A 56,258-nucleotide genomic window follows, 5' to 3' on the forward strand; every position below is an offset into this window, starting at 1 on the left:
GCTTTGGTCGCAGCTCAGCGCGCCGCCCGGTTTTCGCCGTGCGTGCCCGAAGCTTGCGAAGGCTCTCGGCCTGGCTGGCCGGGCCCGCCCTACTTGAACCGGTAAGTGATGCGGCCTTTGGTGAGATCATAGGGTGTCATTTCAACCAGGACTTTGTCACCGGTTAGGACTCGTATCCGATTCTTCCGCATCCGGCCCGCGGTATGCGCAATGATCTCGTGACCGTTCTCGAGCTTTACCCGGAACGTCGCATTCGGCAGCAATTCCACGACCTCGCCCGGAAACTCGAGCAGCTCTTCTTTCGCCATTGGTCCTCTCAGTCAGGCAGGCGTTTGCGCCGGAGAGTGATGGTGCCGGCGCGGCAAAGTCAAGTCGCGACAACGAGAAAGGGCGGCCCGATCATCCGGGCGGCGCGCCGGGAATGACGAAGCGCCTCTTGATGCGCAGGAACAACCCGTCACGGCACGCCCGGTAGGCATCGAGCAGCTGGCTGCGGCTGCCCTGCGCAACCGTTGGATCGATGGTCGGCCAGTACTCGACATCGACCGCCATCGTGCGGGTCAGCTCCAGGGCCTTGTGGTGAGCTTCGGGCGAAAGTGTGACGACGAGATCGAAGGAGGTGTCGTGGAGTTCGTCGATGGCGCGCGGCACATGACGGCTGAGGTCGATGCCGATTTCCTCCATCACCTCACCGACGAAGCCATCCGCTTCGCCAGCCCGCACCCCGGCCGACATCACGTAGATCCGCCGCCCGGCGAGATGACCGAGGATGGCCGCCGCCATCGGCGAGCGAACGGTATTCATGGTGCACGCGAACAGCACCGCGCCCGGCAGCGAACCGGCCGAACCGCCCACCTCGGCGCCGGGCGCAGCCATCTCACCCCTTCCAGTGCAATGCGCAGATGAGCGTGAAGATGCGCCGCGCAGTATTCTCGTCGAGCAAGATCTTGCTCTCGAGGCGGGTGCGCAGGAGTTGGCTGCCATCGTTGTGCAGCCCGCGCCGCCCCATGTCGATCGCCTCGATCCGGCTCGGTGGCGCGGTCCGGATCGCCTCGAAGTAGCTTTCGCAGATCAGGAAGTAGTCCTTCACGATGCGCCGAAATGGGTTCAGCGAGAGCGCATGCACGATGACGGGAGCGCGCTCCTCGTCGCTCACGTCGAAGACGAGCCGGTCGTCCGACAGGCCGAGCAGGAGCCGATAGGGGCCGCGCTCGATCCCCTGCAGTCGGAAGGCGTTTGCGTCCAACAGATCGAGGATCGCGATCTCGCGCTCGTGCTCGATATCGCGGTTCTGGCGCGCGATCGATGCCGCATCGAGGACGACCTCGATCAGGCGATCGCGCTCATCGAACATTGGCCCGTCGGGCGGCGCGGGAAAGCTGGTCATGTTCGAGCCTTATGGCATTGCCCGGCGGCTGGCCAGTGGACCATTGTGAGGAAGTGTGGAGGCCGCAGCGATCACACCCGCACCGTTCGTCCTCATTGCGAGCCCCCGTCACGTTCCAGCCGATAGAGCACGGAGCGCGCATGGCCCTCGAGCCCTTCGGCCCGTGCCAGGGTGACGGCGGCCGGGCCGAGGACCGCGAGGCTTTTCGCATCGAGCTCGAGCAGCGCCGTTCGCTTCATGAAATCGAGGACACCGAGCCCGGAGGAAAAGCGTGCGCTGCGCGCTGTCGGCAGCACGTGGTTCGTTCCGCCGACGTAGTCTCCGATCACCTCCGGGGTCTCGTGACCGAGGAAGATCGCGCCGGCATTGCGAATGCACGCCGCGAGCGCCTGCGGCCGAGCGAGCGCCAATTCGAGGTGTTCCGGGGCGATCCGATCGGCGAGTGCCGGCGCCTGCTCGAGGCTCTCGAGCACGATGATGGCTCCGTTGTTCCGCCAGCTAGCGCTTGCGATCTCGGCCCGTGGCAGTGTTGCGAGCTGGGCCTCGACCTCCTTGGCGACGCGTTCGGCGAGCGCGCGATCATCCGTCATCAGGATCGATTGGGCGTCTGCGTCGTGCTCGGCCTGCGCAAGGAGATCGGCCGCCAGGATGCGAGCATCTGCCCCGCCGTCGGCGATCACCAGCACCTCGGAGGGGCCGGCGATCATGTCGATGCCGACCTTGCCGAAAACCTGACGCTTTGCCTCGGCGACGTAGGCGTTGCCCGGCCCGACGATTTTGGCGACGGGCGCGATCGTCCGGGTTCCATAGGCGAGCGCGGCGACCGCCTGGGCCCCACCGACACGATAGATCTCATCGACGCCCGCAATTCGCGCGGCCAGCAGAACCAGCGGATTGACCACCCCGTCCGGCGTCGGCACGACCATCGCGAGACGCTCGACGCCGGCGACCTTGGCCGGCACCGCATTCATCAGCACCGAACTCGGATAGCTCGCGGTGCCGCCCGGAACATAGAGGCCGGCGGCTTCGATGGCCGTCCAGCGCTGGCCGAGCTCGACTTCGAGGGCATCGGAGTGGTGGAGATCGACCGGCAGCTGGCGCTCGTGATGGGCGCGGATGCGCTCGTGCGCGACCTCCAGCGCCTCGCGCGTTTGGCGCTCGACCCGCGAGATCGCGCCATCCACTTCGCCGGGTCCGATCGCCAAGCCGTCGCGCGAAAGATCGACCCGATCGAAACGCTCGCTCAGGTCGAACAGCGCCGCATCGCCGCGCCGGCGAACATCCGCGACGATCGCACGAACCGCCTCGGCCACGTCGCTCGAACTCTCGCGCTTGGCGTCCAGCAATTCACCGAAACGCGCTTCGAAATCCGGCATCCCGGCATCGAGGAATCGGACCATGTTTTCCCCTCCGACCGGTTGCGTTCGGTCGCATCACCGCTGGCCTTCGCCGCCGCCCGGGCGTGGTTCGCCGGGCATCTCGGCATCCTCAGCCATTTCATCCGCCACGCCGGCCGCCACCGGCTCGCGCCCCGAGACGATCTCGTGCCGTGGCTTGCTCTTGGTGCGCCAGACCGGCCCGAGGTCCCTGAGTTCGGCCTCGATGCACTCGACGGCGAGACGGATCGAGCCGCCGCCGGCGAACACCAGCGTCACATGCCCGCCCGGCGCGACTCCCGCCTCGAAATGGATCGCCAGCAGGGCCAGCACGAGGTTCGGCTTGTCGAGCGGCATGTTGCGCACCTGCGCGCCGAGGACGCGTTCGATCCTGAGGGCCGAACGCCTCCGCTCGTATCGCTCCCCTTCGCCGTCCGGAACCGTCAGCGCCCGCTGCCAGTCGAACCGGTTGGCGATCGCCGCAAAGCGCTTCTGGCGCGGCCGATAGGCGATGTCCTCGATGCGCAGAACGGCATCCTGCAGGTGCGCGGAGATCACCTGCAGGTCAGCCTCGTCCATGGCTTGCAGTTTCAGACCGGCCATCGCTGTCGTCCGCCGCTGGTTGGCATTATCCCATTGAGCACAAAGCCGCGCCCGTCGACCGCTTCAGATAGCGGCCACGGCGCGGCGATGCAATGGAATGCTGCACCGCAGCGAGCGCGCCGATCTCAGCTGCTCACGCGCTCGATGTCCGCCCCACATCGGCTGAGCTTTTCCTCGAGGCGCTCGAATCCGCGGTCGAGATGATAGACCCGGTTGAGCGTCGTTTGCCCTTCGGCAACGAGCGCGGCGATCACCAGCGACACCGACGCCCTAAGATCGGTCGCCATCACCGGCGCGCCCGTCAGTTGGCGCACCCCGCGAATGGTCGCCACATCTCCGCTCAGCGTGATCTGCGCCCCGAGCCGAACCAGCTCCTGCACGTGCATGAAACGGTTCTCGAAAATCGTCTCGCGGATGGTGCTGGTGCCCTCGGCCTTGAGCATGAGGGCCATGAGCTGCGCCTGGAGATCGGTCGGAAAGCCCGGGAAGGGTTGCGTTTCGACGGTAACCGGGCGCAGCGGCGACGCGCCACGTCGTACACGGATACCATCCGCCGTCTCGCTGATCTCGACCCCGGCCTCGCGCAGCACGTCGATCGCCGACTGCAGAAGCGAGGCCTGCGTGCCCGACAACAGCACATCGCCGCCCGTCGCCGCGACCGCCATGGCGAACGTGCCCGTCTCGATCCGGTCGGGCAGGACGGTGTGCCGTGCGCCTTCGAGGCGATCGACGCCCTCGATCGTGAGCGTCGATGTTCCGATGCCCTCGATCCTGGCCCCCATGCGCGCAAGGCAGGTCGCCACGTCACCGATTTCCGGCTCGCGGGCGGCGTTCTCGATGACCGTTTCACCGCGCGCGAGCACCGCCGCCATGAGCACGTTGTGCGTCGCCCCGACCGAGACCTTGGGAAAGGTGATTCGATTGCCGACGAGCCCCTTGGGCGCCCGTGCGATGACGTAGCCGGCGTCGATGTCGATCTCGGCCCCCAGCGCCTTGAGGCCCATGAGGTGCAAGTCGACCGGACGCGTTCCGATCGCGCAGCCGCCCGGCATCGAGACGCGCGCCTGCCGGCAGCGGGCGATGAGCGGCCCGAGCACCCAGAAGCTCGCCCGCATCCGCGAGACCATCTCGTAGGGCGCGGTGGTATCGACGATGTCGCGGGCCGTGAGATGGAACGTCTCACCGATATGCATGGCCGGTCCCGGTCGCTTGCCATCGACCGAGAGATCCACCCCGTGGTTCCGCAGGATGCGCGCCAGCAAGTTGACGTCCGCGAGGTTGGGAACGTTCTTGAGGGTGAGCGTTTCGGGCGTCAACAGGCTCGCGATCATCAGCGGCAGGGCAGCATTCTTGGCGCCGGAAATGGCGATCTCGCCGTTGAGGGCGTTGCCACCCCTGATCAGGATACGATCCATGGCTGTTCAGATCCGTCCTCATGCGCCCGAAGGCGGTTGATCGATGCCCGACTGGTCCGCTCGATGTCGACCGATGATCCCCGTCGCGGACACCGAACGCCGGAAACTCACGAACGCCCCGCAGGAAGGCCACGAACCGGCGGTCGATCGGCGTAGGCGACCCTCGGTCGGACGCACGCACGAACGTAACGGGCCATCCGCAAGTCTGACCCGGCCGCCCGAACCCATCCAGCTCCGTTACCCGCCGGGCCGCATGACCGGCCACCCTTAACCGACTCGCGTTCCCGAGACGAGCCCGAAGCGGCAGTCGGCCTCGGCGGTGGATCACTCCGGGTTCGCCTGCCCCCCCTCGAGGCTTACGCCCTTGGCTTCGCCATCTCCGCCCGTATCACCCGTGATCGGGCGATCCGAGGGTTCCGTCGAGGCGACTTGCCCAGCAGCGCTGGACCGCGCCCGCGCCTGTGCCTTCCGGCGTTGCAGATTGGAGCGCAATGCGTCCGCCAAACGCCTGTCCCGCACGGCGCGACTTTCACCCATGCACAGCTCCCCCCCGTGTCGCCTCGCCAACGTTACCGACGCCACCCGGGAACGACAAGCGCCGGGGACCGACGCGCTTGCTTCGACGCAACCATTGTGGCACCGTCCGCCCGCCTCGCAGAACCACGATGGGCAGGGCGCCCGGTGGGGCGGCGGTGCACGGGGCCGGTCGTCGTCGACAGGCCAGCGGTCGTCACCGGCTTTCGCCCGGCCGGCCAACCGACCGGATCGGCGCGGGGTCCGGCGGTGAGCGCTGCTGTAGCTCAGTGGTAGAGCACTCCCTTGGTAAGGGAGAGGTCGTGAGTTCAATCCTCACCAGCAGCACCATTGAACCTCCTCGAATCTGGACGCTCGAATCCCGTCACGTCCGGCGCTTGCCGCCGCGCGCGCGGTCGTCGACTTCCGCTCGTTTCAGCTGAATTGCGACGACAGGGCCACTGATCGTGCGCCCGCCACAGCGCAAGGAATCGCCCGTTGCCCGCCCCGGTCGCTTGCCGCCGGGCATGGTCATCACACGCCCAAGAACCTGCATTCTTCTGCATTCTTGCTGAAAGGCCGAAAAATATGCAGAATGCCAGCGCGCCGGGTGCAGCAAGCAGAGCGGAGCGGGAGTAGCGTGCACGATCTCACGGAAGCCATGCGCCTTGCCGTCACCCTGGTGGCGACGGGCGACAGCGATGTGCTGGAAATCGTGCTGCTGTCGTTGCGCGTCAGCCTGACCGCGACCCTCATTGCGTGCCTCATCGGATTTGCGCTCGGTGCGCTCCTTGCCACCACGCGGTTCACGGGACGGGGCGCCCTTCTGGTGCTGGTCAATTCCCTCATGGGCCTGCCGCCTGTCGTCGTCGGCCTCCTCGTCTACCTCCACCTCTCGCGGGCCGGCCCGCTCGGCTTTCTCGGCCTCCTCTATACGCCAACCGCCATGATCATCGCCCAGACGATCCTGATCACCCCGATCGTCGCCGCCCTCTCGCGCCAGGTCCTCGAGGACCTCGAAGGCGAGTATGCCGAGCTGCTGCGCTCCCTTTGCCTCGGCTGGCCGACACGCATGGGCGTCCTGGTGTGGGATGCGCGCTTTTCACTGCTGACGGTCGCGCTCGCCGGCTTCGGCCGCGCCATTGCCGAGGTCGGCGCCGTCATGATCGTCGGTGGCAACATCGACCACCTGACCCGTGTGATGACCACCGCCATCGCGCTCGAAACATCGAAGGGTGATCTCGCCCTGGCTCTCGCCCTCGGGATGGTGCTCTTGGCCATCGCCATCTCGGTCAATGCGCTCGTCATGAGCCTGCGAACGACCGCCGCTCGGCAGGCCAATGCGTGACGGGGTGACGATGCAGGAGCGCGCGCGTTTGGTGGATGACCCGGCGGATCGCCTCGGCGAGCCCTCCTTGCTGCCGATCCGGGTGCGCGGCCTCGCCTTCGAGGCTGGCGGCCGGCGGCTGATCGACGGGCTCGATCTCGAACTCGTGGCTGGCCGCCTCACCGCCATCATGGGACCGAACGGCGCTGGTAAGAGCCTGTTCCTGCGTCTGCTGCATGGGCTCCTGCGGCCGGCCTCCGGCCGCATCGATTGGGGCACCACGACCGAGGATACCGCTCCCGAAGTGAACCGGCCGGCCGTCCCGCTCGGCGTCCGCCGCCGCCAGGCCCTCGTCTTCCAGCAACCCGTGCTGTTGCGCCGCTCCGTGGCCGCGAACATCGATTTCGTCCTCACCCACGGCGGACCCGAGGCGCTTCGGCTTGCCGACGCGTCCGCTCGCCGGGCCCGCCGCGACGAACTCCTCTCTGAAATCGGGCTGCTCGAGCGCGCCGGGCAACCGGCGAGGCTGCTTTCCGGAGGTGAGCAGCAGCGGCTCGCGATGGCCCGCGCGCTCGCCGTTTCGCCGGACTTGCTGCTGCTCGACGAGCCGACCGCCAGCCTCGACCCCCACTCCACCGAAATCATCGAGCGCCTCGTGCGCACCGCCCACCAAGGTGCCACGCGCGTGCTCCTCGTCACCCACGACGCCGCGCAGGCTCGCCGCCTCGCCGACGAGGTCGTTTTCATCCATCGCGGGAGGGTGGCCGAACACTCCCCAGCACACGATTTTTTTTTATCCCCTTCGAGTGCGGCTGGACGCGCGTATCTCGAGGGTCGCATCCTCGTTTGAACGGGAAAGTACAAAGGAGAAGAACGATGCCTCTTGCCAGACGCCTCTTGACCGCGGCATTGCTCGCCGTGGCCCCGATCATCCCGGTTGGGATCACGCCGGTCGCCGCCGAGGACAACTCGATCATCGTCCAGTCGACGACCTCCACCCAGAACTCGGGCCTCTACGAGCACATACTGCCGATCTTCACGCAGCAGTCCGGGATTTCCGTTCGCGTCGTCGCCGTCGGCACCGGTCAGGCGATCAAGAACGCCACCAATTGCGACGGCGACGTCCTCCTCGTCCACGCCAAGGCCGCCGAGGAGAAATTCGTCGCCGATGGCTTCGGTGTGAGCCGTAGTGACGTGATGTACAACGATTTCGTGATCGTCGGTCCGGCAAGCGACCCGGCGGGCATCCGTGGCAGCCGCGACGCCGCCGACGCATTGCGCCGCATCGCCGCATCGGCCTCCCCGTTCGCCTCGCGCGGCGACGATTCCGGGACCCACAAGAAGGAACTCGCACTCTGGAAGGCGGCCGGCATCGACGTGGGCGCGGCTTCGGGCACCTGGTACCGCGAGACCGGCTCCGGCATGGGCGCGACGCTCAACACCGGCATCGGAATGGGAGCCTACATTCTGACCGACCGGGCCTCCTGGAGCAGCTTCGCCAACAAGAGCGATTTCTCCATCGTTGTCGAGGGTGACAAATCCCTCTTCAATCAGTACGGGATCATCCTCGTCAGCCCGGACCGCTGCCCGACCGTCAAGAAGGGTCCGGGCCAGCAGTTCGTGGACTGGATCCTCTCGCCGGCCGGTCAGGAGGCCATCGGCTCCTACAAGATCAATGGCGAGCCGCTTTTCTTCCCGAACGCCAAGCCGGCGAGCTGACCGGCGCCGGAAGTTGGACGGCCCCCTCCTCGGGGGGCCGTCCCGCGACCCGTCAGTCCGCCGCGGCGGGCTTGCGTCCGCAGTATCGGACGACCTGCGCGAGACCGGTATGGCGCAGCCCCTCGTCGAGGCGTACCCGGCCCGCGAGCGCCTCGATGATCTCCGCCCCGGTGAGCGCCCCGATGATCTCGTCGAGGTCGTAGCGCAATTCCTCCGGCCCCGGCCCCATGGCCTCCGCCTCGAGGGTTCTTGCAAAGCCCTCGAGGACGAAAATGCCGCCCGGTGCGAGCGCCTGCCAGCCGAGCCGAAGCGCGGCGACACGGGTTGCAGCCGGCGCCTGCAGATAGAGAAGAAAAACGCTGTCCCATTGCCGCCCCGCCGGCACCGACCAGTCGTCGAGGTCGGCGACGATCCGCTCGAGCGCGACGCCTCGCGCGGCATCGAGCGCGAACGCATTGCGCGTGCCGACCACCGAGAGATCCACCGCCGTCACAGCAAATCCGAGCCCCGCCAGATGGCGTCCGTTGCGCCCGTCCCCGTCGGCGAGTACCAGCGCCGAGCGCGCTCGGAAATCGCTCCGCGCCGTGACCTCGCGGACATATTCGTTTGGTGCATCGCCGAAGAGCCCGTGTGGCGCGCCCGCATAGCGCTCGTCCCAGTTCGCCATGACGCTCCCGCCTCCGCCGGCGCCCGCCTCAGCCGTGCGCCCAGTCCATGTAGAGCTTACGCGCCTTCTGCGCCACGGGCCCTGGCTGCAGGCTACGCTCCTCGATCCGCGTGATCGGGACGATCTTGGAGTGGTTTCCGCTCGAGAAAATCTCGTCCGCCTGCATCAGGTCTTCGACCCGCAAGGTCGTCTCCATCACCTCGTGTCCTGCCGCGCGCAACAGCGCGATCGTTCGCTGGCGCGTGATGCCGTTGAGGAAGCAGCCGTTCGGAACCGGCGTCATCACCACGCCGTCGCGCACGATGAAGACGTTGGATGTCGCCGTCTCGGCCACGTTGCCGGCCATGTCGCGCACGATCGCGTTGTCGAAGCCGCGCCCCTTGGCCTCCATGATGGCCCGCCCGTTGTTCGGATAGAGGCAGCCCGACTTGGCATCCGTCGGCATGCATTCCGGCGTCGGCCGGCGGAACGGCGAAACGGTGACGGAAAACCCCGTCGGCGCGATCATCGGCGCCACGTGCAGGCAGATGAGGAAGCGGGTCGAGTCCGGATCTGCCGGCACCGACATGTAGCCACCGGCCTCCGCCCAGTACATCGGGCGGATGTAGATCGCCTCCTTGCTCTCGAAACGCTCGAGGCCGTCCCGAACGAGGCCGACGATGGCCTCGCCCGTCATCGTCGGCTTGAGCCCGAGCGCCAAGGCCGACCGGTTCAACCGCTCACAGTGCCGTTCGAGGTCGGGCGTGACGCCGTCGAAGGCCCGCGCCCCGTCGAAGACACTCGTGCCGAGCCAGAACGCATGGCTGCGCGCGCCCATGATCCTGACGTCGCCGGCATGCCAATCGCCATCGACGTAGACATGCGTTTCGCTGAGCGGTGCGGCCATGTAGAACTCCCTTTGGACGTGTTGGGGCGATGGTGGGCTCGACCCGCATCTCCGGTCAAGGCCGGGGACGATCGCGGCCGGCCCGCGAGTGGCCGGTCCACCACCCGGTTAATGAGACCTTCACGCCGATGCACCATGGTCGGCTGGCCGTCGGCTGACCCCGGCGGGGCGGGCGCCCGCCATCCCGCGCGCCCCGTCGATCCGTCTCATCGAGGTAGCAAGCATGTCCGATCAGCCCGCCGTTCATCTCACCAACACCGAGGGCTTCGATCAACTCGACCTCGCCATCGCTCTCGAGCTTTGGCGCGACGACGTCGCCGGCGCCACCTGGGCGACGCGCGAGTTGACCAAGATCGCCGTGCATCTCGCACGCGTGCTCTCGCGGACCGGATCGAGCGGCCCGCTGCAGGCCCGAGAAATCGAAGGCGCATGCCAGCTCGAGGCGGACGCGGTCGCCAGTTCGTTCAAGCAGCTGCGTTATTTCGGAGCCATCGAGAGCTTCCTCATGGACAAGGGCGAGGTACGTGCCGTGTTGGCCTTCGGCCATCTCCAGCGCCTGCGCGTTTTCCAGGCCCGCGAGCAGTTGAAGGCGCTCCGCCTCGCTCGCGCCCGGGGTGATGCGATTGTCGCTGCTCCGACCGATCCCGCCGCGAGCGTCCCGAAGGAACCCGCGCGGCCATTGGTCGAGCTGGAAGGCTCCCTGCTCGCGGCAGCCCACGCGGCGCGCTCGCAATCCAACGCGCAGCGCTGAACCGATCGCCCCGGCGTCCGGCGATCGCGCGCCGGGCGCCAAGCCAACCGACCCGATCAGCCGTGCATCATGACGCGGGCGACCTCGACCGCCCGCTCCCATGTGAACCCATCCCGCTGATCTAGGTAGAGCGGGTGGTCGCAGGCCTGCAGCTGAACGAGCGGTCGCAGCCCACCGGACCGCCAGAGCACATTACTCGCCAGACTCTCGAGATCGCCGCCCGCGTTGCTTCGGTTGTATGGCCGCCAGTTCACCGTCAGCCATCCGAAGCTGCCCTCTCCCGCCCGCTCGTCGTCCGACATCCCCAGATAGCGCACGAAGTTTTCGGGCGATTGGCTGACCCAGACGCCCAGCGTGAAGGGCTCACGCACGCCCTCGATGGCGATTTCGAGCACGGCGCGCAGGCAGTGGATGATCTGTCCACCGGGCTCCTGCGCAGCGGGTCGAATGATGCAGGTCTCCCCGGTCAGGGTGACACGCTCAGCCCATTCCTCGCGCGGCACGGCGAGGCAATAGGGTGGTTCGGCGAGACTGAACGAGGGCGAGCCACGATGCATGCGCTTGCACTCCGGACAGCGGAATGCGAACGAGCCGGCCTCGTCGGAAAATCCGAAAAGTCGTCCTGATCTGGGTTCCAACGGGCATCCCCCGCGACCGTCGCCGCAATACCGCGCTGCCCGGCTCGCCCCGAATTCAGTCCCGGAAGATGACAGCCACCGCCTTGTAGCCCGTCTTGGTCAGGACCGCGGAAGCCGCGGTCGCATCGCTCAGTGCGGCTGGTTCGATCCGGGCCTCGGGTGTCGCCACCGCCATCGCCGAAATCTGCCCGCCTGCCATGTCGGCGGGAATCAGCGTGCCGTCGCGCGTGTAGCCATAGCGGTTGCCGCCACGCTCGGACCGCCAGAAGCGCGGCACCTCGCCCCAGCGCTCGTCCTCGCTCAGGACCTTGTCGCGACCCTGCAAACGGTCGAGCACCGCCAGGGCATTGGCCTGCGTCATGCGAATACAGCCGTGGCTGTCGATGGCCCCGAGCCGACCATAGCGCCCGTGTGTGGTGCCGTGGAAGGCGACGCCGGAGCGCCGGCCGCCGCTGTAGTGCAGGTCGATGTAGACCACGTTGATCATTCCCGGAGCCGTATAGCCGCGCCCGAGCCGATATTTCCGCTCGTCGATACCGAAGACTCCCGTCGGCGTCGGGCCGGAGAAAGGATCGCCCGCATACTTGCGTCCGGTCGAAACCAGCCAGCTGTAAGGCGGCTCGAAGCCGGCCGGCAATCCCTTGCGCTGCCAGTATTTCTTGTCCCAGAGACCGACTCGCCAGGGGCCGCCCGCGCCATCGCGCTGCAGAACCCACATCCGCTGGGCCTGCTCGCCGCGCCCCTCGGCGTTCACATAGAACGCCAGCGTGAAACGGGCATCGAGCTCGCTTGGCGCCTTGAAGCCGGGCCGCCCCTTGAGGCTCTCCAGATAAGTGAGGGCGGGCGCACCGAACTCCCTGAGCATTTGCGCGCGCTTCTCAGCCGCCTGTGGCGAGATGCGCGGCAACGGCACACTTGCCTCCGCGACCGGTGACGTGGCGCTCGCGGCCAATGGTGCGCCAGCGGCCAGAACGAGGCTCGCAAGGAGGACGCGGATCAGCATGGTGGCTCCGGAGTGATCGTGGCGCCCCCTCGGGGCGACAACGGTGGGATCGAACGGCGACGATCATTCCGTATTCGGGTAATCATTCTATTGATTTCGATGATCATCCCCTGGAGAAGCAATCGTCCTGTTGTGTTTTCGCGACGCTCGGGCTCCGATGACGATCCAGCCTGCGGCCGCTGGCACACCGCTGGTGGAGTGGTCCGAGTCCCGTCGACGACCGTCGCATCGCCGCGTTCCGCATTCTTCAGGGAGCCCATCCGTGTCCAGGATCGTCTACTTGAATGGCACCTTCGTCGATGAGGCCGAGGCCTGCCTTCCGATTTTCGACCGTGGTTTGCTCTTTGCCGATGCCGTCTACGAGGGGCTGGGTGTCCTCGACGGCCACATCGTCGATTTCGAGCACCACATGCGCCGTCTGCGCCGCTCGCTCGGCGAACTCGAGATGCGAGAGCCGATGGGTGAGGACGCGTTCTTCGAGGTTCTTTCGGAGCTGATCGCACGAAACGGTCTGGAGGAGGGGTTCCTGTATCTGCACGTGACGCGTGGCACGGCGGAACGCAACTACGTCGTCCCGCAGGGCCTATCGCCGAACGTCTTCGCCTTCACGCAGCCGCCCGGCCACCAGCGCGCCGACGACCTGCCGCGCCCGATCCGCCTGCGCTCGGCGCCGGACCTGCGTTGGGCACGTCGCGACATCAAGACGTCGAATCTGCTCGGCCAGGTGATCGCCAAGACCGCTGCCCACCGCGCCGGCGCCGACGAGGCGCTCTTGATCGACCCCGAAGGCTACGTCACGGAGGCAGGTGCGAGCAGTTTCTTCATCGTGACGGGGGGCGCCATCGTGGCGAGACCGGTGACCAACGAGATCCTGCACGGCATCACCCGCCAGACGATGCTGGCCACAGCCCGCGCCCGCGATCTCGCCATCGAGGAGCGCCGCTATCGGCTCGACGAGGTTTTCGCCGCCGAGGAGGCCTTCGTCACGGGCGCCTCCTCCTATGTCGAGCCGGTCGGCGAGGTTGACGGCCGCCCCATCGGCGATGGGGGTTGCGGACCGGTGACCCTCGAGCTGCGGCGCGAATATCTGGTCCGTGTGAGGGCCGGTTTCCGCCCGCGGCCGGCACGCTGATCCACACGACCATGAGCGACCATGGGCCGGATCGCTCGATGCCCGAGCGCCCGTTGCCCACCACGGAACACCAGGAGGAGCCGATGCCCGCCGACCAAGCCTCGACGATAGCCTGCGAAGCTGCTGTCACACACATCGGGTCCGCCGCCGCCGACCTCGAGCGCACGATGGCGGGCCTCGGCGCCTGGCTCGAGATCGATCTCGATGCCATCGCTGGCAATCTCGCGGCGATCCGCGCCCGCACCGGCAGCGAGATCATGCCGGTCATCAAGAATAATGCCTATGGCCATGGCCTTCGCCCGATCGCCACCGCCCTGGCCGGCGAGGGCGTGCGTTGGATGATGGTGGCCAAGCTGAGCGAGGCTCTGGCGATCCAGCGATGGGACCTCGGCATCGACGTCGTCGCCATGGACGCGCTCTATACCGACGCCGCGATCGAGGAGGTCGTGCGCCTCGGCGTGACACCGGTCGTCTACACGCGGGAACTCGCCGAGCGGATCGCCGACGTTGCGCGCGGCCTTGGCCGCAAGGCCGGCATTTTCGTCAAGGTCGACACCGGATTGCGCAGGGTCGGCGTCGCCCACGACCGGGCCCTCGGGCTGTTCCAGGCCATCGACCGCCTGCCGGAGATCGAGGTTCGTGGCACCTTCTCGACGTTCATGCAGCAGGAGGAGCAGGATCGTGTGATCTTCGAGCGCTTTTCCGGCCTGCTCGACGACCTCGCGCGCGCGGGGATCGATCCAGGGCTACGCAGCCTTTCGAGCACGCACGGCATCCTGCACTACCCGCACGCCCATCTCGACCTGGTGCGCCCGGCGATGTGCCTGTTCGGGGTGCTGCCCTTTCCCGGCGACCGCGACGTCGGTCTCACGCTGACCCAGGCGCTCGAATTGAAGGCCCGCGTCGAGTTTCTCAAGCCCGTACCGGCTGGCGCCTCGGTCACCTATTTCGGCAAATTCATCGCCCCCCGCGACATGACCCTGGCGACCTTGCACGTCGGCTTCTTCGATGCGTTGCCGCGCGAGTTGGCGAACAAGGGTGTCGTGCTGGCCGGTGATCGCGTCTGCCCGAGCGTCGGCTCGGTCTCCCTCAACCACTACCTGTTCGATGCCACCGATTCCGGCCTCTCACCGGGCGACATCGTGACCGTCATCGCCCGGCAGGGTGTGAACGACCTGGTTGCGACGGCCTCGGCCGCCGGCTGGATGGTCTACAGTCTCGTCAATCACCTCAGCCCATACCTGCCACGTGTCTATTTGCGCTCTGGTGCCCCCGTCGAAATGCTGACGACCGGCCTCTAGCCTCGTTGTGACCGAGAAGTCCGCATCTCCACCTCGCCGAAATGGATCAAGCGGCATTCTCGGTCGTCGCCCGAGGAAACGTCCCCGCCCGACAATCGGGCGAGGGCGTCCGCTGCGTCTATTGCGGCTCACCCCGCGCCGGGCGTCTTGCTCCGCCACGGGTCCCCGCCATTCGTCTGCTCTCGTGCAAGCGGCCGCACTTGGCCGGCCGAGCGCGCGTTCAGATGGAATGAAAGCGCTGCCAGGTCACCGTGACCTGGGTGCCGACACCGACGCGGCGGTAGAGATCGGCCACGTCCTGGTTGTGCATCCGCACGCACCCTTTCGAGACCGCCTGACCGATCGTCCACGGGGCATCGGTTCCGTGGATGCGATAGAGCGTCGAGCCGAGATAGAGGGCGTGATAGCCGAGCGGATTGCGCGGATCACCACCGGCGACGACGGCCGGCAACCGCGGGTTCTCGCGGCGCATTTCCGGCGTCGGCGTCCAGGTCGGGTTTTCCTGCTTGCGCGTGATCGCCATCTTACCGGCCCAGCGGCTCTGCTCGCGCGGCACGGCGATCGGATAGGAAATGGCGCGCCCTTTCGCCTGGATGTAGTAGAGCCGGCGATCGGCGAAGCTCACGATGATCTGGCCCGGCGCGTATTGCGAGGGAAAGGCAACCAGCGAACGCGTCCCGAAGGCGCCGGCAGAGGGTCGGCTGGGTGCCGAGCCGAAGAGACCACCGCCGCTGCCGTTGCTGAATCCGAAGGCACTGGCGAACCAGTTTTGCGCCGATGCGGTGTCGGCCGATAGACCACTGGAGAATGCGGCAAGGCCGAGCGCAAGCGCGAACCTGCCAAACGTACGCGAACCGAACATACTGAACTCCACGCCTTTTACTGTGAGGGTTGCCCTCGTGAGATCGGCCTCCACTATTTCGGGTTTACCTTAACAATTCCTCTATCCGTGGCGCGCACCGGACCATCTGCGCTAGGCTCGGTTGCCGTTCGCCCTTCCGTCGCACCCTCGAATCGTCCCGCGCCCCCTGGTGACCATCGACCTTTTCGACCGACCCGCGGATGAGGCGATCCCTTGGTCGTCCGGCAAGCCGCGAACCACCTCGAGAATGGCGTTTTACTCCTGCCTGACATCCTGCCCGGAGCGATTGCACCGCCATGATGTTGCGCTTACGTTCCGAACCCTGAACTTGGCCGATCGATCGTGTCAAGCAAAAAAGTTCTTTTTTTGTTCGATTTTTGATCTTGCTGATCGCGCGCTTATTGTGTAGAACAAATAAAGAACAGATCGCGAGCCATTTGTCGAGAGCGTTCCCGTGAACCGGCAGTCATCTCCTCACCCCCCTCGTGGCGATGATGCCGCGGGCGCGCTTCGAGCGGCGGCTTCCCATGCCCCCCACCCCCGGGCGGCCGCGCTCTTGGGCAAGGTGCCTGGCACCACGCGCTCACCGCGCTGTTCCGTTGCGTATGGTCCGGCGCGTCCGTCATCGGCAGATGGCGGTGCCGTATCGTGTTCTGGCGGAACGCCCGCGTTGCCGGACCGGTCCGATTTACCGGATCGGCATGGGCGCCGCCTTTTTTCTCTCTCCATGCCGGTGTCTTCCCCCGTGGCTCCCGGCGCATCCGTTCCTGTCCGCCATCGGCCTTTCCTGGCAGCCCCCTCGACCTCCACCACCTCGCCGCCGGCCGAGGCACGATCAGAGCTCATCGCCAGCCTTCGTCGCGAACTCGCCTCGATCTGCCATGAGCACCTCTTCGAGCGGTCCGGTGGGCCGCGTGGTGATGCCCGTCTCGCCATCGAGCACACGGACTGCTCCTTCACTTCGCTTCTCAGCCGGCTCCCGCCCGGTCTTCACGAGATCCGTGCGCCATCCGAAGCGGACCTCGCGGTTGCCCTCGGCTTTGCGCTCGCCCTCCATGCCGCTCGCCGCGACCGTGCCGTGAATTCCTCGCATCCGTCCGCCGGACAGGGTGGTGCTCGGCTTTTGTGGTGCGTGACGTCCCGCAACGAAAGCGAGCATGGTCTGTTGCAGACCTGTGGCCTGGCCCCCTTCGGCATCGCCCCGCAGGACGTGATTTCCGTGGTTCCATCCCGCCGCAAGGACGTTCTCTGGGCTCTCGATCAGGCCGCCGTGGCGGGTTGTTTCCCCACCTTGATCGGGCTTCCCGGCGCCATGAGTTTGCCTCAGGCACGCCGCCTCCTCCTGGCGGCCCGGCAGACTGGCGTCTTCTGCCTCGTTCTTTCGGCCGCGCATCGGGCGGGGTTGAGCGTGACGTCGAGCCGCTGGTTGATCGCCCCTTCCGCGAGCGCCCCCGCCCCCTTCGACGGTCGCGCTCCCGGCTTCATGCGCTGGCGCGTCACGCTCGAGCGTGGACTTGCTGATTTTTCTCAACCGTCGTGGGTCGTGGAGTGGTCCGATGTCGCGCATCGTTTCTCTTTGGCTTCCCCATTGGCGGATGCAGCGTCGCCGAGCGAGGAACCCGGCCGCGATGCCTCGCCACGAGCCCTTCGTTCTGGTTGAGGAGATTGCCGGCGTCACGGTCGTCGATGCCGTCAACCGCCGCGCCTTGGCGGCGGGCGTGCGCCCAGGCATGCGGCTCGTCGATGCGCGTGCCTTTCTGGTGAACCTGCGCTCGGCTGCCGTGACACGCGAGATCGACGATGCCGATCTGCGACGGCTCGCCCACTGGTGTGGCCGCTACGGTGCGCGTGTCGGCATCGACGGGCCGGCCGACATTTGGGTCGACGTCAGCGGAACCGCCCATCTCTTTGGCGGCGAACGTCATCTCCTGACCGACCTCGTCACGCGTCTTGCAAGATCGGGCCTCGGCGTGCGCACGGGGCTGGCCGACACCTATGGCGCGGCCCATGCGCTCGCCCGTCATGCTCCAAGTCTGCGATCGTGGTCCGCTTCCCGGCCCCCAGCACGCAGGCCCGCGTCTCACGCCGGCGGACCCACTGGCCACCATCCGCACGAGGATGAACCGCCGCCACTGGATCTCCCTCACCCCGGCATCGCCATCGCCACTGCCGGCCGGACGCGCGAAGCCGTGGCCGATCTTCCCGTCGCCGCCCTGCGTCTCACCGACGAAACACGTCAACTCCTCTCACGCCTCGGCCTGCGCCGGATCGCCCAGCTCTGTGCCATCGAACGCCAGGCCCTGCGCCGCCGTTTTCCTTCCCGTCAAGTCGGCGAGGCGGTCGTTCATAGGCTCTCCCAGATCGTGGGCGACGCGACGGAGCGCCCGCGCCCTCTCCTTTCCGAGCCGCGCCATGGCGTGCGCCGTGTCTTTGCCGAGCCTCTCGTCTCCCATGAAGGCATCGTCACCTGCCTCGAGCTGATGAGCCGCGATCTGGCCGATCTCCTCGAGCGCTCGGGCAATGGCGCCCTCGAACTCGTCGTCACCTTCTTTCGCAGCGACCAGACGGCTGAGGATGTCCGTGTCGGTTTTGCCGCCCCCTCCTGCGACGCCGGCCATTTCCTCTCTCTCCTGCGCGAAAGGATCACCGGTCTCGATGCCGGATACGGCATCGATGCGATCCGTTGCCTCGCCACGACGACCGACCGTCTCACCCCGCGCACGACCGAACTCGGCGCCGCAACCGCGTGTTCCTCTTCCAAGGATGTCTCCGCGCTGCTCGACCGGATCGCCAACCGGATCGGCCGGCAGGCCGTGCTCCGGCACGAGTTGCGCGACACCCACATACCCGAGAAGGCAGAGCATCGAATGGCGGTTCTCACCTCGAATCATCATTTCTCTTCTCCAGGAGGGTCACCCCGCAGGTCGCCGGCCCGCCTCTCCCCCCTTTCCGAAGCGTCATCGTCGCCCGTCCGATCGAACGTGTCCCGTCCCATTCTCCTGCTCCCCCGCCCGGAGCCGATCGAGGTCATCGCTGCCGTGCCCGACGGCCCTCCCCAGCACTTTCGCTGGCGCCGCCTCGCCCATCGCATCCGACGCGTGGAGGGACCGGAACGAATCGCGCCGGAGTGGTGGAACCGCAACGAAAAGGAAAGTTCGCGCACGAGAGACTATTATGTGATCGAGGACGATCGGGGCCGCCGCTACTGGGTCTTCCGCAACGGTCTCTACGAAGGCGAACCCGACGGGCCGGTGACGTTCGCTCCGTCGCCACCGTTACCCTGCGACACGCGCCCAGGCTCCGGACCACCGGCAGCTGATGCCGCATCCAGCCGGGCTCGGGCGGACGACGCCGCTCCGGCCTGGTTCATCCACGGGTTCTTCGCCTGATTGACCAGCCACCGACTTCCCCCACCTGCGGCCACCCCGCTGGTGTCGGAAAACGTTCCGATCGGGAGTGCCGACATGCGCCAGATGCAGCGAGACTATGCCGAACTCCAAGTCGCCACGAATTTTTCCTTTCTGCGCGGCGCCTCGCACCCAGAGGAACTCGTTGCGACCGCGCACGCGCTCGGCCTCGCGGCCCTCGCCATCACCGACCGCAACACGTTGGCGGGCGTCGTGCGGGCCCACGCCGCAGCCAGATCCATCGGACTGCGTCTGATCATCGGCTGCCGGCTGACATTTCTCGACGGACCGGACATTCTCTGTCTGCCGCGCGACCGCCCCGCCTATGCCCGCCTCTCGCAACTCCTCACGCTCGGCAACCTGCGTGCACCCAAGGGAGAGTGTCACCTCCGTCTCGCCGACCTCGAGCAGCACGCACAGGGCCAGGTTCTGATCGTCGTGCCGCCACGCTCCTGGCACCCCCGGCCCCGCGACGACGATCCGCTCCGCGCCCTTGCCGGCAACTCCCTGGCGCCGCCATCTTGCCCTGATCCGCGTCCCGGCGACTTCGAAGCCGATCTCCTGCGCGTGCGGGAGATCGCGCGGGGCGCGAGGCGCGCTCCTGTCTATCTGGCACTGACCCACTACCTCGAGGGCAACGATGCGGGACGCCTGGCGGCGCTCACCGCTCTCGCCGCCCGTCACGGTATTCGTCCCGTTGCGACCGGCGACGTGCTCTATCATTCGGCCCACCGCCGGCCCGTGCAGGATGTGCTCACCTGCATCCGTGAAAAGCTGCTTCTCTCCGATGCCGGCCGGCGTCTCGCCGCCAATTGCGAGCGCCACTTGCGCTCCCCCGCGTCCATGTCACGTCTCATGCGCGGATTCGAGCTGGCCCTGGAATCGACGATCGAGATTGCCGGGGAGTGCCGCTTCTCCCTCGACGAACTGATCTACGAATACCCCGACGAGCCGGTACCCGAAGGACGCTCGCCCGACGACCATCTTTCCGAACTGGTGCGCGAAGGGCTCCTCTGGCGCTACCCCTCCGGCCCTCCCGCGAAGGTCAAGGAAAATGTCGCGCGCGAACTCGCCCTCATCCGCCAGTTGAGCTACGCGCCATATTTCCTCACCGTCCACGACATCGTCGTTTTCGCGCGCAGCCGAGGCATCCTCTGCCAGGGACGCGGCTCGGCCGCCAACTCGGCCGTCTGCTACTGTCTCGGCATCACCAGCGTCGATCCGGCGGAGATCGATGTCCTCTTCGAGCGTTTCATCTCCCCCGAACGGCGAGAGCCGCCCGACATCGACGTCGACTTCGAGCACGAGCGGCGCGAGGAGGTCATCCAGTACATCTATGCGCGCTATGGGCGCGACCGCGCCGGCCTCGCCGCCACGGTCATCCGTTATCGCGCTCGCTCGGCGGTGCGCGAGGTCGGCAAGGTCCTCGGGCTCGGCAACGACACGCTCGGCGCGCTGGCGGGCATGGTCTGGGGCTCGCACGGATCGGGAGTCTTGCCGCGTGAGCACATCGTCGAGGCCGGCCTCGAGCCCGACGACCCCCTCATCATGCTCGCGATCGAACTCACCCGGGAGATCATCGGCTTTCCGCGCCACCTCTCCCAGCACGTCGGCGGTTTCGTCCTGACGCGCGGCCCCCTCTCGAGTGTCGTGCCGATCTCCAATGCCGCCATGCCCGAGCGCACCTTCATCGAATGGGACAAGGACGACCTGGACGAGCTCGGGCTGCTCAAGATCGATGTTCTCTCGCTCGGCATGCTCTCGTGCATCAAGCGGTGTTTCGACCTCCTCGTCGACCACGGCGGGCGGGAGCTGACGCTCGCCAGCGTCCCGCGCGAGGATCCGGTCGTCTACGACATGCTTTGCCGGGCCGATTCGATCGGTGTCTTCCAGGTCGAGAGCCGCGCGCAGATGAATATGCTTCCCCGTCTCAAGCCGCGCTGCTTCTACGATCTCGTGATCGAGGTGGCGATCGTGCGCCCGGGGCCGATCCAGGGAGACATGGTGCACCCCTACCTGCGTCGCCGCGACGGCCTCGAACCGGAGCATTATCCCTCGCCATCCCCCGAGCATGGCCCCCCCGACGAACTCCGCCGCATCCTGGGCAAGACCCGCGGCGTCCCCCTCTTTCAGGAACAGGCCATGCGCATCGCCATGGTCGCCGCCCGCTTCTCGGCCGAGGAAGTCAACTCCCTGCGCAAGGCCATGGCCACGTTCCGGCGCGTCGGCACCATCGGCCAGCTCGAGGAAAAAATGGTGACCGCCATGATCGCGCGGGGCTACGAAGCCGATTTCGCCAGACGGTGCTTCAGCCAGATCAAGGGGTTCGGTGAATACGGCTTTCCCGAGAGCCATGCCGCCAGCTTCGCCCATCTCGTCTACGTCTCGTCCTGGCTGAAGTGCCATCATCCGGCCGCCTTCGCCTGCGCGCTCCTCAACTCCCAACCGATGGGTTTTTATGCTCCGGCCCAGATCGTGCGCGACGCCCGCGAGCACGGCGTCGTGGTTCGTCCGGTCGATGTCAACCTCAGCGACTGGGATTCGACCCTCGAACCCGACGGCAAGGGAGGCTGGGCGCTGCGGCTCGGGATGCGCGAGGTGGACGGTCTCGACACCGGCGAGGCCGTGCGCATCCTCGAGGCGCGATGCTCGACGCATAAAGGTGGGCCCGGCGCCCCCCCCGCCTCGCGTGGCTCGGATGTTCCTCCCGCCATCCCCGGCCCATACGACAACGGGGCTGGACCGTTCGCCTCCGATCCGCCGCCGCGGTTGCGCGGCCGCGTCCTGCCGCCGCGCCAAGGGGTGGGTCGGGGGCCGGCCCCCCGTCACCCCTTTCGCGATGTCGCCGGGATCCGCGAGCGCGCCGGCACAACCATTCCCACCCTCGAGCGTCTCGCCGCGGCCGACGCCATGCGCTCCCTCGGCCTCGACCGCCGCCAGGCCCTCTGGGAGGTGCGCGCCCTCGCCCGCGCTCCCGCGATGCCGCTCTTTTCCTGGGCCGAGGCCCGCGAGCATGGACCCGAGAACCCGACAGTCCTACCGGAGATGACCCTCGGCGAGCATGTCGTCAGCGACTATCAGACGCTTCGCCTGTCGCTGAAGGCCCATCCCATGGCGTTCCTGCGCGCCGATCTGACGCGCGAGGGATGCCTCGACTGTGACGGTCTGCGCGGTTTGCGCGACGGCGCGCCCGTCTCGGTGGCCGGCATCGTGCTCGTTCGCCAGCGCCCGGGCTCTGCCAAGGGCGTCGTCTTCATGACCATCGAGGATGAAACCGGCGTCGCCAACGCGATCGTCTGGCCGGCGACGCTCGAGCGCTTTCGCCGCGTCGTCATGGGCGCGAGACTGGTGCACATACGCGGCCGCATTCAACGCCACGAGAGCATCATCCACGTCGTCGCCGGCCACCTCGAGGACCGCACGGACTGGCTCCAGCGTCTCACCGAGGAAGCGGCCAGCCTCAGCCCACCCGTCGCCCGCGCCGACGAGGTTCGCCGCCCGGGTCCCGAGCCATCGGGCTGGACACCCGGCCGCCATCCGCGCCAAGAACGTGTCATACCGAAATCGAGGGATTTCCATTGACGAGGCATGGCATCGACAACGTGAAACCATCCGGTGGGGACATACAAAGCGCGGCCGCGAGCACCCGCCCGCCGTCGACACATGCCACACCTCGCCGCGCGCAAAGGTCCGGTCGCGCCAGCCTTGCCCTGCTCCTCGCCCTGCTCCTTGCCGTCCTCGTTGCCGTCGTCCTCGCACCCATCGGCGCGACAGCCGAGCAGCCGGTCCGGGCACCGGAACAACCGTCAACCCAGACGGCCCCGGCGCCGGCCGCCGCCGACGCCGCCCGCGCGAACCCCGAGGCCGCCGGCATTCGCGGCGCCGTCAACCACGTCAGGGCCGCCCGCCGCGCCGTCGTCACCGCCAATCCAATCGCAACCGAAGCCGCCCTCGCCATTCTCGATGCCGGCGGCAACGCCATCGACGCCACCGTCACCGCCCTCCTGGTCCTGAACAGCACCGAACCGCAGTCCTCCGGTCTCGGCGGTGGCGGGTTCCTCCTCCACTGGGACGCCGCCGCCCGCCGCCTCACCACCTACGACGGCCGTGAAACAGCACCCGCCGCCACCCGGCCGGACCGCTTCCTCACGCCCGCCGGCGCACCGCTCGATTTCTACGAGGCGGCCACCAGCGCGCGCGGCATCGGCGTACCCGGTGCCCTGGCGCTCATGCACGCGGCCCACGCCAGCCATGGCCGCCTCGCCTGGCCCCTCGTCGTCGCGCCCGCCATAGAGGTCGCGGCCAAGGGCTTTGCGGTCTCCCCCCGCCTCCATCGGCTCCTGGCCGAGCGCGGTCCCCAATCCTTCGATGCGGCCGCCCGCGACCGCTATTTCGACGCCACCGGCGAACCCCTCGCCATCGGGACCCGGCTGACCAACGCCGACCTCGCCGCCACCCTCGCCGACGTCCAGCGGGCCGGCCCCGACGCGCTGCACAAGGGCCCGCTCGCCGAAGCGGTCGTCGAAGCGGTCGCAGCCGCGCCCCTCTCCCTGGCCGACATGACGCTCGCCGATCTCGCCGGCTACCGGGCAATCGAACGGCCGGCGGTCTGCGGTGGCTATCGCGGCTGGAAGGTCTGCGGCATGGGCCCGCCATCGTCGGGCGGCGTCGCGGTGCTGCAAATCCTCGCCATGCTCGAGCGCTTCGATCTGGCGGGTCCCGGCTCGCCCGCCAGCCTCCACCTCATCGCCGAGGCGAGCAATCTCGCCTTCGCCGATCGTGCCCACTACCTCGCCGACCCGGACGCCGTGCCGGTGCCGGTCGCCGGGCTGCTCGACCCCGCCTATCTGGCGACGCGCAGTGCGGCGATCGAAGCGGCCCGCGCCGCGGGCCCGCGCGAGCCCGGCGCACCACCCGCCCAGGCCATCATCCCGCAGGGCAGCGACGCCGCGCTCGGGCGCCCCGGAACCACGCACGTCAGCATCGTCGATGAGGCTGGCAATGCGGTCTCGGCCACGATGAGCATCGAGATGGCGTTCGGCTCCGGCCGCTCGGCTGGCGGCTTCCTGCTCAACAACCAACTGACCGACTTTTCCTTCCGACCCGTCGATGCCGAGGGCCAGGCCCTCGCCAATTCCCCCGGACCGGGCAAGCGGCCGCGCAGCTCCATGGCGCCGACCATGATATTCGCTCCCGACGGCTCGCTCTGGGCCGTCCTCGGCTCGCCCGGCGGCAGCCGCATCATCGCCTACGTCGTCAAGGCCATCGTCGGGCTGCTGGACTGGAAGCTCGCGGCCGACGCGGTGGCCGGCCTCGACAACTTCGCCGCCCGTAATGGCCCCTTCGAGATCGAGCCGACCCATCGGGCCCCCGGCCGTGCCCTGAACATGGCACTGAAGGGACACGCGGTCCGCCTTGCCCCGATGACGAGCGGGCTCGCCATCATCGTGCGCCGGCCGGATGGCTGGGAGGCGGCCGCCGACCCCCGCCGCGAAGGCACCGCCGCACAGTAGACGGGCGACTGTCGGCAACTGTCGGCGCCCGCCGCACCACCCGCGCCGGCCACGGACATCGGTCGGCCGGCGCACGACCCCTGGCGCGAGGCCGGCAGTTGCGGCAAATGTCGGGGCAAGTCGTGGCTCGACCGGTCGCCGCACGGCCCGGACCACGCGCCCGACCGGCCCCGTCCGGTCCCTGGGAGATGATCGTGCCGACGAAGCCGCCCGCCCCACCCCGCCGTGCCGACCGCCCCGGCAACGGCCTGCGCATCGTGGTGCGCGGAGCCGGCATCGTCGGCCTCTGGCAGGCCCTGACCCTTCGCCGTGCCGGCCACGACGTCACCCTCCTCGAGCGTTCCCCGGCCTCGGCCCCCTTTGCAGCGAGCGCCAGTTGGTACGCCGGTGGTATGCTCGCCCCCTTTTGCGAGGCGGAGGCGGCGAGCGCGCGAGTCCACGACCTCGGCCTTGCCTCGCTTCCACTCTGGCGCGCCGAATACCCTGCCCTCGTCACCGCCGGCAGCCTGGTGCTCACCGCCGCCCGTGACCGCGCCGAACTCGACCGCTACGCCCGCATGACAACGGGCCACCGCCTCCTCGATGCCGACGGCCTCGCCGCCCTCGAGCCCGCTCTCGCTGGCCGCTTTTCCCGTGCCCTCCACTATCCCGAAGAGGCCCACATGTGCTCGCGCGAGGCACTCGCGCACCTCCTCGCGCGGGTTCGGGCCGAGGGTGTCGAGACCTGCTTCGGCGTTCGCGAAGACGCCGCCCTCCCGCCGGCCGACGTCGTCGTCGACTGCCGCGGCATCGCGGCTGCCGGCGAATTGCCGCGGCTGCGCGGTGTGCGCGGCGAAATGATCGTCGTCGACGCCCCGGACGTTCAGCTGTCCCGCCCGATCCGCCTTCTCCACCCGCGCTTTCCGCTCTACGTCGTACCATGGGGTGGCCCGCGCTACATGATCGGCGCGACGGTGATCGAAAGTGCGGGCGCCGGTCCGGTCACCGTGCGTTCCGCCCTCGAATTGCTCGGGGCGGCCTACGCGCTGCACCCGGCTTTCGCCGAGGCCGAGATCCTCGAACTGGGCGCCGGCGAGCGCCCGGCCTTTCCCGACAACGTACCGGCCATTGCGCAGCGGGACGGGCGCATCTATGTGAACGGCATGTTCCGCCACGGGTTTCTGAGCGCCCCGGCGCTCGCGGTCGAGGTCGCGGCGATGCTCGCGGCAAAGCGCGGTTCCTAGCCCGGCGGGCGGTGGCAACGGGCGTGACGGCTGGCCACAGGCGGCCCGAAACATCGCCGACGAACCGAGGTTTGACGCCATGGACGACCGCCACGAGCACCTCGAGCGATTGGCCGCGGGCGCGGCCCCACGCTCGCTCTCGATCGTGCTGAACGGCGCCGAGGAGGAGACGCGCGCGACGACGCTCGCCGAACTCGTCACCAGCCTCGACATGGCGCCCGAGCAGGTGGCCACCGCGCTCAACGGCCGCTTCGTCGCACGCGCGGCCCGCAGCGCTTGTCGCCTGACCGCGGGCGACCGCATCGAGATCGTCTCGCCACGCCAGGGCGGTTAGGCCGAGGCGGCCTTCCCAGCCGACCGCTTGCCAAACCGGCGGATGGCAACGAAATGAGAGCAGCGAGGATGCGCCCGGGACCGAACGGCACCTCGAATTGCGAGGATGGTCCCCGAGGGGCGACGATGACCACGACCGATACGACGAGCGCGAACGAACCCCTGACCCTCTACGGCCGGGCGCTCACCAGCCGCCTCCTGCTCGGCACGGCACAATACCCCTCGCCCGCCGTCCTGCAGGAGGCCATTAACGCGAGCGGCGTCTCTATCGTAACGGTCTCTCTCCGCCGCGAGGGTACGCGGGGCCGAACGGGCCAGGGTTTCTGGGACCTGGTTCGCGAGACGGGCGTCAGCGTACTGCCCAACACCGCCGGCTGCCGCACGGCCCGCGAGGCGATCACCACGGCCGAGATGGCGCGCGAACTCTTCGAGACCCCTTGGATCAAGCTCGAGGTCATCGGCAACGACGATACCCTCCAGCCCGATGTGTTCGCCCTGGTCGACGCCGCTCGAGCCTTGGCCGCGGACGGCTTCGAAATTTTTCCCTATACAACCGACGATCTCGGCGTCGCCGAACGCCTCCTCGATGCCGGCTGCCGCGTCCTGATGCCATGGGGCGCCCCGATCGGCACGGGCAGGGGCCTGACCGACCCCTATGCGCTGCGCACCATGCGGGCCTATTTCCCGCAGGTGCCCCTCGTCGTGGACGCAGGGCTCGGCGCCCCATCGCATGCCTGCGCCGCCATGGAGATGGGCTACGATGCCGTCCTGCTCAACACGGCGGTGGCGAAAGCCGGCGACCCGGTGGCGATGGCGCGGGCCTTCGCCGAGGCTGTCGCGGCCGGCCGCCTGGCCTTCGAGGCCGGTCTCATGGAAGCCCGCGACATGGCGACCCCCTCGACACCGGTCGCGGGCACACCATTCTTCGACCTCGCCCGTTGAGTCGTCCCGTCCGCCCCCGGAGCCTCACCATGCCCGCCCCCCGCAACGACAGCCCGGACCAGCGCTGCGCGATCGACGTTTTCTATCCCGTCCTGCCCGACCTCGAGTGGCTGAAGCGCCTCGTTCCGCTCGGCGTGCGCACGGTGCAACTGCGCCTCAAGGACGCCGCGCCGCCCGAGATCGAGCGTCAGATCGCCGGTGCGCTCGAACTCTGCGACCGCCATGGCGCGACGCTCATCGTCAACGACTACTGGCGCGAGGCGATCCGATTCGGCGCTCGATACCTGCATCTCGGGCAGGAGGATCTCGTGGCCGCCGACCGCGAAGCGATCCGCGCCGCCGGCCTCTGTCTCGGCATCTCGACCCACGATCGCGCCGAACTGGCGAGCGCCCTCGCCGTCGGCCCCGATTACGTCGCCCTCGGGCCCATTTATGAAACGCGCCTCAAGGTCATGAAATGGCGCCCCCAGGGGCTCGAGAGGATTGCGGCCTGGCGCGATGAGACCCGCTGCCCGCTCGTCGCGATCGGTGGCATCACGCTGGAGCGCGCCGATGCGGTGCTCGCGGCTGGCGCCAGTTCGATCGCCGTCGTCACCGACCTCGTCACTGCCGCCGAGCCCGAGGCACGCACCCGCGCCTGGCTCGCCTGGGCCGACACGGCCCGCACGGAGAGCCGGACGTGAGCTATTCGTTCGCCCCCGATCGAACGTCGACAGAGAATGCCCGCGGCATGGCTCTCGCCCAGATCGACAGGATCGAGAAGGCGATGACGGGCGACCTGCCGCCCGCCGAGATCGTCCACTATGCCCGCCGGCGCCTGAAGCGCGTGCGCGCCTCGTTGGCGCTCGCGGCGAGCGGGTTCGAGTCGGGCAAGGTGCGCGCGGCCGACCGGGCTTTGCGGGACTTGGCGCGCGATGTGGCTCCGCTGCGCGACCACGATCTGGTGCGTGCGGTGTCGGCCGGGCTGCGCCCGTTGCTCGTAACGTGCCCTGAGATCCTGCCCGTTCTCGATGCGGTCGATCGATCGTTGGCGGCCCACGTGGCACCGGCTGACGCGATACCGAATGCGGCGTCCGCCATCGCGGGACATCGCGGAACAGCGCGCACGCGCCGGGATGTCCTGCCGTCACCGCAAGCAGGGCTCCCTGCCACACCGACGCTGGACGTCGAACGGTTCGCTCGCGAACTCGCTCGCGCCCGGCGCATGATCGTCGATTTGCCGACCGCCGACGAGGACCCCGAGGCGCCCCTGCGCGCCCTCGTTCGGATCTACCGACAGGCGCGCAAGAGCATGGCGACCGCCCTCGGGAGCGGCCGCAGCGAGGACTACCACGAGTGGCGCAAGCCCGCCCAACGTCTCGCCCGCCAGCTCAAGCTGACCGCCGTCTTTTTCGATGGCCGCCTGAACGAGCGTCAGGTCGAAACACGCCTCCTGGCGCGCATGCTCGGCGAGGACCATGACCTCGCCGTGCTGCAGACCTGGATTGCCGGAAACGTGGGACACGCACTCGCCCCACGCGAGAGGGCCCTGATCGACGGCCTCGTCCTCGGTATGCAGGTTGTGCTTCGCCGCGACGCGAGAACACGCGGCGAAGCCTTGTTCGATGCACCCCCCGCCGCGTTCGAGCGCTTGCTCCGCAAGCTCTGGTCGAGCCGCGCGCGCGAACGTGGCGTGGCCAGGAGCCGGTCGAAGGACTGACGGTCAACTGGATCGACGGCGCGCAATCGCCCCCCGCCTCGACAGCCCTCTCAGGCCGGCTTCGGCCAGACGAAATCCGGACGCAACCCCTCATAGACAGGACGCCCGTCGTTGGGCTTTGGAACCCCGGTAGCTGGATCGTAGAAGGCGTGATAGGTCGCCGGCAGGCCCTTGCTGTCGTACCCCATGAGGTTCGGCACGATCACCCGGATGCGGCCCTGCTTGTCGTCGAGCATGATCGGCTTGCCGCAGGTCGAGCAAGTGCACAGCTCGAGCGGCCCGCCCGGATTCTGGTCGTTGAACGGTTGGCGCTTCAAACCCTTGGGATTGTCGACCGCGACGTCACCGTGGCGAAAGAACACCACGTGCGTCGTCGGCTGCCCCGTGACGCGCTTGCAGACCGAGCAATGACAGGTGTGGTTGTCGATCGGCTCGCGATCGGCATGGGTGTGCACATGGTCACAGCCGCCAGCGTACTTGTGGGCCATCGTCTCCTCCTCGCTCACGTGCTTGTCGGAATGATCGTCGGGGCCCGGCCCCGGCATGCGCTTACCGTGAGCTGCCTTCGAGCATGCCACTTGGCGGCCCCGCTGTCACGAGCAGCGCCCGCCATGGACTCGCCGGGGATGGCCGCCGGCAGGGTTGGGCGCCCTAAACCCTTTCCGCCTTGAGGGACTTGAGGCTGTCGGCCATCTTGGCGCGCTCCTCACCCGAGAGCTGCGGGCGCTCCAGTCGGAGACCCTCGAGTGTCTCGGTGATGATGTGGGCCGCGAGCGCCCGCGACACCCACTGGTCGTCGGATGGCACCACGTACCAGGGCGCGTGCTCGGTGCTGGTCGCCGCGAGCATTTCGCAGATCGCAACGTCGTAGTCGTCCCAATGCTTTCGCTCGGCGACGTCGCGGGCGGAGAACTTCCAGGCCTTTTCCGGATCCGTCAGCCGCTCGATGAAGCGGTTGCGCTGTTCCGCGAATGAGACGTTGAGGAAGAGCTTGATGATGACGGTGCCATTGCGCGCCAGATGGCGCTCGAACGCGTTGATGTCCTCGTAGCGCTCCTGCCAGATGTGCTCCGTGACGAGGCGTTCCGGCAACCGCTGATTGGCGAGGATGGCCGGGTGCACCCGAACCACGAGCACCTCCTCGTAGTGCGAGCGGTTGAAGATACCGATCCGACCGCGCTCGGGCACCGCCTTCCAGCAGCGCCAGAGGTAATTGTGGTCCAGTTCCTCGGCCGAGGGTGCCTTGAAGCTCACCACCTGGCAGCCCGCCGGATCGACGCCGCTCATGATGTGTTTGATCGCACTGTCTTTCCCGGCCGCGTCACGGCCCTGGAACACGATCAGCACCGAATGGGTGTCACTGGCATAGAGCCGTTCCTGCACGTCGGACAACTCCGCGCGCTGCTGCTCGAGGAATTCGCGTGCGTGCTTCTTGAGCTTCTTGCCGGCAAGTGCATCGAACGGCGGAGGCCCGGACCAGCTGGTCATGAGGTCGCCGGACGTGAGCTTCTGGCCCGGCCGGATACGGAATTCGCCGATGTCGATCTTGTCGTGCATGTTGCCCCCCGTTGTGCCTCGCGCCCGGATAGCGCCGGCCGCCATTGACGAGCGGTGCCGGCCGACCACAAGCCGGGCGCGAACCTCGCCCGCCTCGCCGGCGCCGCTTTGCTGCGATGTTACGATCCGGTAGTGTTGGGCGGCTAGAAGAGAGATCGAGTTGTCATCGGTGTCAGTGGCCGCCCGCTTGGTGTTCGGGCAGCGGGATCGAGCAGGATGGTGCGTCTGAATTCCCTGACCGGGCCGCTGCGCCATGTCCTGGCGCTCGTCTCGGTGCTCGTCGTGGCCGGCTGCGCGGTCAGCATGGCGCGCCTGACGGTGCCGATGGAGCTGGTCGGCGAGGCGACGCCGGTCGGCCTCACGCACGTGCGCGGCTGGGGCGACGAGGTGCCGGCCGGCATCGATCGCATCGCAGCGCAGATGGTCGATCAGCTCCGCCAATCGGGCGTCGCTGCCTCTTCGTCGAACGCGAACTTGAGCTATCTTGCGCTGTCGGGCGGCGGCTCGGACGGTGCCTTCGGCGCCGGCCTTCTGGTCGGCTGGTCGGCCGCAGGCACGCGGCCCGAGTTCACCATCGTCACGGGCATCAGCACGGGCGCACTGATCGCGCCCTTCGCCTATCTCGGGCCGGCCTACGATCCCGTGCTGCGTGACATCTACACGCGTTATTCGACCTCCGAACTGGCGAACCCGCAGTTCGTCAACGCGGTGTTCGGAGGCGTCGCCGTTGCCGACAATTCCAAGCTCGCCCAGCTCATCGCGGTCTATGTGACACCTGCCATCCTGTCCGCGGTGGCTCACGAGCATACCCGGGGCCGGCGCCTCCTGATCGGCACCACCAACCTCGATGCCCAGCGCCCGGTGATCTGGGACATGGGAGCGATCGCCGCGAGCGGACACCCGAGCGCCCTCGACCTCTTCCGCAAGGTGCTGCTCGCCTCGGCGGCGATTCCGGGCGTCTTCCCGCCGGTCTTCATCCCGGTCGAGGCCGGCGGCCAACGCTTCGAGGAAATGCACGTCGACGGTGGAACGACCCAGCAGGTCTTCTTCCTGCCGGGACACGTCAACGTGCGCGCGCTCGACGAGCGCTTCGGCCTCACCGCGCAGCACCGGCTCTACATCGTCCGCAACAGCAAGCTGGCCCCGGAGTGGGAATCGGTGAACGCGACCACCTTCAGTATCGCGTCACGCTCGATCTCGACCCTCATCAAGAGCCAGGGCCTCGGCGACATCATCCGCATCTACGACGATGCCGTCGCCAGCCGCATCGACTTCAACCTCGCCGCGGTGCCGAAGGAGTTCGACATCGAGGCCCGCGAACCGTTCGACCGCGTCTACATGACGCGGCTGTTCGAGCTGGGCCATGGACTGGCCGCTCGCGGCTACGATTGGGCAAAGACACCGCCGCGCGCGACGCGGCAGCGCTGAGGGTTGGCAGCCGCCGCGCCCCGAGGCGTGCCGGGCCGGCGCATCGGGGTCCGGCGCATCGGGGGACGGCGCAATCGCGATCCGACCCGCCATTCATCCATCGAACAGCACGTCCCCATGCTGCGCGAGCACCTCGTCGACGGCCCTGGCGAAGGCATCGTGATGCTCCGGCTCGAGCGCGAGCGAGAGGCTCATGAATCCGCGCCGCGCCATGTACTGCCCGCGCGCGAGCATCTCGAGGTGGAAGAGGCGGCGGACATCCGGATGGCCTTCGGACGCATCGGCCGGCGATCGGATCACACGGTCGTGGAAATGGACGCACATGATGCTGCCGACCCCGGTGAACTGCGCCGGCAGCCCGCGCGCCCGGGCGATGCCGTTGAGCCGCGCGCGCAGGTCCTCCCCGTCGGCCATGAGCCGGCGGGCGACCTCCGGCGTGAAGACATCGCGCAGGCCCGTGAGCCCGGCCGCCATCGAGGCGACGTTGTTGTTGAAGGTACCGGCATGGCGCAACGGGTTGGCCCCGAACGGATCGAACGGGCGCATCACGTCTGCCCGCCCGCCGAAAGCGCCGAAGGAAAAGCCGCCGCCGAGATACTTGCCGAGCGTCACGAGATCGGGCGTGAGGCCGAGTTCGCCGTGCAGCCCGCCCGGCCCCATGCGAGAGGTCATCACTTCATCGAGGATCAGCAGCGCACCGATCCGCTCGGCGAAGGCCTGGAGGCCTGCGAGATAGGCACGATCGGCGACGATGCCGCCCCCCGACCCCATCATCGGCTCGACGATGATGGCCGCGATCCGGTCCTCCTTGCCACGCGCCGCCGCGATCGTCGCCTCGAGATCGTTGTAGACGCCGAGGACGAGCGGGAAGGGTGCGTTGAGCGGACTTTTCGGATCGCCGAAGTAGAGAACGCCACCATGATAGCCGCCAGCCACGCCGAGCACGTGATCACGGCCGGTGAAATTGCGCGCCGCCCCGATCGCCAGGAGGTTCGCCTCGGTCCCGGAATTGGTGAACCGCACTGCCTCGATCGCTGGAAAGCGCGCGACGACCAGCTCCGACAGCTCGACCTCTTGCGGGTTGGGTCCACCGCGCGTCAGCCCCTCGGCGATCGCCTCCATGGCAGCGGCCTGGAGAAGCGGGTGCCGGTGACCGTAGAGTCCGGCCGAATACTCGCCGAGATAGTCGGCATAGCGGTGCCCGTCGGCGTCCTCCAGCAGTGCGCCGTGACCGGCCACGAGGCGCAGCGGAAACGGATCGTAGTGCAGAACGGTGCGCGTATTGCCGCCGGGCATGGCGCGGGCCGCCCGCTCGTGCCACTGAGCGCTCGTTGGATTGTGCTCGACGAATGCCTCCGCCGCCGCCGCCGCCCGAAGGGCGAGATTGTCGTTGTGTTGCATGGCCTCTTTGCGTTGCATTGGTTGCCCCTCGGCATCGACCCGGCGCGCAGGACCGGCCCACTCGGACGGATTGGTCGCCTTTCGCAAGGACGATAGAGCAGACGGAAGCCCCATGGAACAGCACCTCGCATCACCGACGTCCGAACTCGCCGACCGCTACGATGTGGTGATCGTCGGCTCGGGCTACGGCGCGAGCGTCGCGGCGCTACGCTACGCCGAGGCCGGCCACTCGGTCGCCGTTCTGGAGCGCGGGCGCGAGCATCCGACGGGCAGCTTCCCACAAGGCCTTTCGGACCTTCGCCGCGAATTGCAGATCACGAGCGCTTCGGGCCGCTCCGGCCGACCCGATGCGCTGTTCGACATGCGGCTCGGCCGCGACATGCACGTCCTCGTCGGCTGTGGCCTCGGCGGCGGCTCGCTGGTCAATGCCGGCGTCGCGCTGCGCCCGGACCCGCGCGTCTTCGCCGACCCCGCATGGCCGGTGGAGATCGGCGATCTCGATCGCCTCGATGAAGGCTATGCGCGGGCCCGCCACTGGCTTCGACCCGCGACGGACCCCGCCGCTCCCGACACGCGCAAGCTCGCCGCGCTGCGCGAGGCCTCAGGCGCCCTCGGCGTGCCGCCGGCCCCGGCCGAGGTCGTGGTGAGCTTTTCGGAGACGACGAACCCGGCGGGCCTGCGCCAGCCCGCTTGCACGCGCTGCGGCGACTGCTGTTCGGGCTGCAACGTCGGCGCCAAGAACACCCTGGCGCTGACCTATCTGCCGGCTGCCCGGGCCGCCGGTGCCCGGCTCTTCGAGCACGCGCGAGTCTCGCACCTCACCCGAACGCAAGGCCGCTGGCTCGTGCACGTCGAACTGGCGGACGGGCCCGACACCTCCATCCGCCGCACGCGCGCCATCGCGGCAGAGCGCGTCGTCCTTGGCGCCGGATCACTCGGCACGACCGAGATCCTGCTCCGTTCGGCGGCGAACGGCCTCGCCCTCTCGTCCCGCCTCGGGCAACGCTTTTCAGCCAATGGTGACATCATCGCCTTCGGCATGGCGAACCGCGAACCGGTTGGCGCGATCGGCATCGGCCATCCCGCCAAGCCCGGCACGACGCCGGTCGGCGCCGCCGTCACCGGCCAGATCATGCTACGCGATCCGGGCGATCTCGAGCGTGAGATGACCATTCAGGAAGGCGTCCTGCCCAGCGCGCTGGCACCGGTGCTGCCCGTATTCTTCCTGCCCGGCGGACGCCTACTCGGTGCCGCCGCCGCCCTCCTCAAGGGCGTCTACAAGGGACCGCTCGCGCATCTTTCGACCTACTTCGTCGTCGGCCACGACAGCGCGGCCGGCCAACTCCGCCTCGAATCGGATCGGCTCTCGCTCGTCTGGCCGGGGGTTGGCGAGGAGCCCGTCCAGCACCGCGTCGACGCCAACCTGACCGCCCTCGTCGAGGCCGGTGGCGGGCGCTACGTCAAGAGCCCTCTCGCCATGACCACGGTCGGCTCGACGCCTGCCACGGCCCACCCGCTCGGTGGCGCCGGCATGGGCGCCGATGTCCGCTCCGGTGTCGTCGACCATCTCGGTCGTGTCTTCGATGCGGCGCCCGGCAACGCCGATACCAACGTGCACGACGGCCTCTTCGTCCTCGATGGCGCCCTGATCCCGCGCTCGCTCGGCTGCAATCCGCTGTTGACCATCACCGCGCTGGCCGAGCGCGCCCTCCTCGCGATCAGGCGAAACTGAAGCCATGATGACAGCGAAATATTCCGATGTGGCGGGATGTGGCGGTAACCGGCCGGTTACCTTCCCCTGCGCAAGTTGCGCGGGTGGGCGGCCGTCGGGTCATGTGACGCGTACCGATGATGAAGCCTGGCTTCGCGCCGCCCACGACGGCCCTTGCGAAAGCGGCGACTTGCGCGCTCGGCAAAGCCCGGTCAGGTATGACCGATGAGCGATCGCAAACTCGAGACGGCGAGCCCGCCCACCGGCCACAACCGGATCGTCCTCGGCATCCTACTGATGTCGTTGGCGATGCTGGTCATTCCCTCGATCGACGCGATCGCCAAGTTCCTGACGGGCATCGTCTCGCCCGGGCAGGTCTCCTGGAGCCGGTTCATCTTTCAGTCGCTGCTGCTCGCCCCCTCCGCATTGCTCGCGATCTGGGCGATCCGCCGGTCTGGTGGGCCCGCCCCTTCGATCACCGCCACCGCCATCGGCCCGATCTGGGCCCACGCCGCGCGCGGCGCGCTGATCTCGATCGCGACGCTGCTTTTTTTGCTGGCGTCCAGGTCATGCCGATCGCCGACACCATCGCGATCTTCTTCGTCGAACCGCTCTTGCTGACGCTGCTCTCGGCGCTCCTCCTCAAGGAGCACATCGGCTGGCGCCGGATTGCGGCCGTGTTGATTGGCTTTTGCGGTGCGCTCCTGGTCATTCAGCCGAAATTTCACGAGGCCGGCCTCGTGGTGCTCTACCCGCTCGGCGCCGCGCTCGCCTTCAGCCTCTACATGATCCTGACCCGCATCATGGCCGCCAACGTCAACCCACTCGTCATGCAGTTCATGGCAGGCATCTTCGGCTTCCTGACGATGTCGATCGGCCTCGCGATCGGTACCTTCCTGGGTATCGCGGCCCTCACCTTCGCCTGGCCGTCCTCGTCCTCGTGGGGCCTCCTCGCCCTGCTCGGCGTCATCGCGACGTTGACCCACATTCTCGTCGTCCTGGCGGTGAAATTCGCGCCGGCGAGCGTCGTTGCTCCCTTCCAGTACCTCGAGATCATCAGTGCGACGCTGCTCGGCTACATTTTCTTCAGCGACTTCCCGACGCCGATGACATGGCTCGGGATCACCATCATCGTCGCCTCCGGTATCTATGTGATCTACCGCGAGCACGTGATCGCCCGGCGCGAGAATGCCCGCCCGGTGATCGTCGCACCGCCGCCACCGATCGTCGCAGCCCCCTCGCGGACGCGCGCATGAGCGAGCGGGACATGCGGCGGCGAGCTCGCCGAAGCCTTCGATGCGATTGGCGAAGCACGGTCTTTCGACTATGGTGCCGCCGGGTGTCGGCACCTTCGGTTCCGAATGCCCCTGCGACAACCGAACCATCGAGATCAAAGCAATGAGCTATAACGTCGCCGTCGTCGGTGCCACGGGCAACGTCGGCAAGGAGATGCTGAACATCCTCGCCGAACGGGAGTTCCCGGTCGCCGAGATTTACGCCATCGCATCGCGCCGGTCCGTCGGCCGCGAAGTCTCCTTCGGCGACCGAACGCTCAAATGCCAGGACCTCGAGACGTTCGACTTCTCGAAATGTGATTTCGCGCTGATGTCGGCGGGTGGTGACGTCTCACGCGCCTGGGCGCCTCGCATCGCCGCGAGCGGCTGCCTCGTCATCGATAACTCGTCGGCGTTCCGCTACGACATGGATGTGCCGCTCGTCGTGCCGGAGGTGAACGCCGACGCGGTCGCCGGCTACACCAAGCGCAACATCATCGCCAACCCGAACTGCTCCACGGCGCAGCTCGTGGTCGCCCTCAAGCCGCTGCACGACCACGCCCGCATCAAGCGTGTCGTCGTCGCCACCTACCAGTCGGTATCTGGCGCCGGTAAGGAGGCCATGGACGAACTCTGGACGCAGACCAAAGGCATCTTCGTCAACGACAAGCCCTCGCCGCACAAGTTCGCCAAGCAGATCGCCTTCAACGTGATCCCGCACATCGACGTCTTTCTCGACGACGGGTTCACCAAGGAGGAATGGAAGATGGTCGTCGAGACCAAGAAAATTCTCGATCCCGCCATCAAGCTGACGGCGACGTGCGTCCGCGTGCCGGTGTTCGTCGGCCATTCGGAGGCGGTCAACATCGAGTTCGAAAGCCCGATCACGGCCGATGAAGCGCGCGAGATCCTCCGCCAAGCACCCGGTATCCTGGTGATCGACAAGCGTGAGGCAGGCGGCTACGTGACCCCGGTCGAATGCGTCGGCGACTACGCCACGTTCGTCTCGCGCATTCGCGAGGATCCGACGGTCGAGAACGGCCTCGCCATGTGGGTCGTCTCCGACAACCTGCGCAAGGGCGCCGCGCTCAACACCGTGCAGATTGCCGAGACGGTCGTCGAACGCAACCTGCTGAGCCGCCGCGCCGCCTGAACCGAGGAACTGGCCCGGGGCCGACATTCGGGCCGCCACCGCGCAGGTGGCGGCCCTTTCCATGTCACCCGCACGGCCCCGGCGCCTGCGCCCCCATCACGTCAGAAGCCGGCCCATTTCCTCCTTGCGGCAGGTGCGTTGCCGGCGCTGACGCGAACCGGTCCGGCGGCGCGCTCGACGGGCCAGCATCTGACAGCCCGGCCATCGGCGCGCCGATCGCAGGTGAGCCACGGCTGGCGCACCAGGAAATGATCCTCATAGCTCGTGTCCCCGTTCAGCGGTGCCGGTCCGAGGTAGCGCACGCGCACCTTGGCGAGCCCCTGGTTACGGAAACCGAGCATCTCGGCTGCCTGCTCCGAGACGTCGAGGATGCGTCCGTTGTTGAAGGGACCGCGGTCGTTGAGCCGGAGCACGAGTTCGCGCCCGTTGGCGATGTTCGTCACCCTCACGTAGGACGGCAGCGGCAGCGTCGGGTGGGCGGCAACCAGCGCCGTCGAGTCGTGAATCTCCCCATTGGCGGTTCTGCGGCCGTGAAAGCGCCTCGCCATCCACGCCGAGGTGCCGATCGTGTCGTAGTCCGGCTCCGCGCGGGGATAGAACCACCTGCCGTATGCGAAGTAGGGCTTACCGATCACCGCGCGCCCGCCGCCGACGGGCACCGGGGCACCGACCGGCAACACACGGTCGTTCTCCTCGGCCCGGCAACCCTCACCACATGGCAGCGAGCACGCGGCCGCAAGCAGCGCCGCTAGCACGCCTGCCACCGCCACCCAGGCGAGCGGCGTGAAGAGGCCATGGGCGGCTTGACTCCGTCCCCCCGTTCCCGGATTTCTCTTGCTGAATACGCGCGTTTCCATGGCGCGAGCCTGAACCCGGCAGGTAATCCGGTCGTGAACCGATTGCGGGGCCATGCTGCAGATCAATTGACGTCCCGAACGCCGCTCTTGCGGGGCGATCCCCCGGCGGGCGGGAAACACTGAGCTGCACACCGGGTTGCCACACCAAGGAAACCCGGGCACGCCCCCGCATCGAAGGGGTACAGAGGAAAACAGCGCGGGGAGCAGGTGATGGCGACCGAATTCGACTATGTGATCGTCGGCGCGGGATCGGCAGGCGCCGTGCTCGCCGCGCGCCTCACCGAGGATCCGGACGTCAAGGTCCTGCTGCTCGAGGCGGGCGGCAGCGACCGCAGTATTTTCATCCAGATGCCGTCGGCGCTTTCCATCCCCATGAATATGCCGCGCTACAACTGGTTCTTCGAGAGCGAGCCCGAGCCCTTCCTCGACAACCGGCGCATGCACACCCCCCGCGGCAAGGTGCTCGGCGGCTCCTCTTCCATCAACGGCATGGTTTACGTTCGCGGCCATGCCCGGGACTTCGATGAATGGGAGCAGCTCGGCGCGACCGGCTGGGGTTACCGCAATTGCCTCCCCTATTTTCAGAAGGCCGAGCGCTGGCAGGATGGCGGCGACAGCTGGCGCGGTGGCGAGGGCCCGCTCTCGACGTCGAACGGCAATGGCATGGCCAACCCCCTCTATCGCGCCTTCATCGAGGCGGGTGTCGAGGCGGGCTACGGCGCGACGGACGACTACAACGGCCACCGCCAGGAGGGCTTCGGCCCCATGCACATGACCGTGCGCAAGGGCCTTCGGTGGTCCACGGCCAATGCCTATCTGCGCCCCGCCATGGCGCGCCCGAACCTCACGGTCGAGACCCACGCCCTCGCCGATCGGGTGATCTTCGAGGGCCGTCGGGCTGTCGGCGTGCGCGCCCGTGTCGGCGGGAAATGGTATGTCTGGCGCGCCGAACGCGAGGTGATCCTATCGGCGGGTTCGATCGGCTCGCCAGCGATCCTCCAGCGCTCCGGCATCGGCCCCGCCGAGGTCCTGCGAGCGGCCGGGATCGACGTGCTCCATGCGAGCGATGCGGTCGGCGCCAATCTCCACGACCATCTCGAGATTTATTTCCAGTACCGTTGCAGGGAACCGCTGACCCTCAACAGCCGGCTGGGCCCCCTTTCGAAGCTGGCGATCGGCGTCGAATGGTTGCTCTTCAAGCGCGGCCTCGGCGCAACCAACCATTTCGAATCCTGCGGCTTCATCCGCTCGCGCGCCGGTCTCGAGTGGCCCGACGTGCAGTTCCATTTCCTTCCCGCCGCGATCCGCTACGACGGCAAGGCGCCGTTTTCCGGTCATGGCTTCCAGGCCCATGTCGGCCCCAACAAGCCCAAGAGCCGCGGCCGCCTCTGGATCACCGGCACCGACCCCGAGGCCAAACCACGCCTTCTCTTCAACTACCTGAAGGAGGAGGAGGACCGCGTCGATTTCCGCGCCGCCCTGCGCCTCACTCGGGAGATCATGAGCCAGCCCGCACTCGATCGCTATCGCGGCGAGGAAATCCAGCCGGGCCCGGCCGTTACGACGGACGCCGAATTGGACGCCTGGATCCGCGCCAACGCCGAGAGCGCCTATCACCCGACCGGTACTTGTCGCATGGGACGGCCGCAGGACCCGACCAGTGTGGTCGATCCCGAGTGCCGCGTGATCGGTGTCGATGGCTTGCGCGTGATCGATTCGGCGCTCTTCCCGACGGTGACGAACGGCAACCTCAACGCGCCGACCATCATGCTGGCCGAACGTGCCGCCGACCTCGTGCGCGGCCGGCCGACGCTTCCCTCATCGAATGCACCCGTCTGGATTGCGCCGGATTGGCGGATGCGCCAGCGCGAGGGCTCGCCCGTCAGACCGCTGGCCACGCCGTGATCGCCTCGCGCCTCAGCGCAACGTCAGTCCGGAGACGCCGAGCGCGACGTTGAGGCCGGTCTGGCCCTGCACGCTGAAGGGCTGCAGGGTGATCGAACGCTGGAGGCCGCCGACCAGCACGTTGACCCCTGCCCCGACCCCGACCGAAGCGTCGACGGATGCTCCGACGTAGTTCCCCCTGAGCGCCCCCTCACCGAGGTCCGTCGTGGCTGCCAACACCGTCCAGATGATCTCGGTCTCGCCGGTCGTGCCGATGTCGATCCCGAGTTTGGTGATGGTCGCGTCGTAGAACTCGACGACCCGGCCCTTACCGCGCTCGAAACGGCAGACGAGCTGCTTTTGCGAGCCGATGATGAAGCCGGTTCCGCCTTCCCCGGTACATGTGAGGAGCCCGGCCTCGACGCCCGGCCCTTCGCCGGAAGCAAAGCCTGGCGCCCCGAAAATGCCGACCCCGAGAACCACCGCCGCGAGATGTCGCCTGAACCGCCCCATGGAGTCGTGCCTCCTGAATTTCAGTTCCGCCGAGCCTGTGGCGAGATTCGTGTCCTCACTCCGGCCGAGTTGTGGCCAAATTGCGTCGGCCATGGCCACGGCTGACGTATATCCGCAGTATTCGTCTCGCCGGACCGTCACATTGGTGATATGAATGGTGTTGTATGAGCGTATCGGGTTCAGTTGAACGAAGCACCACATCAGCCTGAATTGTGCTGATCATGAGTGGTTCGACAATCGTGGTAGACCTCGACGCCGCCGTCCGTGTCCACTCCGGTGTCGGTGAGCTGCGTTGTTTCGGGGGACGCCGTGGGGCTCGGCCTCGCGCATCACATTTCGAGTTCCTCTGCCATATGGCGGAGATACCACCGGGCGGCATGGATCGTAGCCGCGTAGCCGCCCGGTGACGACAGCACAGCGCCGAAGCCGGATTGCCGCGCGGGCCTCGTGCCCGACCGCGCCGAAGTTTTTTCGCGGCCGGAACCACACCCCCTTTACATCGCCCCCGACGCACCCTAAATGCGCGCCTCCGTGATCGCATCGCGCGATCTCTGCCGACGAGGCAGACGCCAGGTCCGGCTCGACCTGTGGAGGTCCCATGAAATGGAAAGCTTCAGCTCCGCCGACGCGTTGATCGTGGCCGCCCGCCCGGAAGATCCCGTCCTCGGATTTCGTCCCCACGCAGCCCACCGCGCCGCCCGCTGGTTCCTCGATTGCTTTCCGGGCGAGGTCGCCTACGCGGTCAAGGCCAACGACTCTCCCCTCCTCCTTGCGACATTCGCGGCCGCCGGCATCCGCCAGTTCGATGTCGCCTCCCTCGCCGAGGTCGAACTGGTCGGCGCCATCCCCGGCGCGCGCCAGCATTTCATGAACCCCGTCAAATCGCGCCTGGCGATCCGCCGCGCCTACCGCGAGTTCGGCGTACGCTGCTTTGCGCTCGACACCGAGGATGAACTCGAAAAGATCATCGCCGAGACCGGCGGCGCCCGCGACCTCGAACTGTTCGTGCGCATCGCGGTTACGGCAGGCGAGAGCCGCGTTCCACTCGAGAGGAAATTCGGCGCCACCGACGAGACCGCCGTCCGTCTCCTACAGCGCGCACGCCATCACGCAGATGAACTTGGCATCACCTTCCACGTCGGCTCGCAGACGATGTCCCCGGGTGCCTATACCGACGCCCTGGCGCGGGTCCACCAGCTCATCGTTCGCGCCGGCGTCGTGGTCGATGCGATCGACGTCGGCGGCGGCTTTCCCTCCGTCTATGGCGAGCCGCGCCCTGCGCCGCTCGCAACCTTCGTCTCCGCGATCGCCCAGCGTTTCGAGGCCCTGCCGGTCAGCCGCGACTGCCGTCTGATCTGCGAGCCCGGCCGCGCGCTCGCCGCCGAGGCCGAGAGCCTCGTCGTACGGGTCGAGGCGCGCCGCGGCAACGAGCTCTTCATCAACGACGGCGCCTATGGCGCGCTGTTCGATGCCGCCCACCTCGGCTTTCCGTTTCCCGTCCGCCTCGCCGGCCGCCGCGCCGAGGCGAGCGATCAGCCGTGCGCCTTCGAACTCTGGGGACCGACCTGCGATTCCCTCGATCGCATGAAGGGTCCGTTCATGCTGCCCAATTCGATCCGCGAGGGGGATTATATCGAGTTCGGCAACATCGGCGCCTACGGCCGCGCGGTCGCAGGTGACTTCAACGGCTACGGCCGCTACATCGAGGTGATCCTGGAGGACGAGCCCATGCTCAGCATGTACCGCCCCGCCGGGCACCCGCTCGCGCGAAAGGCCTAGGCCGAGTGTCGAACCGGCCGTCTCCGCGGCCGGCCGTCAGCCCCGCGCTGCGAGCATGAACGCGATCGCCGTCAATGCCGCCGCGCCGATCCAGATCGCGATCCGCGTCAGCCAGCCGCCGACCCCGATCGGCGCCGGCTCGCGCGCGGCGTTCCTCTCCTCGCCGACCGCGATCTCGGCCGCCCGGCTGGCGAGCGCCTCGACCGTCCGCTCCGCCTGGCCGAGAAGCCGCGGCACCGTGGAGAGGAATCCGCCGATCTCCCCTGCTCCCCTCTGGATCTCCGCGATGCGCCCGGCCGCCCCGAGTTCGCGCTCCATCCACGCCTTGACCACGGGCTCACCCGCCGTCCACATGTTGAGCCGCGGGTTGAGCGAGCGTGCCACGCCCTCGACCACCACCATCGTCTTCTGCAGGAGGATGAGTTCCGGGCGCGTGCGCATGTCGAAAACCTCGGTGTACTCGAAGAGCTGACCGAGGAGGTGCCCCATGGAAATCTGCTCCGCCGGCCGGTCCATGATCGGCTCTGCGACCGCCCGCAGCGCCTGCGCGAATTCATCCACCGAATGGTGCGCAGGCACGTAACCCGCCCAGAAATGCACCTCGGCCGCGCGGCGGAAATCGGACGAGATGAAACCGTAGAGGATTTCGGCGAGGAACCGGCGTTCACGTGGTCCGAGCCGGCCCATGATCCCGAAGTCGATCGCGACGATATCGCCGTTTCCATCCACGAAGAGATTGCCCGGATGCATGTCGGCGTGAAAGAGGCCGTCGCGCATCGCATGCTGGAGGAATATGCGGATGAGCCGGACGCCGAGTTCGTCGAGATCGTGACCGGCGGCCCGGAGCGCTGGCGTATCGGCGATCGGCGTTCCGTCGATCCATTCGCTGGTCAGCACGCGCTTGGCCGTTCTCTGCCAATCCACCTTCGGCACGCGAAAGCCCGGATCGTCCTTGGAATTCAGCGCCATTTCGGACATCGCGGCCGCCTCGAGCCGCAGGTCCATCTCGAGCGCCGTCGTATGGGCGAGCGTGTCGACGACGGCGACTGGCCGAAGGCGCCGCGACGGGGGATGGAACCGCTCGATCAGCCGCGCCGCCGTGTAGAAGCTCGACAGATCGTTGGCAAAGCGCCGTTCGATGCCAGGACGCAGAACCTTGACCGCCACCGCGCGCCCGGAATTCTCGTTTGTCGTGGACGAGTCGGCTTCGGCATCCGGCCGGGGCGCCACCGGCACCTCGCCCTTGTGGACCTGCGCGATGGAGGCGGCCGCCACCGGCGGACCGAGCCGGGTGAACAGCGCCTCGACCGGCCGCCCGAGTGCCTCCCCGATGGTCGCGCGAGCCACCCGCTCGGGGAACGCAGGCAACCGGTCGGTCAGCTCCTCGAGATCGGCCACCAGCGCCTCGGGAATGAGGTCCGGCCGGGACGCGAAGAATTGTCCGAGCTTGATGTAGCTCGGCCCGAGATCGGTGAGGGCGGCCGCGATCGGCGACTGTCCCTTGGGATCGCGCGACCACGGCCAGCTGACCATGCGCCAGACGAGGCCGACGACACGACCGAGCCGCAGTACAACCGGCACTGGTGTGCCGGCCGGCACCAGCCGCACGCCGTACCGGGCGAGCGTGAGACCGGCACGCGCAAGGCGCAGATAGTCGATCAGGGAGCCGGCCATCGTGCGCCCCCCGTCCATCGCTCGCTTGCCGGGCTTGCCCCCGCGATTGTCCCCGCCGCCCCCGTCACAGACGCCAGCCCGAGTGGATGGCCGCGATCCCGCCGGTCAGATTGCGATAGGCGACGCGCGAAAATCCCGCCTCGCGGATCATGCCGGCGAAACGCTCCTGGTCCGGAAACCGCCGGATGCTCTCGACGAGATACTGGTAGGGCTCGCCATCACCCGCCGCCACCGCCCCGAGGCGTGGAATGACGTGGAACGACCAGGCATCGTAGAGCCGATCGAGCATCGGCACGGTGACGCGCGAGAACTCGAGCACAAGCAGCCGGCCGCCCGGCTTCAGCACACGGTAAGCCTCCCGGAGCGCCGCGTCGATGTTGGTGACGTTACGGATGCCGAAGGCGATCGTGTAACCCTCGAACGTCGCGTCCGCCATGGGCAGCGCCTCGGCATTGCCCTGCACGAAGCCGATCCGCTCACCTTCCGGCCGCGCCGCGAGCCGCGCCGCGCCCGCCGCCAGCATCTCGCCCGAAATGTCGCAGATCGTTGCCCGCGTACCCGCCCCGCCCGCGCGCACCACGCGCAGCGCAACGTCGCCCGTGCCGCCCGCCACGTCGAGCAGTTCGAACCGCCGCGCACCCTTGGGCGGCGCCAGCCAGTTGACGAGATCGTTCTTCCAGGCCCGGTGCAGCCCACCGGACATGAGGTCGTTCATCAGGTCGTAGCGGTCCGCCACGCGCCGGAAGACATTGTTGACGAGCCCCTGCTTCTCCTCGGGCTCGACCCGTCGAAAGCCATAGGAGGCAGAGAATTCGTCGTCGGAATGGTGTGCTTGGCTCATGGCGGCGGACCTTAGCGGACTGCGCCGCGCCGGCAAAGCGCAACGACCGGTGAGGGCGAACGCAACCGCCCGTCAGCCGACGACGTCCCGGTTTACTTTCGCGTCCCACCCGCTAGACCTGCGCGATGCCGGAATTGCCCGAGGTCGAGACCGTCTGCCGCGCCCTCGCCCCCCGTCTCGTGGGGCGCCGCTTCGTGCGCGTCGAGCAGCGCCGGCCGGACCTGCGCTTTCCCTTTCCCCCGGCCTTTGCCGAGCGCCTTTCGGGGGCCCGCATCGACCGCCTCTGGCGCCGTGCCAAGTACATGCTCGCCGCCCTCGACACGGGCGAGGTGCTGCTCGTCCACCTCGGCATGTCGGGGCGCATGCTGGTCGAGCCGCCGGGTTCGCCCGAGCGCCTCGCGACCGTCGCCCTCTACCACGGCCCGCTCGACGATGGCCTGGGCGGCACCAGCGGCAATGCCGGCCACGAGGCGCGCCACGATCACGTCGTCTTCCACATGGACGACGGTTGGCGCATCACCTTCAACGACCACCGACGCTTCGGCATGATGGACCTCTTTTCCAAGCACGACATGGACCGCCAGCGCTTCCTCGCTCCGCTCGGGCCGGAGCCGCTCGGCAACGCCTTTTCGCCCGAGACCCTCGGGGCCGCGCTCGCCGGCCGCGCAACGCCGATCAAGGCCGCCCTCCTCGACCAGCGCATCGTCGCGGGACTTGGCAACATCTACGTCTCGGAAGCCCTCTTTCGCGCCGCGATCTCGCCGCGTCGCCTTTCGCGCACCATTCCGGGCCGGCGCGCCGAGCGCCTCGTTCCGGCGATCCGCGAGGTGCTCGAGGCGGCGATCGCGGCCGGCGGCTCGACCCTCAGGGACTATGTCCACGCCGACGGCTCGCTCGGCTATTTCCAGCACACCTTCGCCGTCTACGACCGGGAAGGCGCCCCCTGCCCGCGCCCGGGCTGCGGCGGCACCGTTCGTCGACTGGTCCAGGCCGGCCGCTCGACCTATTATTGCGGCCGCTGTCAGCGTTAGCCGCGACCGGCCCGCAGCCGGCGCCGAGACATTCTGGCGGAGCCACCACGCCACCCGCGAGCATCGCCACCCGAGGAGGAGACCCCAATGGCCTATCAGCACATCATCACCGAGGAACGCGGCCGCGTCGGTCTCGTCACGTTCAACCGCCCGCAGGCCCTCAATGCCCTCTGCACGCCCCTGATCGAGGAATTGGGCGCCGCCCTCGCCGCCTTCGAGGCCGATGCCGGCATCGGCGCCATCGTCATCACCGGCTCGGAAAAGGCCTTCGCGGCTGGCGCCGACATCAAGGAGATGCAGTCCAAGAGCTACATGGATTGCTACAAGGAGGACTTCATCGCGAGCTGGGACGCGGTCGCCCGGTGCCGCAAGCCGGTGATCGCGGCGGTCTCGGGCTACGCCCTCGGCGGCGGCTGCGAACTCGCCATGATGTGCGACTTCATCATCGCCGGCCGCTCGGCCAAATTCGGCCAGCCCGAGATCACCCTCGGCGTCATTCCGGGGGCTGGCGGCACGCAGCGCCTGACGCGCCTCGTCGGCAAGGCAAAGGCCATGGACCTCTGCCTCACCGGCCGCATGATGGACGCCGAGGAGGCCGAGCGCTCGGGCCTCGTTGCCCGCGTCGTCGATGATGGCGAGGTGCTGGGCGAGGCCTTGAAGGCGGCCACCAAGATCGCCGGATTTTCACTCCCCTCCGTGATGATGGCGAAGGAGGCGGTCGGCCGCGCCCTCGAGACGACGCTCGGCGAGGGCCTGCGCTTCGAGCGCCGCCTGTTCCACTCCCTCTTTGCCACCGACGACCAGAAGGAAGGCATGCAGGCCTTCGTCGAAAAGCGCAAACCGCAGTTCGCGAACCGGTGAGGGGCGGGGGCGGGCAGCAGCGGGGGCCGGGAAGGCGAAGGCGACGGGAGCGCCGGGCCGAAAGGCGCAGGGTGGGAAAGATATGCCCCCCGCCACCCCCTCACGATCCCCGGATGCGGTGCAGCACGCAGTGGTGCGCCGCTGATCCGGGGTCGCCCTGAAGGCGGTCACCGCACACGGGAGACGTCAGCGCCCCCGCCACCACCTAAATGGCCGAGCCGAAAAGCAAACGATCCGACTCCTTGACGCCGGCGGAACACAATCATGAGCACCAATGCTGAATCGATACACCAACAACTCTGCCGCAATGCGCTCTCCTTCCTGCAGCGAGCCGTCGATGAAGTAGGTGTCTCGCCATCATTCTCAATTGTTCACTTTGCGATAGGCATAGAATTGCTCCTCAAGTCCCGACTTGTTCTCGAACATTGGTCACTGATAGTGGACGGCAACAAGGCAAATTGGAGCCAGTTCAAAAAGGGACAATGCAGAACAGTAAGCCTTGACGAATCGATGCGGCGTCTGGACGAAATATGTTGCGAACCCATCCCGAGTCTGGCAAAGACCACGTTTCGCGCTTTGGCCGCCCATCGAAATCGTATCGTACATTTTTTTCACGAAATCGATGCCGAACCAAACCAAGCACGCAATGCCGCAATCATCGAGCAGTTCAAATGTTGGTACTATATAAGACAAATATTTGAAAAATGGCGAGAACATTTTCCGGATCTAGCGACTGAAATTTGGTCGATTCAGAAAACAATGAACTCCAATAGAAATTATCTCGCCGAAGTGTTCGAACACTTGTCACCCGCGATCAAAGGGCAGCAATCAGACGGTCAAACCTTCTGCGAATGCCAATTTTGCGGATTTCATGCTGCCAAGGAGAACGCAAAAACACTCCAATTGGGGATTGCCATCTGTGAAGTCTGCGGTTCGGAACACAATTATCTTTTTATCGAATGCCCAACGTGCAGCTTTGACATCAGGGTAACAAACTACAACATCAACGATATAACGTGCAATGGCTGTGGAACTAAGCTGTCGAATGACGAACTTGGAGAAACTATAGATTCAGATCCAGTTAACTCCGATAACTACTTCGAGCACGTTGGAATAAATTGCGCAGCTTGTCTCAGTCTTGGTTCCGTCGTGGATCACCACGATCATTTCGTCTGCAAGCTTTGCCTTGGAATTGCCACCGACGCCCCCATGTGCGGCTGGTGCGGCGAACGTCAAATCGGTGGTGGTGACCTTGTGTATAGCAGGCTACATGGTTGCGAATTTTGCGACGGTCAGCTGGGGTGGGAAGGTGACGGCTAAAACAAATGTGCAGCGGAGCCCAAAACTCACTACGGAACCCAATGGGGTTGAGCAACATTTTGGTCGATTTAAACGGAATGCAGTCTGAACAAATACAAATTTCAGTGGCGCTATTTGACCACTACTGGAAGCCCCCATTTCCCTGCAATGCATCTAAGAAACGACATCCGCAAACTCACTTAATTCTCGTCTTAGCGTCGCATCCGGTCACGGCCTCACCTACTTCTCACAGCTTACTCCCCCCTCAATTCCCGTCCATCTTGAGGGCGGAGATGAAGGCGTCCTGGGGGATGTCGACCTTGCCGAACTGGCGCATCTTCTTTTTCCCCTCCTTCTGCTTGTCGAGCAGCTTGCGCTTGCGCGTGATGTCGCCGCCGTAACACTTGGCGGTGACGTCCTTGCGCAATGCCGCGATCGTCTCGCGCGCGATCACCTTGGCCCCGATCGCCGCCTGGATCGGGATCTTGAAGAGGTGGCGGGGAATCAAATCCTTCAGTTTCTCGCACATCCCACGCCCGCGCGCCTCCGCCCGGTCGCGGTGCACGATGATCGAGAGCGCATCGACCGGCTCGCCGTTGACGAGGATGCCCATCTTGACGAGGTTGCCGGTCTCATAGCCGATGATCTGGTAGTCGAACGAAGCATAGCCGCGCGATACCGAGTGGAGGCGGTCGTAGAAGTCGAACACCGCCTCGTTGAGCGGCAGTTCGTAGACCACCATCGCCCGGCTGCCCGCATAGGTCAGCTCGATCTGGCGCCCGCGCCGGTCCTCGCAGAGCTTCAGCACCGCGCCGAGATACTCGTCCGGAACGAGGATCGTCGCGCGGATCCACGGCTCCTCGATGCGCTCGATCTTGACGACGTCCGGCATGTCCGCCGGATTGTGCAATTCGACCATCGAGCCATCGGTCATGAAGAGCTTGTAGATGACGCTCGGCGCCGTCGTGATGAGGTCGATGTCGAATTCCCGCTCGAGGCGCTCGCGTACGATCTCGAGGTGGAGGAGGCCGAGGAAGCCGCAGCGAAAGCCGAAGCCGAGCGCCGCCGACGTCTCCATCTCGAAATGGAAGGAGGCATCGTTGAGCCGCAGCTTGCCCATCGCATCGCGCAGGTTCTCGAAGTCCGCCGCGTCCACCGGAAAGAGCCCGCAGAACACCACCGGCTGGGCCGGCTTGAAGCCCGCGAGCGACGTCGCGCACGGCCGCTTGTCGTCGGTCACCGTGTCACCGACGCGGGTGTCCGCCACCTCCTTGATCGAGGCCGTGAAGAACCCGATCTCGCCCGGCCCGAGGCTGCCCGCCATCTCCTGCTTGGGACGAAAGACGCCGACCCGATCGACCGGATGCACCGCCCCCGTCGACATCAGCTTGATGCGCTGGCCCTTCTTGAGGAAGCCGTCGATCACCCTCACGAGCACCACCACGCCGAGGTAGGCGTCGTACCAGCTGTCGACCAGCAGCGCTTTGAGGGGCGCCTGCGGATCGCCCTTGGGCGCCGGCAGGCGTGTGACGATCGCCTCGAGCACGGCGGGGATGCCGAGCCCGGTCTTGGCCGAGATTTCGAGAGCCTCGGACGCGTCGAGCCCGATCACGTCCTCGATCTGCTCACGCACCCGGTCGGGCTCGGCGGCCGGCAGATCGATCTTGTTGAGAACGGGAACGATTTCGTGGTTGTTGTCGATCGCCTGATAGACGTTGGCGAGCGTCTGGGCCTCGACACCCTGGCTCGCGTCGACCACCAGGAGCGAGCCCTCGCAGGCCGCGAGCGATCGGTTGACCTCGTAAGCGAAGTCGACGTGGCCGGGTGTGTCGATGAGGTTGAGCTCGTAGGTCAGCCCGTCGCCGGCGGTGTATTCGAGGCGCACGGTCTGCGCCTTGATGGTGATGCCCCGCTCGCGCTCGATGTCCATCGAATCGAGCACCTGCTCCTTCATCTCGCGCTGCTCGAGCCCGCCGCAGGCCTGGATCAGCCTGTCGGCGAGTGTCGACTTGCCATGGTCGATGTGAGCGACGATGGAGAAATTGCGGATCCGCGCGAGCGGCGTTGCGCCGGGCGCGATGGCGGCCTTGCTGTCGGGTGTGCTGGTGCTCATGGCCGTGGATGTAGCACTGGCCTAGGCCGGGTCAAGCGGAGGCATCGGTTGTGCCCGCCCGCCTCGCGCTGTGAGCGCCTCGGCTGCCTCATCCGAGCGCAACGCTTGGCACCCAGAGATAGCCGTCCGGATCGATCAGACAGCACTCGCGCAATCCGTGCGGCTTGTCCATGCTGCCCGCGAGCACGATGTGCTCGCCCGCCCGCGCCCGCGCTTCCGCGTCATCGGGATCGCACCCGTAGAGCCTGAGTTCGACGCCGGCGCCGCGCCCCTCGAGCCCGGCAACGAGCCCCGAGACCGGATTGTCCAGATAGGTGTGGTCGGCGTGGAGCATGTACATCGCCCCCTGGTTGGTCAGGATCGCGAAGTCGGGATCACTGTAGACGACCGCCGAGGCCAGCACGTCGCGATGGAAGGCGAGCGCCCTCTCGACATCGGCAACGAGGAGGTTGACGCCGAGCCCCTTGGCGATCCCCCGCCCGAACCGGGCCGCATCCATGAACGGCTCGCCGACGCGCTTCTTCATCGCGGACCTCCGATCGCTCCGTCTGTGGCACCCAGATGCCCGCCGACGCTACTCCATCAGCATGCCCGGGGCCATTGTCATCTGATCGAGCATCGCCCGCACCCGTCCGAGCCGGGGATCATTGCGCGAAACCCGCCCGGCGAGCCCGCCGATCGGATCGTCCGCACCGAGCACGCGCGCCAACACCAGGGGGCCGGCCGCCGGATAGAGGTCGCGCCCGCGCGGATTGGCGATGGTGAGCACGGCGCCGCGAATATCGGTCTCGCCGAAGGAGATGTGGTAGGCTGTGATGAGGCGCGCCGAGCCGCGATCGAGTGTCACGAAATGCACGAGCGTCGAGCCCGGTGGCACCATGACGACCCCGCGCTGGCCATAACCCGGATTGCGGTCGACGAACACCAGCCCCGGCTCGCCCTCGTCCCAGGCGATCGAGAACGGATAGACCATCACCTCCGGCGTGCCCGTGAAAGTTGGGCGCACGCAGCGGTATTCGCCTTCGTAGTGCGAAAAGATCGCGCGGCTGTAGCCGCCGAGGCTGGTTGCCGCAACGCCGCCCGCGCCCGCGACGGTTGCCGCCGCGCCCGGGGGCTGGGCCGGACCTGGAGATGCTGGTCCCTCCAGCCCGAGCACCGCCTCGACCTTGACCAGCGTCTTGCGAGAATATTGGCCGCGCAGCAGACGGAAGATCGTCGACTCCCCGACCAGTGAGCGGTCCGCCAGCAGCCGCTGCGACCAGCCGCGCCGCTCCATCTCGCCGCGGATCCGCTCGACCGCGGGATCGCACGCGACCGCACCCGCGCCCGCCCCCGCATGTCGCTCGCTCCCGTCACCCACCGTCATTCTCCGGCGATCGCGGTGAACACCAGCGTCTCGTCGGTATGGCCTTCGACGCGGCAGGAGACGGTGGCCCGATCGGGCGCGCGCGCCGTCATGACGACCTTCGCGCCGTCCGCCGAGACCCACCCGCTCGCGGGATAGTCGATGCGCCCGCAGGTGACCGATTCCCGACCGATTTCGCCCGCGATCTCGCCGCCCCGGTTGACCGAGCCGCGAAAGAGTTCATCGCCCGTCCGCCAGCCGTGCAAGCGCATCAGGCCGCGCGGGTCGACATAGCGGAACACCCACTGCGAGCCTGCGACGGCCAGCTCCATCCGGCTGCCGTTGTGCATCCAGTAACGATGCGCCGGCCGCACCGTGATCTCCCCGTGGAGATGATGCGGCAGCGCCGCGGCGGAATCTCCCGCCACGAGGCCGAGCACCAGGGCGAGCATGCCGGCCGCCTCGCGCACCCCTGGACGCCCCGGGGGCGCGACAGCGTGCCGGCGCCCCTCACGCCCTGAAGTCACTGCCCTCGTCATCGAGGATGCCCATGATTTCGCGGAGGTGGTTCTCCGGCCCATTCTCGTAGGTCATCCATTGTTGCATGGTCTTGCGCGCGACCTCGTCACTGACGACGAGCAACTCGCGCCCGGTCATGTAGGCCGTCACGAGCGTCTCGGCCGCCCGCTCGAAATAGTAGAGATCGTCGAACGCCCAGGCGACGTTCGGCCCCGAGACCATGACACCGTGGTTGCCCATGACGAGGATCGGCTTGTCGCCGAACCGGCCGCACACCCGCTCGGCCTCATCGCCCATTCCCATCCCGTCGTAACCGTCGTCGAAGGCGAGGCGATCGTAGAACCGCATCGTGTTCTGGTCGATCGGCGGCATGCCCGGGTCCTTCAGTGTCGCCAGCACCGTGGCGTACTTGGAATGCACGTGCATGACGCAGCGCGCCTCGCGGCTGCGCCGGTGGATCGCCCCGTGCAATGCCCAGGCCGTGACATCCGGCGCGTCGGGCCGGTCCATGGTCTTGGGGTCGTTCGCATCGAGCAGGATGAGGTCGGACGCGCGGATCCGCGAGAAGTGCCGATTGCACGGGTTCATGAGGAACTTCGTGCCATCGTCGTTGACGGCCAGCGAGAAGTGGTTGGCCACCCCCTCGTGCATGTTGAGCCGGGCCACCCAGCGGAACGTGGCGGCGAGCTGGCAACGCTGCTCGTGGTAGGGATCGTTGTGGTGGAGTTGTGCGACGTGCAGAACCGACATGGTGCTCCTCTATCGGGTTGCGCCTCGGATTCCACTTCAGCTTTACCCGGCCCGGCCGATAAAGCAAAGTCCGCCCCGAACGCCGCCAACGCCCCAGACACCCGAGAGGACGCCATGCCCCGCAAGCTCACCGACTTCAAGGTCCTGACCTTCGACTGCTACGGCACCCTGATCGACTGGGAGAGCGGCATGTTCACCGCCCTTGCGTCGCTGACCTCGCGACTGCCGACCCCCCTCTCGCGCGATGCCATCCTCGAAGCGCACGCCCGCCACGAGAGCGCCCAGCAGGCCGACACGCCCGCGATGCGCTATTCCGAGCTGCTTGCCGTGGTCTATGCGCGCCTTGCCGCCGAATGGGGGCTGACGATCACCAACGCCGAGGCCGCCGCCTACGGCTCTTCGGTCGGCAACTGGCCGGCCTTTCCCGACAGCGCCGGCGCGCTGAAGGACCTCCAGAAGCACTTCAAGCTGGTGATCCTCTCGAACGTCGACCGGGCGAGCTTTGCCCGCTCGAACGAGAAGCTCGGCGTCACTTTCGATGCCATCGTGACCGCCGAGGACGTCGGCGCCTACAAGCCCTCGGACCTCAACTTCGACGAACTGCTGCGCACGATCACGGCGATGGGCCTGACGAAGGGCGACATACTGCACACCGCCGAGAGCCTCTTTCACGACCACGTGCCGGCCGCCCGCCATGGCCTCGCGCGTTGCTGGATCCATCGCCGTCACGCCCAAGGCGGTTTCGGCGCGACCCGCCCCGTCGACAACGCCCCCGACGTCGACTTCCGCTTCACCAGCATGCGCGAGATGGCGGATGCCGTGGCGAAGGAAGCCGCGGCGGGGTAAGGGGAGGGGAGTGGGTTGGGTCGTTCAAACGTGGGCTTGTGGGGAAACGATACTGAACGGCTGAATTGCGTTAATAAATCGTACAAAGAGGCAAGCACCCGAAGTGGGCATTGGTGCTTTGCGTCTTTTATGCAGTTTGTGCATTCTCTCGATATCCACAGTTGGTGCACTTCAGCCTTTGGCAACAACACGCGAGCCACTCCAAAGAGCGCATATGATCACCTCAACAATCCATGTTGACAAGCGCTTCCCGGGACCTCAAACAAGCCCCCGTCGCGACTGATTGATGGCTGGCGCTCTGCGCCAGCTCATATCCTGTCGACGTTTGACGCTCAATTGACGGCGATAATCGTTCAGATGGAATGTGATGACGATATGAACACGCGCAGACTAAGGCGCCTGCTGAAATGTTGTAAATTTCTATTTAGAACAATTATTGGAGGCAATCGTCTGCTCGCCTTTGTTTTTTATCTTTCCGTATTTTCATCCGTATTTTGGGCGATCTTGTTTTGGGAGCACTACGAGAAACTTCCCATGCATCTAGACAAAGCATGCGAGTCGACAGTCGACAGCGGCCTTGCTGGTTGGAATCGACTCGTGTGGTTTGCTGCAACGATTGCAATCGCTTTCAGCTTGGCATCCGGGTCCAGCAAGAAATTTTATGGACTTTCTGTGGCTTATTACGTTCCCTGGATTGTAGTTTTCATAAATGCGCAAATGTTTACGACATATATTCAATATGGGATTGTGTCGTCATCTGGCGATCCGGTGACCGCCTCCGACGTTCTCTATTTTACAATAATAACTTTTACAACGGTGGGCTTCGGAGACTTTCAACCGTGCCCGGCTGCTCGGCTATTTGCAGCACTCCACGGCTTCTTCGGAATTATCTGCGCGGCGTTGATAGCTATTTCATTGTCCAAGGCCGCCGATTCCACAAAGAATACTTGACCTACACCTCCAAAAATTGCGCCACGCTTGTTCGATTGCAGATGACTCGCAGGGATCGCGTTCACAAATCTCCACACAACGCATTAGGTTTGCTCAGCGTTGCAGCATATGCTCAGTTCCGACACGAGTCACCCTCCAGCCCATCCCCGGCTCGATCGCAATGCGAGCCCTCCCCACTCCCCCTCAAAAACTGACGCACGAGGCGCTGTCGATGCGCATCACCGAGTCCTGCCGGAACGCGGCCTTGTAGGCCGTGCGGATGGCTTCGATGCGCGCCTCGGCGTCAGCCGAGGGTCGATAGAGGATGATGACGAGGCGCGATAATTCCCTGACGATCACCTGCTCGGAATTGCGCCACTGGCCATAGCCCGAAAGGATCGTGAGCCCGTCCGGAAAGCGCGGCGTCACCTCGCGCCCGACGAAATCGAACCACTCGGCATCGGTCACCTCGGGGCCACCCGCTCGCGACATCCCGAAATAAAGCTCGAGCCGCGCCATCGACGCCGCGTCGGCGGGGCAGGTGAAGCCTGGCGCGATGGAAAAGCCGCCCTCTTTGGCATCCGCCGGCAGGCCGCCGGCAAAGGCAAGGACAGTGAGGATCGAGAGGATCGGGTTACGCATGGAACTTGTCCGGCTCTGGCATGGATCGATCGACCGCATCGGCAGTTTGCTCTGGCAGCTTTGGCGCGAAACGAAAAGCGATCACGGCTTCGGCGGCGGCGCCAGCCGCTGCCGCCGGCCCGCAGCCAACCATACCCCGGAGACGACGACCAGCCCCGAGACCCCGACCGTGAGGCCGACCACGGCCAGCGCCAGCATCGTCCACCAGCGCTCGGGTGCGATCGGCTCGGGTGCCAGCGCGTGGCCGACCGTGGTCCACGCCGCGATGCCACCGACGCCGAGACCCCCGAGCGCGACCACCCAAGCCGCCGAGAGAGCGGCCGTGCGGGCCCGCGAAGCCAGCGGCCACCATGCCGCCAGCCGCCGCGCGAGCCACGAAGCGAGCGCCAGCGCCGGCATCCCGAGCACGATGAGCCCGCCCGCATCGATCAGAACCGTCATGACGTGGTCGGCGAACCCCTGGCCGTGATGCTCGCCGACATGGGCCGCGGCCGGCCCGGCCGCCGATAGCACCATCATCGCTGCTGCGAGCCCCGCACCGAACCACACTGCGAGCCATGCGCGGTGTGCACGCCTGCTCCGCCACGCACCCGCCCGTTCCAGCATCGTGTCGACCTCGTCCTCGTCATCGTGATAGTGAGCCCCACGCTCTCCCCTCTCGAGGCGACGTGGAGCGCCAGGGGAGAAACATGACCGATACGGCAGGCGAGGCCGGCGGAAAAGCGCTTGACCCGGACGCTTCGGCGCCCCGCTCCCAGCGCCTCGGCGTGCTCCTGGCCGTCGCCACCACCTTCGTGTTCACGATCCAGGACGTCCTGACCAAACTCCTCATCGTCGATTATCCGGTGACCCAGCTGCTGCTGGTGCGCTTCTGGATATTCGCCACCTTCATGGTCGCCATGCTGCTCGCGACCCGCGGCCTTGCCGGTCTGAAAGCGGCCGCCAACGCCAACCGGCCGGGCCTGCAGATCGCCCGCTCCGTGCTCCTTCTCGTCGAGATCGGACTCTTTGCCTCAGCGCTCTATTTCCTCGGCCTCGCGGAACTGCACGCCATCCTCGCCGTCGCCCCCCTCATCGCAACGGCACTCGCCCGCCCGCTGCTCGGCGAAAAGGTCGGCTGGCGGCGCTATCTGGCGGTCGCCGTCGGCTTCGT

55 protein-coding genes and 1 tRNA gene (2 of these 56 running past the window's edge) are annotated in these 56,258 nt (G+C 67.1%); 28 read left to right on the top strand and 28 right to left on the bottom strand.

The genetic code is table 11. The features are described 5' to 3' along the window. The 8 genes from GC150_16165 to GC150_16200 all read right to left on the bottom strand — a co-directional run. Nucleotides 1-130, bottom strand: partial view of a Maf-like protein gene (locus GC150_16165; protein ID MBI1386444.1) — the 5' portion only. 620 nt of this gene lie to the left of the window's left edge; the window shows 130 of its 750 coding nt (coding positions 1-130); its start codon is at nt 128-130; its stop codon lies off the left edge, out of view. Beyond that, nucleotides 90-308 (bottom strand): translation initiation factor IF-1, encoded by a 219-nt coding sequence (gene infA, locus GC150_16170; GenBank protein ID MBI1386445.1) that lies wholly within the window; start codon nt 306-308, stop codon nt 90-92. The genes GC150_16165 and infA overlap by 41 nt, the downstream gene beginning before the upstream one ends. A gap of 91 nt (nt 309-399) precedes the next feature. Next, entirely contained in the window at nt 400-876 is a 477-nt protein-coding gene (locus GC150_16175; protein MBI1386446.1) for a low molecular weight phosphatase family protein, read from the bottom strand. Between the two features lies 1 nt (nt 877). Continuing rightward, nucleotides 878-1,354 (bottom strand): UPF0262 family protein, encoded by a 477-nt coding sequence (locus tag GC150_16180; protein ID MBI1386447.1) that lies wholly within the window; start codon nt 1,352-1,354, stop codon nt 878-880. A 125-nt stretch (nt 1,355-1,479) separates the two neighbouring features. Then, entirely contained in the window at nt 1,480-2,787 is a 1,308-nt protein-coding gene (gene hisD, locus GC150_16185; protein ID MBI1386448.1) for a histidinol dehydrogenase, read from the bottom strand. Between the two features lie 33 nt (nt 2,788-2,820). Further along, nucleotides 2,821-3,366, bottom strand: a complete 546-nt coding sequence (locus GC150_16190; protein ID MBI1386449.1) for a DUF2948 family protein — start codon at nt 3,364-3,366, stop codon at nt 2,821-2,823. A 125-nt stretch (nt 3,367-3,491) separates the two neighbouring features. After that, entirely contained in the window at nt 3,492-4,781 is a 1,290-nt protein-coding gene (gene murA, locus GC150_16195) for a UDP-N-acetylglucosamine 1-carboxyvinyltransferase (protein MBI1386450.1), read from the bottom strand. Nucleotides 4,782-5,105: 324 nt separating this feature from the next. Then, nucleotides 5,106-5,318 (bottom strand): hypothetical protein, encoded by a 213-nt coding sequence (locus GC150_16200; GenBank protein ID MBI1386451.1) that lies wholly within the window; start codon nt 5,316-5,318, stop codon nt 5,106-5,108. Nucleotides 5,319-5,570: 252 nt separating this feature from the next. Here GC150_16200 and GC150_16205 point away from each other — a divergent pair. The 4 genes from GC150_16205 to GC150_16220 all read left to right on the top strand — a co-directional run bounded on the left by GC150_16205 (nt 5,571) and on the right by GC150_16220 (nt 8,340). Further along, nucleotides 5,571-5,645: transfer RNA gene (locus tag GC150_16205), tRNA-Thr, on the top strand. A 310-nt stretch (nt 5,646-5,955) separates the two neighbouring features. Further along, nucleotides 5,956-6,642, top strand: a complete 687-nt coding sequence (locus tag GC150_16210) for an ABC transporter permease subunit (protein ID MBI1386452.1) — start codon at nt 5,956-5,958, stop codon at nt 6,640-6,642. Nucleotides 6,643-6,652: 10 nt separating this feature from the next. Next, entirely contained in the window at nt 6,653-7,471 is an 819-nt protein-coding gene (locus GC150_16215; protein MBI1386453.1) for an ATP-binding cassette domain-containing protein, read from the top strand. Between the two features lie 26 nt (nt 7,472-7,497). Next, complete coding sequence (locus GC150_16220; protein MBI1386454.1) at nt 7,498-8,340, top strand: sulfate transporter; 843 nt, start codon at nt 7,498-7,500, stop codon at nt 8,338-8,340. 52 nt (nt 8,341-8,392) lie between these two features. On the opposite strand, the gene GC150_16225 is transcribed toward GC150_16220, so the two are convergent. After that, nucleotides 8,393-9,007 (bottom strand): class I SAM-dependent methyltransferase, encoded by a 615-nt coding sequence (locus GC150_16225; GenBank protein ID MBI1386455.1) that lies wholly within the window; start codon nt 9,005-9,007, stop codon nt 8,393-8,395. 28 nt (nt 9,008-9,035) lie between these two features. Continuing rightward, nucleotides 9,036-9,893, bottom strand: coding sequence for a branched-chain amino acid aminotransferase (locus tag GC150_16230; GenBank protein ID MBI1386456.1), 858 nt, complete (start codon nt 9,891-9,893; stop codon nt 9,036-9,038). 223 nt (nt 9,894-10,116) lie between these two features. On the opposite strand from GC150_16230, the gene GC150_16235 reads away from it, so the two are divergent. Then, on the top strand, nt 10,117-10,644 hold the full coding sequence (locus GC150_16235) for a hypothetical protein (GenBank protein ID MBI1386457.1): 528 nt from the start codon (nt 10,117-10,119) through the stop codon (nt 10,642-10,644). 56 nt (nt 10,645-10,700) lie between these two features. Here the strand turns inward: GC150_16235 and GC150_16240 are convergent, their stop codons facing one another. Further along, nucleotides 10,701-11,282 (bottom strand): DUF2199 domain-containing protein, encoded by a 582-nt coding sequence (locus tag GC150_16240; protein ID MBI1386458.1) that lies wholly within the window; start codon nt 11,280-11,282, stop codon nt 10,701-10,703. 55 nt (nt 11,283-11,337) lie between these two features. Next, nucleotides 11,338-12,285, bottom strand: coding sequence for a L,D-transpeptidase family protein (locus GC150_16245; GenBank protein ID MBI1386459.1), 948 nt, complete (start codon nt 12,283-12,285; stop codon nt 11,338-11,340). A gap of 157 nt (nt 12,286-12,442) precedes the next feature. Here GC150_16245 and GC150_16250 point away from each other — a divergent pair, with 157 nt between their 5' ends. Then, nucleotides 12,443-13,417 (top strand): D-amino acid aminotransferase, encoded by a 975-nt coding sequence (locus GC150_16250; protein ID MBI1386460.1) that lies wholly within the window; start codon nt 12,443-12,445, stop codon nt 13,415-13,417. Nucleotides 13,418-13,428: 11 nt separating this feature from the next. Continuing rightward, the gene (alr, locus tag GC150_16255; GenBank protein ID MBI1386461.1) at nt 13,429-14,718 is read left to right on the top strand and encodes an alanine racemase; all 1,290 of its coding nucleotides are present in this window, start codon (nt 13,429-13,431) and stop codon (nt 14,716-14,718) included. Between the two features lie 220 nt (nt 14,719-14,938). Here alr and GC150_16260 read toward each other — a convergent pair whose 3' ends face one another. Together GC150_16260 and GC150_16265 are read right to left on the bottom strand one after the other, a co-directional pair. After that, nucleotides 14,939-15,580, bottom strand: coding sequence for a L,D-transpeptidase family protein (locus GC150_16260; GenBank protein MBI1386462.1), 642 nt, complete (start codon nt 15,578-15,580; stop codon nt 14,939-14,941). Nucleotides 15,581-16,415: 835 nt separating this feature from the next. Continuing rightward, on the bottom strand, nt 16,416-16,973 hold the full coding sequence (locus GC150_16265) for a hypothetical protein (GenBank protein ID MBI1386463.1): 558 nt from the start codon (nt 16,971-16,973) through the stop codon (nt 16,416-16,418). Between the two features lie 235 nt (nt 16,974-17,208). Here GC150_16265 and GC150_16270 point away from each other — a divergent pair, with 235 nt between their 5' ends. From GC150_16270 to GC150_16305, 8 genes are all read left to right on the top strand, one after another. Beyond that, nucleotides 17,209-18,969 carry a hypothetical protein gene (locus GC150_16270; protein MBI1386464.1) on the top strand — a complete coding sequence of 587 codons (1,761 nt, stop codon included), beginning with the start codon at nt 17,209-17,211 and terminating at the stop codon, nt 18,967-18,969. An 84-nt stretch (nt 18,970-19,053) separates the two neighbouring features. Beyond that, nucleotides 19,054-22,569: a DNA polymerase III subunit alpha gene (gene dnaE, locus GC150_16275; protein ID MBI1386465.1), complete on the top strand. Its 3,516-nt coding sequence runs from the start codon at nt 19,054-19,056 to the stop codon at nt 22,567-22,569. Between the two features lie 140 nt (nt 22,570-22,709). Then, nucleotides 22,710-24,500: a gamma-glutamyltransferase gene (locus tag GC150_16280; GenBank protein MBI1386466.1), complete on the top strand. Its 1,791-nt coding sequence runs from the start codon at nt 22,710-22,712 to the stop codon at nt 24,498-24,500. A gap of 188 nt (nt 24,501-24,688) precedes the next feature. Continuing rightward, the gene (locus GC150_16285) at nt 24,689-25,723 is read left to right on the top strand and encodes an FAD-dependent oxidoreductase (GenBank protein MBI1386467.1); all 1,035 of its coding nucleotides are present in this window, start codon (nt 24,689-24,691) and stop codon (nt 25,721-25,723) included. Nucleotides 25,724-25,802: 79 nt separating this feature from the next. Further along, on the top strand, nt 25,803-26,057 hold the full coding sequence (gene thiS, locus GC150_16290; GenBank protein MBI1386468.1) for a sulfur carrier protein ThiS: 255 nt from the start codon (nt 25,803-25,805) through the stop codon (nt 26,055-26,057). Nucleotides 26,058-26,182: 125 nt separating this feature from the next. After that, on the top strand, nt 26,183-26,998 hold the full coding sequence (locus GC150_16295; protein MBI1386469.1) for a thiazole synthase: 816 nt from the start codon (nt 26,183-26,185) through the stop codon (nt 26,996-26,998). Between the two features lie 29 nt (nt 26,999-27,027). Then, nucleotides 27,028-27,681: a thiamine phosphate synthase gene (locus tag GC150_16300; protein ID MBI1386470.1), complete on the top strand. Its 654-nt coding sequence runs from the start codon at nt 27,028-27,030 to the stop codon at nt 27,679-27,681. Beyond that, the gene (locus GC150_16305) at nt 27,678-28,697 is read left to right on the top strand and encodes a CHAD domain-containing protein (protein ID MBI1386471.1); all 1,020 of its coding nucleotides are present in this window, start codon (nt 27,678-27,680) and stop codon (nt 28,695-28,697) included. The genes GC150_16300 and GC150_16305 overlap by 4 nt, the downstream gene beginning before the upstream one ends. A 50-nt stretch (nt 28,698-28,747) precedes the next feature. Here the strand turns inward: GC150_16305 and GC150_16310 are convergent, their stop codons facing one another. Both GC150_16310 and GC150_16315 read right to left on the bottom strand, forming a co-directional pair. Beyond that, nucleotides 28,748-29,185 (bottom strand): hypothetical protein, encoded by a 438-nt coding sequence (locus tag GC150_16310; protein MBI1386472.1) that lies wholly within the window; start codon nt 29,183-29,185, stop codon nt 28,748-28,750. 163 nt (nt 29,186-29,348) lie between these two features. Next, on the bottom strand, nt 29,349-30,254 hold the full coding sequence (locus GC150_16315; GenBank protein MBI1386473.1) for a polyphosphate kinase 2 family protein: 906 nt from the start codon (nt 30,252-30,254) through the stop codon (nt 29,349-29,351). Nucleotides 30,255-30,470: 216 nt separating this feature from the next. Between GC150_16315 and GC150_16320 the strand changes: the two genes are divergently transcribed. Further along, nucleotides 30,471-31,682 (top strand): patatin family protein, encoded by a 1,212-nt coding sequence (locus GC150_16320; GenBank protein MBI1386474.1) that lies wholly within the window; start codon nt 30,471-30,473, stop codon nt 31,680-31,682. A gap of 93 nt (nt 31,683-31,775) precedes the next feature. Here the strand turns inward: GC150_16320 and GC150_16325 are convergent, their stop codons facing one another. Then, the gene (locus GC150_16325; GenBank protein ID MBI1386475.1) at nt 31,776-33,197 is read right to left on the bottom strand and encodes an aminotransferase class III-fold pyridoxal phosphate-dependent enzyme; all 1,422 of its coding nucleotides are present in this window, start codon (nt 33,195-33,197) and stop codon (nt 31,776-31,778) included. Between GC150_16325 and GC150_16330 the strand changes: the two genes are divergently transcribed. The 4 genes from GC150_16330 (at nt 33,082) to GC150_16345 (ending at nt 37,221) form a co-directional block, all read left to right on the top strand. Next, nucleotides 33,082-34,815 (top strand): FAD-binding protein, encoded by a 1,734-nt coding sequence (locus GC150_16330; GenBank protein MBI1386476.1) that lies wholly within the window; start codon nt 33,082-33,084, stop codon nt 34,813-34,815. The two genes, GC150_16325 and GC150_16330, sit on opposite strands and share 116 nt — an antisense overlap. A gap of 204 nt (nt 34,816-35,019) precedes the next feature. Continuing rightward, nucleotides 35,020-35,415, top strand: a complete 396-nt coding sequence (locus GC150_16335) for a hypothetical protein (protein MBI1386477.1) — start codon at nt 35,020-35,022, stop codon at nt 35,413-35,415. Continuing rightward, nucleotides 35,364-36,050 carry an EamA family transporter gene (locus GC150_16340; protein ID MBI1386478.1) on the top strand — a complete coding sequence of 229 codons (687 nt, stop codon included), beginning with the start codon at nt 35,364-35,366 and terminating at the stop codon, nt 36,048-36,050. The genes GC150_16335 and GC150_16340 overlap by 52 nt, the downstream gene beginning before the upstream one ends. Before the next feature lie 142 nt (nt 36,051-36,192). Then, the gene (locus tag GC150_16345; protein MBI1386479.1) at nt 36,193-37,221 is read left to right on the top strand and encodes an aspartate-semialdehyde dehydrogenase; all 1,029 of its coding nucleotides are present in this window, start codon (nt 36,193-36,195) and stop codon (nt 37,219-37,221) included. 101 nt (nt 37,222-37,322) lie between these two features. Here the strand turns inward: GC150_16345 and GC150_16350 are convergent, their stop codons facing one another. Further along, entirely contained in the window at nt 37,323-38,078 is a 756-nt protein-coding gene (locus GC150_16350) for a septal ring lytic transglycosylase RlpA family protein (protein ID MBI1386480.1), read from the bottom strand. A 210-nt stretch (nt 38,079-38,288) separates the two neighbouring features. Between GC150_16350 and betA the strand changes: the two genes are divergently transcribed. Continuing rightward, nucleotides 38,289-39,983, top strand: coding sequence for a choline dehydrogenase (betA, locus tag GC150_16355; protein ID MBI1386481.1), 1,695 nt, complete (start codon nt 38,289-38,291; stop codon nt 39,981-39,983). A 12-nt stretch (nt 39,984-39,995) separates the two neighbouring features. Here betA and GC150_16360 read toward each other — a convergent pair whose 3' ends face one another. Beyond that, on the bottom strand, nt 39,996-40,475 hold the full coding sequence (locus tag GC150_16360; protein MBI1386482.1) for a DUF992 domain-containing protein: 480 nt from the start codon (nt 40,473-40,475) through the stop codon (nt 39,996-39,998). A 603-nt stretch (nt 40,476-41,078) separates the two neighbouring features. Between GC150_16360 and GC150_16365 the strand changes: the two genes are divergently transcribed. Continuing rightward, nucleotides 41,079-42,254 carry a type III PLP-dependent enzyme gene (locus GC150_16365; GenBank protein ID MBI1386483.1) on the top strand — a complete coding sequence of 392 codons (1,176 nt, stop codon included), beginning with the start codon at nt 41,079-41,081 and terminating at the stop codon, nt 42,252-42,254. Nucleotides 42,255-42,290: 36 nt separating this feature from the next. Here the strand turns inward: GC150_16365 and ubiB are convergent, their stop codons facing one another. Both ubiB and ubiE read right to left on the bottom strand, forming a co-directional pair. Beyond that, a complete protein-coding gene (gene ubiB / locus GC150_16370) occupies nt 42,291-43,928 on the bottom strand; it encodes a 2-polyprenylphenol 6-hydroxylase (GenBank protein MBI1386484.1) in 1,638 nt (545 codons plus the stop codon). 64 nt (nt 43,929-43,992) lie between these two features. Further along, nucleotides 43,993-44,769: a bifunctional demethylmenaquinone methyltransferase/2-methoxy-6-polyprenyl-1,4-benzoquinol methylase UbiE gene (gene ubiE, locus GC150_16375; protein ID MBI1386485.1), complete on the bottom strand. Its 777-nt coding sequence runs from the start codon at nt 44,767-44,769 to the stop codon at nt 43,993-43,995. 125 nt (nt 44,770-44,894) lie between these two features. Here ubiE and mutM point away from each other — a divergent pair, with 125 nt between their 5' ends. The 3 genes from mutM (at nt 44,895) to GC150_16390 (ending at nt 47,981) form a co-directional block, all read left to right on the top strand. Continuing rightward, the gene (mutM, locus tag GC150_16380) at nt 44,895-45,800 is read left to right on the top strand and encodes a bifunctional DNA-formamidopyrimidine glycosylase/DNA-(apurinic or apyrimidinic site) lyase (protein MBI1386486.1); all 906 of its coding nucleotides are present in this window, start codon (nt 44,895-44,897) and stop codon (nt 45,798-45,800) included. A gap of 87 nt (nt 45,801-45,887) precedes the next feature. Next, the gene (locus GC150_16385) at nt 45,888-46,661 is read left to right on the top strand and encodes an enoyl-CoA hydratase (protein ID MBI1386487.1); all 774 of its coding nucleotides are present in this window, start codon (nt 45,888-45,890) and stop codon (nt 46,659-46,661) included. A 264-nt stretch (nt 46,662-46,925) separates the two neighbouring features. Beyond that, nucleotides 46,926-47,981, top strand: coding sequence for a hypothetical protein (locus tag GC150_16390; protein MBI1386488.1), 1,056 nt, complete (start codon nt 46,926-46,928; stop codon nt 47,979-47,981). Between the two features lie 244 nt (nt 47,982-48,225). Here the strand turns inward: GC150_16390 and lepA are convergent, their stop codons facing one another. The 5 genes from lepA to GC150_16415 all read right to left on the bottom strand — a co-directional run bounded on the left by lepA (nt 48,226) and on the right by GC150_16415 (nt 52,687). After that, entirely contained in the window at nt 48,226-50,073 is a 1,848-nt protein-coding gene (lepA, locus tag GC150_16395; GenBank protein ID MBI1386489.1) for an elongation factor 4, read from the bottom strand. An 88-nt stretch (nt 50,074-50,161) separates the two neighbouring features. Further along, the gene (locus tag GC150_16400) at nt 50,162-50,572 is read right to left on the bottom strand and encodes a hypothetical protein (protein ID MBI1386490.1); all 411 of its coding nucleotides are present in this window, start codon (nt 50,570-50,572) and stop codon (nt 50,162-50,164) included. 75 nt (nt 50,573-50,647) lie between these two features. Beyond that, on the bottom strand, nt 50,648-51,433 hold the full coding sequence (locus GC150_16405; GenBank protein ID MBI1386491.1) for a hypothetical protein: 786 nt from the start codon (nt 51,431-51,433) through the stop codon (nt 50,648-50,650). A 2-nt stretch (nt 51,434-51,435) separates the two neighbouring features. Beyond that, nucleotides 51,436-51,870 (bottom strand): hypothetical protein, encoded by a 435-nt coding sequence (locus GC150_16410; GenBank protein ID MBI1386492.1) that lies wholly within the window; start codon nt 51,868-51,870, stop codon nt 51,436-51,438. A 58-nt stretch (nt 51,871-51,928) separates the two neighbouring features. Next, on the bottom strand, nt 51,929-52,687 hold the full coding sequence (locus tag GC150_16415) for a hypothetical protein (GenBank protein ID MBI1386493.1): 759 nt from the start codon (nt 52,685-52,687) through the stop codon (nt 51,929-51,931). Nucleotides 52,688-52,801: 114 nt separating this feature from the next. Between GC150_16415 and GC150_16420 the strand changes: the two genes are divergently transcribed. Both GC150_16420 and GC150_16425 read left to right on the top strand, forming a co-directional pair. Then, on the top strand, nt 52,802-53,533 hold the full coding sequence (locus GC150_16420; protein MBI1386494.1) for a haloacid dehalogenase type II: 732 nt from the start codon (nt 52,802-52,804) through the stop codon (nt 53,531-53,533). A gap of 357 nt (nt 53,534-53,890) precedes the next feature. Then, nucleotides 53,891-54,484, top strand: a complete 594-nt coding sequence (locus GC150_16425) for a hypothetical protein (GenBank protein MBI1386495.1) — start codon at nt 53,891-53,893, stop codon at nt 54,482-54,484. A 183-nt stretch (nt 54,485-54,667) separates the two neighbouring features. Here GC150_16425 and GC150_16430 read toward each other — a convergent pair whose 3' ends face one another. Further along, nucleotides 54,668-55,144, bottom strand: a complete 477-nt coding sequence (locus GC150_16430) for a DUF3574 domain-containing protein (protein ID MBI1386496.1) — start codon at nt 55,142-55,144, stop codon at nt 54,668-54,670. Between the two features lie 42 nt (nt 55,145-55,186). Next, entirely contained in the window at nt 55,187-55,624 is a 438-nt protein-coding gene (locus GC150_16435; protein ID MBI1386497.1) for a hypothetical protein, read from the bottom strand. 38 nt (nt 55,625-55,662) lie between these two features. Here GC150_16435 and GC150_16440 point away from each other — a divergent pair, with 38 nt between their 5' ends. Then, nucleotides 55,663-56,258 carry the 5' portion of an EamA family transporter gene (locus GC150_16440; protein MBI1386498.1) on the top strand. It continues 499 nt past the right edge of the window, so only the first 596 of its 1,095 coding nucleotides appear in the window; it begins with the start codon at nt 55,663-55,665; the stop codon falls past the right edge of the window.

The sequence above is a fragment of the Hyphomicrobiales bacterium genome (genome assembly GCA_016125495.1).
Taxonomy (GTDB): Bacteria; Pseudomonadota; Alphaproteobacteria; order Rhizobiales; family RI-29; genus RI-29.

Excerpts from the sequence above, each read along its gene's own strand:
- infA (MBI1386445.1), bottom strand. The coding sequence starts at position 308 with ATGGCGAAAGAAGAGCTGCTCGAGTTTCCGGGCGAGGTCGTGGAATTG.
- GC150_16175 (MBI1386446.1), bottom strand. The coding sequence starts at position 876 with ATGGCTGCGCCCGGCGCCGAGGTGGGCGGTTCGGCCGGTTCGCTGCCG.
- GC150_16180 (MBI1386447.1), bottom strand. The coding sequence starts at position 1,354 with ATGTTCGATGAGCGCGATCGCCTGATCGAGGTCGTCCTCGATGCGGCA.
- hisD (MBI1386448.1), bottom strand. The coding sequence starts at position 2,787 with ATGGTCCGATTCCTCGATGCCGGGATGCCGGATTTCGAAGCGCGTTTC.
- GC150_16190 (MBI1386449.1), bottom strand. The coding sequence starts at position 3,366 with ATGGCCGGTCTGAAACTGCAAGCCATGGACGAGGCTGACCTGCAGGTG.
- murA (MBI1386450.1), bottom strand. The coding sequence starts at position 4,781 with ATGGATCGTATCCTGATCAGGGGTGGCAACGCCCTCAACGGCGAGATC.
- GC150_16200 (MBI1386451.1), bottom strand. The coding sequence starts at position 5,318 with ATGGGTGAAAGTCGCGCCGTGCGGGACAGGCGTTTGGCGGACGCATTG.
- GC150_16210 (MBI1386452.1), top strand. The coding sequence starts at position 5,956 with ATGCGCCTTGCCGTCACCCTGGTGGCGACGGGCGACAGCGATGTGCTG.
- GC150_16215 (MBI1386453.1), top strand. The coding sequence starts at position 6,653 with ATGCAGGAGCGCGCGCGTTTGGTGGATGACCCGGCGGATCGCCTCGGC.
- GC150_16220 (MBI1386454.1), top strand. The coding sequence starts at position 7,498 with ATGCCTCTTGCCAGACGCCTCTTGACCGCGGCATTGCTCGCCGTGGCC.
- GC150_16225 (MBI1386455.1), bottom strand. The coding sequence starts at position 9,007 with ATGGCGAACTGGGACGAGCGCTATGCGGGCGCGCCACACGGGCTCTTC.
- GC150_16230 (MBI1386456.1), bottom strand. The coding sequence starts at position 9,893 with ATGGCCGCACCGCTCAGCGAAACGCATGTCTACGTCGATGGCGATTGG.
- GC150_16235 (MBI1386457.1), top strand. The coding sequence starts at position 10,117 with ATGTCCGATCAGCCCGCCGTTCATCTCACCAACACCGAGGGCTTCGAT.
- GC150_16245 (MBI1386459.1), bottom strand. The coding sequence starts at position 12,285 with ATGCTGATCCGCGTCCTCCTTGCGAGCCTCGTTCTGGCCGCTGGCGCA.
- GC150_16250 (MBI1386460.1), top strand. The coding sequence starts at position 12,443 with ATGACGATCCAGCCTGCGGCCGCTGGCACACCGCTGGTGGAGTGGTCC.
- alr (MBI1386461.1), top strand. The coding sequence starts at position 13,429 with ATGAGCGACCATGGGCCGGATCGCTCGATGCCCGAGCGCCCGTTGCCC.
- GC150_16260 (MBI1386462.1), bottom strand. The coding sequence starts at position 15,580 with ATGTTCGGTTCGCGTACGTTTGGCAGGTTCGCGCTTGCGCTCGGCCTT.
- GC150_16265 (MBI1386463.1), bottom strand. The coding sequence starts at position 16,973 with ATGCGCGGCCGAAAGAACGAGGCAGAAGACGCCAGTCTGCCGGGCCGC.
- GC150_16270 (MBI1386464.1), top strand. The coding sequence starts at position 17,209 with ATGCCTCGCCACGAGCCCTTCGTTCTGGTTGAGGAGATTGCCGGCGTC.
- dnaE (MBI1386465.1), top strand. The coding sequence starts at position 19,054 with ATGCAGCGAGACTATGCCGAACTCCAAGTCGCCACGAATTTTTCCTTT.
- GC150_16285 (MBI1386467.1), top strand. The coding sequence starts at position 24,689 with ATGATCGTGCCGACGAAGCCGCCCGCCCCACCCCGCCGTGCCGACCGC.
- thiS (MBI1386468.1), top strand. The coding sequence starts at position 25,803 with ATGGACGACCGCCACGAGCACCTCGAGCGATTGGCCGCGGGCGCGGCC.
- GC150_16295 (MBI1386469.1), top strand. The coding sequence starts at position 26,183 with ATGACCACGACCGATACGACGAGCGCGAACGAACCCCTGACCCTCTAC.
- GC150_16300 (MBI1386470.1), top strand. The coding sequence starts at position 27,028 with ATGCCCGCCCCCCGCAACGACAGCCCGGACCAGCGCTGCGCGATCGAC.
- GC150_16310 (MBI1386472.1), bottom strand. The coding sequence starts at position 29,185 with ATGGCCCACAAGTACGCTGGCGGCTGTGACCATGTGCACACCCATGCC.
- GC150_16315 (MBI1386473.1), bottom strand. The coding sequence starts at position 30,254 with ATGCACGACAAGATCGACATCGGCGAATTCCGTATCCGGCCGGGCCAG.
- GC150_16320 (MBI1386474.1), top strand. The coding sequence starts at position 30,471 with ATGGTGCGTCTGAATTCCCTGACCGGGCCGCTGCGCCATGTCCTGGCG.
- GC150_16330 (MBI1386476.1), top strand. The coding sequence starts at position 33,082 with ATGGCCTCTTTGCGTTGCATTGGTTGCCCCTCGGCATCGACCCGGCGC.
- GC150_16325 (MBI1386475.1), bottom strand. The coding sequence starts at position 33,197 with ATGGGGCTTCCGTCTGCTCTATCGTCCTTGCGAAAGGCGACCAATCCG.
- GC150_16335 (MBI1386477.1), top strand. The coding sequence starts at position 35,020 with ATGAGCGATCGCAAACTCGAGACGGCGAGCCCGCCCACCGGCCACAAC.
- GC150_16340 (MBI1386478.1), top strand. The coding sequence starts at position 35,364 with ATGCCGATCGCCGACACCATCGCGATCTTCTTCGTCGAACCGCTCTTG.
- GC150_16345 (MBI1386479.1), top strand. The coding sequence starts at position 36,193 with ATGAGCTATAACGTCGCCGTCGTCGGTGCCACGGGCAACGTCGGCAAG.
- GC150_16350 (MBI1386480.1), bottom strand. The coding sequence starts at position 38,078 with ATGGAAACGCGCGTATTCAGCAAGAGAAATCCGGGAACGGGGGGACGG.
- betA (MBI1386481.1), top strand. The coding sequence starts at position 38,289 with ATGGCGACCGAATTCGACTATGTGATCGTCGGCGCGGGATCGGCAGGC.
- GC150_16360 (MBI1386482.1), bottom strand. The coding sequence starts at position 40,475 with ATGGGGCGGTTCAGGCGACATCTCGCGGCGGTGGTTCTCGGGGTCGGC.
- GC150_16365 (MBI1386483.1), top strand. The coding sequence starts at position 41,079 with ATGGAAAGCTTCAGCTCCGCCGACGCGTTGATCGTGGCCGCCCGCCCG.
- ubiB (MBI1386484.1), bottom strand. The coding sequence starts at position 43,928 with ATGGCCGGCTCCCTGATCGACTATCTGCGCCTTGCGCGTGCCGGTCTC.
- ubiE (MBI1386485.1), bottom strand. The coding sequence starts at position 44,769 with ATGAGCCAAGCACACCATTCCGACGACGAATTCTCTGCCTCCTATGGC.
- mutM (MBI1386486.1), top strand. The coding sequence starts at position 44,895 with ATGCCGGAATTGCCCGAGGTCGAGACCGTCTGCCGCGCCCTCGCCCCC.
- GC150_16385 (MBI1386487.1), top strand. The coding sequence starts at position 45,888 with ATGGCCTATCAGCACATCATCACCGAGGAACGCGGCCGCGTCGGTCTC.
- GC150_16390 (MBI1386488.1), top strand. The coding sequence starts at position 46,926 with ATGAGCACCAATGCTGAATCGATACACCAACAACTCTGCCGCAATGCG.
- lepA (MBI1386489.1), bottom strand. The coding sequence starts at position 50,073 with ATGAGCACCAGCACACCCGACAGCAAGGCCGCCATCGCGCCCGGCGCA.
- GC150_16400 (MBI1386490.1), bottom strand. The coding sequence starts at position 50,572 with ATGGATGCGGCCCGGTTCGGGCGGGGGATCGCCAAGGGGCTCGGCGTC.
- GC150_16410 (MBI1386492.1), bottom strand. The coding sequence starts at position 51,870 with ATGCTCGCCCTGGTGCTCGGCCTCGTGGCGGGAGATTCCGCCGCGGCG.
- GC150_16415 (MBI1386493.1), bottom strand. The coding sequence starts at position 52,687 with ATGTCGGTTCTGCACGTCGCACAACTCCACCACAACGATCCCTACCAC.
- GC150_16420 (MBI1386494.1), top strand. The coding sequence starts at position 52,802 with ATGCCCCGCAAGCTCACCGACTTCAAGGTCCTGACCTTCGACTGCTAC.
- GC150_16425 (MBI1386495.1), top strand. The coding sequence starts at position 53,891 with ATGGAATGTGATGACGATATGAACACGCGCAGACTAAGGCGCCTGCTG.
- GC150_16430 (MBI1386496.1), bottom strand. The coding sequence starts at position 55,144 with ATGCGGTCGATCGATCCATGCCAGAGCCGGACAAGTTCCATGCGTAAC.
- GC150_16435 (MBI1386497.1), bottom strand. The coding sequence starts at position 55,624 with ATGATGGTGCTATCGGCGGCCGGGCCGGCCGCGGCCCATGTCGGCGAG.